The sequence below is a fragment of the Escherichia sp. MOD1-EC4550 genome (assembly GCF_963876935.1).
Lineage (GTDB): Bacteria > Pseudomonadota > Gammaproteobacteria > Enterobacterales > Enterobacteriaceae > Escherichia > Escherichia coli_F.
In genome coordinates this window covers 57672-115342 of the sequence record NZ_CAWNSE010000007.1, presented here as the reverse complement: position 1 = coordinate 115342, position 57671 = coordinate 57672, and the positions used below count along the sequence as shown (strand labels likewise).

Genomic DNA, 57671 nt, shown 5'->3' with positions numbered 1-57671 from the left:
CTATGCGATGAACTTCTCCGCTGATGCGTTTATGCGCCAGATCAGCCGTGCGCGTACGTTCGGTTTCATGCGTGATATCGAATATCTGCAGTCCCGTGGTTTGTGCCTGGGCGGCAGCTTCGATTGTGCCATCGTTGTTGACGATTATCGCGTACTGAACGAAGACGGCCTGCGTTTTGAAGACGAATTTGTGCGTCACAAAATGCTCGATGCGATCGGTGACTTGTTCATGTGTGGTCACAATATTATTGGTGCATTTACCGCTTATAAATCTGGTCATGCACTGAATAACAAACTGCTGCAGGCTGTCCTTGCAAAACAGGAAGCCTGGGAATATGTGACCTTCCAGGACGACGCAGAACTGCCGTTGGCCTTCAAAGCGCCTTCAGCCGTACTGGCATAACGACATTTATACTGTCGTATAAAATTCGACTGGCAAATCTGGCACTCTCTCCGGCCAGGTGAACCAGTCGTTTTTTTTTGAATTTTATAAGAACGATAAAAAACGGTGCGAACGCTGTTTTCTTAAGCACTTTTACGCACAACTTATCTTCATTCGTGCTGTGGACTTCAGGCTTTAATGATAAGATTTGTGCGCTAAATACGTTTGAATACGATCGGGATGGCAATAACGTGAGTGGAATACTGACGCGCTGGCGACAGTTTGGTAAACGCTACTTCTGGCCGCATCTCTTATTAGGGATGGTCGCGGCGAGTTTAGGTTTGCCTGCGCTCAGCAACGCCGCCGAACCAAACGCGCCCGCAAAAGCGACAACCCGCAACCACGAGCCTTCAGCCAAAGTTAACTTTGGTCAATTGGCCATGCTGGAAGCGAACACGCGCCGCCCGAATTCGAACTATTCCGTTGATTACTGGCATCAACATGCCATTCGCACGGTAATCCGTCATCTTTCCTTCGCAATGGCACCGCAAACGCTGCCCGTTGCTGAAGAATCTTTGCCTCTTCAGGCGCAACATCTTGCATTACTGGATACGCTCAGCGCGCTGTTGACCCAGGAAGGCACGCCGTCTGAAAAGGGTTATCGCATTGATTATGCGCATTTTACCCCGCAAGCAAAATTCAGCACGCCCGTCTGGATAAGCCAGGCGCAAGGCATCCGTGCTGGCCCTCAACGCCTCAGCTAACAACAATAAACCTTTACTTCATTTTATTGACTCCGCAACGCGGGGCGTTTGAGATTTTATTATGCTAATCAAATTATTAACTAAAGTTTTCGGTAGTCGTAACGATCGCACCCTGCGCCGGATGCGCAAAGTCGTCAACATCATCAATGCCATGGAACCGGAGATGGAAAAACTCTCCGACGAAGAACTGAAAGGGAAAACCGCAGAGTTTCGTGCACGTCTGGAAAAAGGCGAAGTGCTGGAAAATCTGATCCCAGAAGCTTTCGCTGTGGTGCGTGAGGCAAGTAAGCGCGTCTTTGGTATGCGTCACTTCGACGTTCAGTTACTCGGCGGTATGGTTCTTAACGAACGCTGCATCGCGGAAATGCGTACCGGTGAAGGTAAAACCCTGACCGCAACGCTGCCTGCTTACCTGAACGCATTAACCGGTAAGGGCGTACACGTTGTTACCGTCAACGACTACCTGGCGCAACGTGACGCCGAAAACAACCGTCCGCTGTTTGAATTCCTTGGCCTGACTGTCGGTATCAACCTGCCGGGCATGCCAGCACCGGCGAAGCGTGAAGCTTACGCAGCTGACATCACTTACGGTACGAACAACGAATACGGCTTTGACTACCTGCGCGATAACATGGCGTTCAGCCCTGAAGAACGTGTACAGCGTAAACTGCACTATGCGCTGGTGGACGAAGTGGACTCCATCCTCATCGATGAAGCGCGTACACCGCTGATCATTTCCGGCCCGGCAGAAGACAGCTCGGAAATGTATAAACGCGTGAATAAAATTATTCCGCACCTGATCCGTCAGGAAAAAGAAGACTCCGAAACCTTCCAGGGCGAAGGCCACTTCTCGGTGGATGAAAAATCTCGCCAGGTGAACTTGACTGAACGTGGTCTGGTGCTGATCGAAGAGCTGCTGGTGAAAGAAGGCATCATGGATGAAGGTGAGTCGCTGTACTCTCCGGCTAATATTATGCTGATGCACCACGTAACGGCGGCGCTGCGCGCTCATGCGCTGTTTACCCGAGACGTCGACTACATCGTTAAAGATGGTGAAGTTATCATCGTTGACGAACACACCGGTCGTACCATGCAGGGACGTCGTTGGTCCGATGGCCTGCATCAGGCAGTGGAAGCGAAAGAAGGTGTACAGATCCAGAACGAAAACCAGACGCTGGCGTCGATCACCTTCCAGAACTACTTCCGTCTGTATGAAAAACTGGCGGGGATGACCGGTACTGCTGATACCGAAGCTTTCGAATTCAGCTCCATCTATAAGCTGGATACCGTCGTTGTTCCGACCAACCGTCCAATGATTCGTAAAGATCTGCCGGACCTAGTCTACATGACTGAAGCGGAAAAAATTCAGGCGATCATTGAAGATATCAAAGAACGTACTGCGAAAGGCCAGCCGGTGCTGGTGGGTACTATCTCCATCGAAAAATCTGAGCTGGTGTCAAACGAACTGACCAAAGCCGGTATTAAGCACAACGTCCTGAACGCCAAATTCCACGCCAACGAAGCGGCGATTGTTGCTCAGGCAGGTTATCCGGCTGCGGTGACTATCGCGACCAACATGGCGGGTCGTGGTACAGATATTGTGCTCGGTGGTAGCTGGCAGGCAGAAGTTGCCGCGCTGGAAAATCCGACCGCAGAGCAAATTGAAAAAATCAAAGCCGACTGGCAGGTGCGTCACGATGCGGTACTGGCTGCAGGTGGTCTGCATATCATCGGTACAGAACGTCACGAATCTCGTCGTATCGATAACCAGCTACGTGGTCGTTCTGGGCGCCAGGGGGATGCCGGTTCTTCCCGTTTCTACCTGTCGATGGAAGATGCGCTGATGCGTATTTTTGCTTCTGACCGTGTTTCCGGCATGATGCGTAAACTGGGTATGAAACCAGGCGAAGCCATCGAGCACCCGTGGGTGACCAAAGCGATTGCCAACGCTCAGCGTAAAGTTGAAAGCCGTAACTTCGATATTCGTAAGCAACTGCTGGAATATGATGACGTGGCTAACGATCAGCGTCGCGCTATTTACTCCCAGCGTAATGAACTGCTGGATGTCAGCGATGTGAGCGATACCATCAACAGCATTCGTGAAGATGTGTTCAAAGCGACCATCGATGCCTACATTCCGCCGCAGTCGCTGGAAGAAATGTGGGATATTCCGGGGCTGCAGGAACGTCTGAAGAACGATTTCGACCTCGATTTGCCGATTGCCGAGTGGCTGGACAAAGAGCCAGAACTGCATGAAGAGACGCTGCGTGAGCGTATTCTGGCGCAGTCCATCGAAGTGTATCAGCGTAAAGAAGAAGTGGTTGGCGCTGAGATGATGCGTCACTTCGAGAAAGGCGTCATGCTGCAAACGCTTGACTCCCTGTGGAAAGAGCACCTGGCGGCGATGGATTATCTGCGTCAGGGTATCCACCTGCGTGGCTATGCACAGAAAGATCCGAAGCAGGAATACAAACGTGAATCGTTCTCCATGTTTGCAGCGATGCTGGAGTCGCTGAAATATGAAGTCATCAGCACGCTGAGCAAAGTCCAGGTACGTATGCCTGAAGAGGTTGAAGAGCTGGAACAACAGCGTCGTATGGAAGCCGAGCGTTTAGCGCAAATGCAGCAGCTTAGCCATCAGGATGATGACTCTGCAGCCGCAGCTGCACTGGCGGCACAAACCGGTGAACGCAAAGTTGGACGTAATGATCCTTGCCCGTGCGGTTCTGGTAAAAAATACAAGCAGTGCCACGGTCGCCTGCAATAAAGCTAACTCTTGAAACAAAAGGCGCAGGATTCTGCGCCTTTTTTATAGGTTTAAGACAATGAAAAAGCTGCAAATTGCGGTAGGTATTATTCGCAACGAGAACAATGAAATCTTTATAACCCGTCGCGCCGCAGATGCGCACATGGCGAATAAACTGGAGTTTCCTGGCGGTAAAATTGAAATGGGCGAAACGCCGGAACAGGCGGTGGTGCGTGAACTTCAGGAAGAAGTCGGGATTACCCCACAACATTATTCGCTATTTGAAAAACTGGAATATGAATTCCCGGACAGGCATATAACACTGTGGTTCTGGCTGGTCGAAAGCTGGGAAGGGGAGCCGTGGGGTAAAGAAGGGCAGCCCAGTGAGTGGATTTCACAGGCCAGCCTCAATGCAGATGATTTTCCGCCAGCCAATGAACCGGTAATTGCGAAGCTTAAGTGTCTGTAGATCGGTTAAGGCATCCAACATTTACACTGGATGCCCGATGCGACGCTGGCGCGTCTTATCAGGCCTACAATTTTTTAACACGTTGATATAAAAGATCTTGCAGGTCGGATAAGGCGTTCGCGCTGCATCCGACAACATCTGACCTTTTACACCCAATTACTTCTGCTCTTCGCTCCAGTCATCGCTTTCGGAAAGATCGCCACTGCTGGGGATTCGTTTTTCTTCAGCAGCCCATTCTCCTAGGTCGATCAGCTGACAACGTTTGGAACAAAATGGCCGAAACGGGCTGATTTCACCCCACACCACCGTTTTCCCGCAGGTTGGGCAATTCACCGTAATAGTTTCTGACATTTTTACTCCTTAGCAACAGGCCAGTTCGAAATCCAGACGTTCCGGTACCTGTCCGTTTTCACTGTCCAGCGGCATAAAACGAATGGCAAAACGGCTCTTATGACCGGAAATTTGCGGATAAAGCTGTGAATCGAGCGACAGATTCAGGCGCAGCAAGTCGGCATCGCCACCGTTATCCTGATAAAAACCATTCAGGCTGGTTTGTTTACGGAAGGGGGCCGACTGGCGAATTAAATCCAGCACCATGGTAAGTGCCTGGGTGAGCGGGTTCAGGCTGGCAATCCAGGTTTCTACCTGGCTGTCGCGCTGCGCCTGGGGTAGATGCAGCCAAATGTGCAATGTAGGTAAATCAAAGCTACAACAGCCGCCTGGGATGCTCAGTCGCTGACGCACCAGAGCAATCAAACGATCTTCACGCAGAAATTGCCCGATACGCGGCGCGGAAATTAATACGCTCCCCGCCGCTTTTAACTGCTGAATTAATGCTTCAATACGGCTCTGGTCCACGCCAGGCACGCCAATCCAGGTCTGGAGTTTACGTTGCTGCCGGTCAAGTTCTTTCAACAGCTCAGTGCGGACTTCGCCGCGCTCGAAAACATCCAGTAATTCACTGACATTGCGGAAGAAATGCAGAGCGCCAGCGTAGTCAACGACGGGTAGATTAACGGTGAGTTGCTGAATCAAAAACTCAATGCGCAGCCATGTACGCATTTTTTCATTTAGTGGATGTTCAAAAAGGACCTGGGTCTGCATTACGGTTTTTCCTGTGAGACAAACTGCGACGCAAGCTGCAAATAGTGTGCGTGCAGGCGGGCAACATCCGATGCGATAGCATCCGGTGCGCCGTTATTATCAATGACGTCATCTGCCACGGCAAGGCGAGCTTCGCGCGGTGCCTGAGCAGCAAGAATTTGTTCAACATGCTCGCGAGTGACATCATCGCGCTGCATGGTGCGTTTAAGTTGCGTTTCTGGGCTGACATCCACCACCAGCACTCGATTCGCTTTTTTATACAATGAGTTTTCTACCAGCAATGGCACAACCCAAAGTACATAGGGGGAAGATGCTTGCTGGATCTGGTGTTGCGTCTCTTGCTGAATCAGCGGATGCAGCAGGGCGTTAAGCCAGTTTTTCTCTTCCGGGTTGGCGAAAATCCGCTCGCGCAAGGCCCGGCGCTGCAATGTTCCATCAGCAGCAATCATGTTAGCGCCAAAGTGATCAGCAATGGCATGTAGCGCAGGTGCACCTGGTTCAACCACCTGACGCGCAATAATATCGGCATCAATGACGTTAATTCCGAGATCAGCAAACGCATTGGCAACGGTACTCTTGCCACTGCCAATGCCTCCCGTTAAGGCAACTATATACCTCATAATTTATATTCCCGGGAATTCATCATGATTATCAAAACGTTAAAAATGAGCGCACGAAAGCGAAATTGATGAAACGTTCGCTCACTATTTACCAGGTAAATTTATGGGATTGTAGCGTAAAAAAAGACAATTTCGCAGTCTTGCGCCGCATTGATTAGTGCGTATGATAGCGTCACTGGAGTTGCGCTCTTACCCTTATAGCCATTAACCCCAGGAATCCGCACATGCGTATTGAAGAAGATCTGAAGTTAGGTTTTAAAGACGTTCTCATCCGCCCTAAACGCTCCACTCTTAAAAGCCGTTCCGATGTTGAACTGGAACGTCAATTCACCTTCAAACATTCAGGTCAGAGCTGGTCCGGCGTGCCGATTATCGCCGCAAATATGGACACCGTAGGCACATTTTCTATGGCCTCTGCGCTGGCTTCTTTTGATATTCTGACTGCTGTGCATAAACACTATTCTGTCGAAGAGTGGCAAGCGTTTATCAACAATTCTTCCGCTGATGTGCTGAAACATGTGATGGTTTCTACCGGTACGTCTGATGCGGATTTCGAAAAAACTAAACAGATTCTCGACCTGAACCCGGCATTAAACTTCGTTTGTATTGATGTGGCGAATGGTTATTCTGAACACTTCGTGCAGTTCGTTGCGAAAGCGCGTGAAGCGTGGCCGACCAAAACCATTTGTGCTGGCAACGTAGTGACTGGTGAAATGTGTGAGGAGCTTATCCTCTCCGGTGCTGATATCGTTAAAGTTGGCATTGGCCCCGGTTCTGTTTGTACAACTCGCGTCAAAACAGGCGTCGGTTATCCGCAACTTTCTGCGGTGATCGAATGTGCCGATGCTGCGCATGGTCTGGGCGGAATGATCGTCAGCGACGGTGGCTGCACCACGCCGGGCGATGTCGCGAAAGCCTTTGGCGGCGGTGCCGATTTCGTCATGCTTGGCGGCATGCTGGCGGGCCACGAAGAGAGCGGTGGTCGCATCGTTGAGGAGAACGGCGAGAAATTTATGCTGTTCTACGGCATGAGCTCCGAGTCTGCGATGAAACGTCACGTTGGCGGCGTTGCGGAATATCGCGCAGCAGAAGGTAAAACCGTTAAGCTGCCGCTGCGAGGCCCGGTTGAACATACCGCGCGTGATATTTTGGGCGGCCTGCGTTCAGCTTGTACATACGTTGGGGCTTCACGTCTGAAAGAGCTGACCAAGCGCACCACGTTTATCCGTGTACAGGAACAAGAAAACCGCATCTTCAACAATCTGTAATCTCCCAATGCTGGCGTGGAGTAACACGCCAGCGTTATCCCATCCCACTCATCGCATCGCCTAAATGGAAAATTGGCAAATACATTGCCACCACTAGCGTACCGATAATTCCTCCCGTTATGACCAGCAACACCGGTTCGAGCAAGGCTGCAAGGTTATCCGCCAGCGCCATGGTGTTATCCCGATGATGACGGGCGAGGTTGTCTAACATGAGATCCAGCGAACCGGATGCCTCTCCTGTTCTCACTAATTGCAAACAGAGCGGGCTAAACTCACCGGCATTTTTTAGCGCCAGCCAGATGGGATGACCGTTACTGATATCGTGCTGGATTTGTGTCAGAAGTTGCTCCCAATACGGACAGCGCATTGTTGCTCTGACGCTCTCTACGCCCTGTAAAAAAGTAATGCCTGCACTTTGTGTCAGCGCCAGAATCGTAAAGATCTGCGTGAGTTTTTGTCCTCGCATCAGTGAACCCATAATTGGGATGCGTAACAGTGATTTTTGCCTCACGATGAGCCAGGTCGGGCGGCGCACCAGCAACTTATTGGCTATTGCCAGCAGTAAGCCGAACAACAGCAGCAGCCAGCCCCATTCGCCACTAAAGTCTGCCAGCGTCATGATCCCCTGCGTTAGCGCTGGTAATGGGGTGTTAAAGGTCTTGTAGATAGCAGCAAACTCCGGCAGTACAAAATGCAGCATTGCCACAACCACCATTATTGCCATCGCTAAAATGATGATGGGATAACGCAACGCTGATTTCACTTTATCGGCTAACTGACGCTGGGCTTTTTGCTGTCGAGCAAGTTCAAAGCAACATTCATCTAACTTACCGGTCAATTCCCCCGTGCGGATCATTGCCTGATAGAGCGGCGGAAATACCTCTGACCAGGGTAATAAGGCATTCGAAAAGGCAACGCCCTGTTCGAGATCGAGCGCCAGTGATTGCAGCAACGCTTGCCATTGCTTACTGGGATGCTGTTCCGCCAGCAGTGCCAGCCCTTCAGAAAGCGTTAACCCGGCTTTGAGTAGCGTCGCCAGTTGATGAATGACTTCCGCGCTTTTATCTCCTCGCCACTGCGCAGAATTGATGGCGATTCGCTTCAGGCTAAGTGGGGTAACCATCTGTTGCTGTAGTGCTATGAGCAGCAAAGCACGGCTCTCTGCCCATAGCATCCCATCTTGCGCATTGCCGTCGCCGGTTATGCCACGCCAGCGCCAGAGTTGCTTACTCGCCATACGGCATTCCCAATACGCGGATTAACTCTTCAAAGGTGGTTAAGCCTTGCTCCACGGCCAGGCAGCCGTTTTCAAAAAGCGTTCGCATACCCGCCTGTCGGGCGTGCGTTTCCAGCGATTCAACGTCGGTATTAGCGGAAATAAGCTGACGTATGACCGGTGTTATGGGCAGAACTTCAAATAAGGCCGTGCGACCATAAAAACCGTGGTAGCAATGTACACAACCGGGTGCTTGCCAGCGGGGCAGCGGCGACGGCCATACATTGTCTGGAATATGGATGGGCTCCCCTTGCTGCAGGCGACAATGTGGGCAAAGTTTACGTACCAGACGCTGGGCTATTACCAGCGTAAGCGCCGATGAGAGCATCCAGCGGGCGACTCCCATTTGCTGTAAACGTACCAGCGTTTCAGTGGTGGAATTGGTGTGTAGGGTAGACAACACCAGGTGACCGGTTTGCGCCGCTTTAATAGCGATCTCTGCTGTTTCGCCATCGCGGATCTCTCCGATCATGATGACGTCAGGGTCCTGGCGCAATAACGCACGCAAAACGCCCTGAAAGGTAAGACCGGCACGCGGATGGATTTGCGTCTGGTTTAGCCCTGCTATGGGGATCTCAATCGGATCTTCCACGCTGCAAATATTAATATCAGCGATATTTAGCGTTTGCAGGGCGCTATACAGCGTGACCGTTTTGCCGCTGCCAGTAGGGCCAGTTACCAGCACCAATCCCTGTGGTTGCTGCAAGGCGTAGGTAAAGTCAGTCAGTTGTGATGGTTGCATCCCCAGCGTGTTGATATCCAGCGCCTGGTCCACCTGCTGTAACAACCGTAATACCACCTTTTCACCGCCGCGACATGGCAAGGTAGCAATGCGAAATGAGACGGCGTTCCCGCCCAGTTCGACAGTGAATTGCCCGTCCTGTGGCAGGCGATGTTCCGCGATATCCAGGTTGCCCAGCACTTTTAATCTGGCGGTTAATGCGACTCCGGCATCCGGTAAAACATCCGGTAAAGGATGCAATACACCGTCGATACGCAAGCGGATGCGGTAGGCATTGTCCGCTGGTTCGATATGAATATCAGACGCGCGTTGTTCCAGCGCAGATTGTAACGTTCGAGTCAGTAACTCTGCTTTGGGCTGATGCTTCTCATGAATAGCTACGGGCAATGTCTGTTGGGTGCGACTGGCGTGACCTTCCATTTGTTGGCGCGTCCAGCAGGTGATCTCAATACGTTTGGTGGTAGCGAAATGCAATGCGTCCAGTAGCTCATGCGAAGGGGCATCGACCACCGCAACATGAACCACCTCTTTGCTGGCATCCAGCAAGACTCCCTGATAACGCAGACACAGGGCGGTGAGCTGTGGAATATTCATTGCCGCTCCTTAGTTGGCGTCATCAAAGCGAAAGACATCTTCGCAGGCTTGCTGCAATGCGCTGTCACTTTGAATATTGCAGTTGCGCGTCCAGCCGGTGACGCCGTTTGCGTTATCCCAACCCGGTGTCATGACGACGCTTAGCCCATTGAGACTTTCTTGCCCGGTCAGCGACACCACGCCCTTTGCCACACTCATGGCTGAAACATAGCGGGTGGTGGTAGGCGAGGGAATGCCATTGCTGCCACCGTCGCAGGTATCTAATCCACCATGTTCCAGCGCGCACAACTCTACGGCGGTACGGTAAGGCACAAAGGTTTGTAGCATGTCGGTGAGTGCGGCTTTGCGCAGGTAGTTTTGATAAGCGGGAATACCAATGGCGCTTAAAATGGCAATGATGCCAATAACCACCATCAGTTCGATAAGTGTAAAACCGCGTTGCTTGTCCATTTGTTTCGCTCCTTGATTTGGTTGGCGCTACTTTGGCAAACGCCATCAGCACAAGCGAGGGGCAAAAAACGAAACGGGAAAGCAGCTTCCGGAGTTTTTTATTACGTTGCAGCGAAAGACAAGAAATTTGCGAGGCGTTACGAAGAAAGTTGGGAAAGGGGAGATTATCCGCCCGCGATGGAGCGGATAAATCTGTCAGCAATCAGCGAAAACGCATTGAAAGGTCGAGTGCCTGTACGTGTTTAGTTAGCGCACCGACGGAGATAAAGTCCACGCCCGTTTCGGCAAATTCGCGCAGTGTTTTGTCAGTGACGTTGCCAGACACTTCCAGTAGCGCCTTGCCGTTGGTGCGTTTGACGGCTTCGCGCATCTGTTCTGTTTCGAAGTTATCCAGCATGATGATATCGGCACCTGCTTTCAGGGCTTCATCAAGTTCTTCCAGATTCTCTACTTCGACTTCTACTGGCGCATCTGGGTGCAGCCAGGACGCTTTTTCGACCGCCTGGCGCACTGAGCCGGAGGCAATAATATGGTTTTCTTTGATCAGGAAGGCATCAGAAAGCCCCAGGCGGTGATTCGCTCCGCCGCCGCAAAGTACCGCGTATTTCAGAGCTGAACGCAGGCCGGGTAAGGTTTTGCGCGTATCCAACAACTGCGTGTTGGTGCCCTCCAGTAATTCGACATAGTGGCGTACCTTACTGGCAACCCCTGAAAGGGTTTGCACAAAATTAAGTGCAGTGCGTTCGCCCGTTAACAGCACGCGGGATGGGCCTTCAAGTTCGAACAAGGGTTCATTGGCGTTGATGACATCGCCGTCATCCACATGCCAGATTATGGTGACATCGTCGCCTGCCAGTTGAATAAACACCTCTTCAACCCAGCGTTTGCCGCAAAATACGCCATTCTCGCGTGTGATCACTGTGGCATGAGAGCGAGAGTTTTCCGGTAAAAGTTTTGCCGTAATGTCATTGTTGGCATCGACTGTTCCGCCTAAATCTTCCCGCAGCGCCTGGGCCACCGCGCCGGGGATATCGAGATTAATGCGTTCCAGCAGCTCGTCACGTCGGGTGTCAGGGTTATAGCGGCGAGGCGGCATGTTAAAACTCCAGATAGCTAACGAATCATAAGGTAGAAACATGCTACTCTGAACCGGGTATTAGCACCACATATAAGGAGATCCTGCATGTTGTTAGAACAGGGGTGGCTGGTTGGCGCGCGCCGCGTTCCCTCACCACATTACGATTGCCGCCCGGATGATGAAACACCCACCCTGCTGGTGGTGCACAATATTAGCCTGCCGCCAGGCGAGTTTGGCGGTCCGTGGATCGACGCATTATTCACTGGAACTATTGATCCGCAGGCACATCCTTTCTTTGCTGAGATCGCCCATTTGCGCGTCTCCGCTCACTGTTTGATTCGCCGCGATGGTGAAATAGTCCAGTATGTTCCTTTTGATAAACGTGCCTGGCATGCCGGAGTCTCTCAGTATCAGGGGCGCGAACGCTGCAATGATTTTTCTATTGGGATTGAACTGGAAGGCACCGATACGCTGGCGTATACCGATGCGCAGTATCAACAGCTTGCGGCGGTTACGCGGGCACTGATTGATCGCTATCCAGATATCGCTAATAACATGACGGGCCATTGTGATATTGCGCCGGATCGGAAAACCGATCCCGGTCCTGCATTTGATTGGGCACGGTTTCGTGCACTGGTCAGCAAGGAGACAACATGACGCTATTTACAACCTTACTGGTGTTAATTTTCGAGCGCCTGTTTAAGTTGGGCGAGCACTGGCAGCTTGATCATCGTCTTGAAGCGTTCTTTCGGCGGGTGAAACATTTTTCTCTCGGGCGCACATTAGGCATGACCATTATTGCAATGGGCGTGACTTTTTTACTGTTACGCGCATTGCAGGGAGTATTGTTCAACGTTCCCACGCTGCTGGTGTGGCTGCTGATTGGTTTGCTGTGTATTGGCGCAGGTAAAGTTCGTCTTCATTATCATGCTTATCTGACAGCTGCTTCACGTAATGATAGCCATGCCCGTGCCACGATGGCTGGCGAACTCACCATGATTCACGGCGTCCCGGCAGGCTGCGATGAACGTGAGTATTTGCGTGAGCTGCAAAATGCATTGCTGTGGATTAACTTTCGTTTTTATCTTGCTCCGTTGTTCTGGCTGATTGTGGGGGGAACCTGGGGACCCGTTACGCTGATGGGGTATGCGTTTTTGCGTGCATGGCAATACTGGCTGGCGCGTTACCAGACGCCGCATCACCGTTTACAGTCCGGCATTGATGCCGTGCTTCATGTACTGGATTGGGTGCCGGTTCGTCTTGCGGGTGTGGTATATGCCTTGATCGGTCATGGGGAGAAAGCGTTACCGGCCTGGTTTGCTTCGCTGGGTGATTTCCATACTTCGCAATATCAGGTATTAACGCGTCTGGCACAGTTCTCTCTGGCGCGTGAACCGCATGTCGATAAGGTGGAGACGCCAAAGGCAGCGGTTTCCATGGCGAAGAAAACCTCGTTCGTGGTCGTGGTGGTAATTGCGCTACTGACGATTTACGGGGCGTTGGTGTAAAGATTATTGCCCTCACCCTGCACGGGTGAGGGCGTAGAGAGATTAATGCGCTTTTACGGCTTTGGCGGTTTTCTCTTTAAACAGATAGCCGATACCTAACACGATCAGCCATACCGGGATCAGGTATACCGAAATCGCCATTCCTGGGGTCATCAGCATAATCACCAGTACCGCCGCCATAAACAGCAGGCAGATCCAGTTACCCAGCGGATAAAGCAGAGCAGGGAAGCGAGTTACCACGCCTTGTTCCTGCTTGGCGCGACGGAATTTCATATGCGCCAGGCTAATCATCGCCCAGTTGATGACCAGTGCAGATACCACCAGCGCCATTAACAGTCCGAATGCGGATTCCGGTGCAAGGTAGTTAATCAGCACGCACAATGCCGTAACCAGCGCAGACACCAGAATAGTGTTAACCGGTACACCGCGTTTGTCGACAGACGCCAGCGCTTTTGGCGCGTTGCCCTGTTGTGCCAGACCAAACAGCATACGGCTGTTGCAATATACGCAGCTGTTGTACACGGAGAGCGCAGCAGTCAGTACTACGATGTTCAGCGCATTCGCCACAAAGGTATCGCCCAATTCGTGGAAGATCAGTACAAACGGACTGGTATCAGCAGTAACGCGGGTCCATGGCATCAGCGAGAGCAGAACGGCTAATGAACCAATATAGAAAATCAGGATGCGGTAGATAACCTGGTTAGTTGCTTTTGGAATGCTTTGCTCCGGGTTATCAGCTTCTGCGGCAGTAATCCCTACCAGTTCAAGTCCCCCAAACGAGAACATGATAATTGCCATCATCATCACCAGCCCGGTGAAGCCATGCGGCAGGAAACCACCTTGATCCCACAGGTTGCTGACGGTCGCCTGCGGGCCACCGTTGCCACTGAACAGTAGCCAGCCGCCGAAGATGATCATCGCTACCACCGCAATAACTTTGATAATGGCAAACCAGAACTCCATCTCACCAAACACTTTAACGTTAGTCAGGTTGATGGCGTTGATCACCACAAAGAATACGGCGGCAGAAACCCAGGTGGGGATTTCCGGATACCAGAACTGAATGTATTTACCCACGGCAGTCAGCTCTGCCATGGCAACTAAAACGTACAGTACCCAGTAGTTCCAGCCAGAAGCGAAACCGGCAAAACTGCCCCAGTATTTATAAGCAAAGTGGCTAAAGGAGCCTGCGACAGGTTCTTCGACCACCATTTCACCTAGCTGACGCATGATCAGAAAGGCGATAAAACCAGCAATGGCGTAACCCAGGATAATCCCTGGCCCTGCGGACTGTATTACGGAGGCGCTACCCAGAAATAGCCCGGTCCCTATCGCGCCACCCAGCGCGATAAGCTGAATATGGCGGTTTTTAAGGCCGCGCTTTAGCTGCTCGCCGTGCTGTTGACCTTCCATCATGAAACCTCGTACGGTGATTGTTTTTTTGATCTACGCAGTGATGCGTGTGTAAGTTTGCAATTCCGTTTTTTGTATTGATTTGTTTACATCAAAGACGTTTGAATTGTTACAAAAGGACTTCCGTCAGATAAAGAATAATGGTATGCGGCAGCGAATGCACCCGCTTTATGCATGGTTGAAGATGAGTTGCTTAAAAAGGAACCGTTTGTAAAGGTCAGCCTCAAATCCCCTCAACATACAGAATGAATATAAATTCATTATTTTTGAATTAAAAATCGATAAATTGGTAAGTGAATCGGTTCAATTCGGATTTTTATAGTTTAATAATCGTTAAAAAATCCCTTTCCTACGTAAAGTCTACATTTGTGCATAGTTACAACTTTGAAACGTTATATATGTCAACTTGTTAAAATGTGCACAGTTTCATGATTTCAATCAAAACCTGTATGGACATGAGGTGAATACTTTGTTACTTTAGCGTCACAGACATGAAATTGGTAAGACCAATTGACTTCGGCAAGTGGCTTAAGACAGGAACTCATGGCCTACAGCAAAATCCGCCAACCAAAACTCTCCGATGTGATTGAGCAGCAACTGGAGTTTTTGATCCTCGAAGGCACACTCCGCCCGGGCGAAAAACTCCCACCGGAACGCGAACTGGCGAAACAGTTCGACGTCTCCCGTCCCTCCTTGCGTGAGGCGATTCAACGTCTCGAAGCAAAGGGCTTGTTGCTTCGTCGCCAGGGTGGCGGCACTTTTGTTCAGAGCAGCCTCTGGCAAAGTTTCAGCGATCCGCTGGTGGAGCTGCTCTCCGACCATCCTGAATCACAGTATGACTTGCTCGAAACACGACACGCCCTGGAAGGTATCGCCGCCTATTACGCCGCGCTGCGTAGTACCGATGAAGACAAGGAACGCATCCGTGAACTCCACCACGCTATAGAGCTGGCGCAGCAGTCTGGCGATCTGGACGCGGAATCAAACGCCGTACTCCAGTATCAGATTGCCGTCACCGAAGCAGCCCACAATGTGGTTCTGCTTCATCTGCTAAGGTGTATGGAGCCGATGTTGGCTCAGAATGTCCGTCAGAACTTCGAATTGCTCTATTCGCGTCGCGAGATGCTGCCGCTGGTGAGTAGTCACCGCACTCGCATATTCGAAGCGATTATGGCCGGTAAGCCGGAAGAAGCACGCGAAGCATCGCATCGCCATCTGGCCTTTATCGAAGAAATTTTGCTCGACAGAAGCCGTGAAGAGAGCCGCCGTGAGCGTTCTCTGCGTCGTCTGGAACAACGAAAGAATTAGTGATTTTTCTGGTAAAAATTATCCAGAAGATGTTGTAAATCAAGCGCATATAAAAGCGCGGCAACTAAACGTAGAACCTGTCTTATTGAGCTTTCCGGCGAGAGTTCAATGGGACAGGTTCCAGAAAACTCAACGTTATTAGATAGATAAGGAATAACCCATGTCAGAACGTTTCCCAAATGACGTGGATCCGATCGAAACTCGCGACTGGCTCCAGGCGATCGAATCGGTCATCCGTGAAGAAGGTGTTGAGCGTGCTCAGTATCTGATCGACCAACTGCTTGCTGAAGCCCGCAAAGGCGGTGTCAACGTAGCCGCAGGCACCGGTATCAGCAACTACATCAACACCATCCCCGTTGAAGAACAACCGGAGTATCCGGGTAATCTGGAACTGGAACGCCGTATTCGTTCAGCTATCCGCTGGAACGCCATCATGACGGTTCTGCGTGCGTCGAAAAAAGACCTCGAACTGGGCGGCCACATGGCGTCCTTCCAGTCGTCCGCAACCATTTATGATGTGTGCTTTAACCACTTCTTCCGTGCACGCAACGAGCAGGATGGCGGCGACCTGGTTTACTTCCAGGGCCACATCTCCCCGGGCGTTTACGCACGTGCTTTCCTGGAAGGTCGTCTGACTCAAGAGCAGCTGGATAACTTCCGTCAGGAAGTTCACGGCAATGGCCTCTCTTCCTATCCGCACCCGAAACTGATGCCGGAATTCTGGCAGTTCCCGACCGTATCTATGGGTCTGGGTCCGATTGGTGCTATTTACCAGGCTAAATTCCTGAAATATCTGGAACACCGTGGCCTGAAAGATACTTCTAAACAGACCGTTTACGCCTTCCTCGGCGACGGCGAGATGGACGAACCAGAATCCAAAGGTGCGATCACCATCGCTACCCGTGAAAAACTGGATAACCTGGTCTTCGTTATCAACTGTAACCTGCAGCGTCTTGACGGCCCGGTCACCGGTAACGGCAAGATCATCAACGAACTGGAAGGCATCTTCGAAGGTGCTGGCTGGAACGTGATCAAAGTGATGTGGGGTAGCCGTTGGGATGAGCTGCTGCGTAAAGATACCAGCGGTAAACTGATCCAGCTGATGAACGAAACCGTTGACGGCGACTACCAGACCTTCAAATCGAAAGATGGTGCATACGTTCGTGAACACTTCTTCGGTAAATATCCGGAAACCGCAGCTCTGGTTGCAGACTGGACTGACGAGCAGATCTGGGCGCTGAACCGTGGCGGTCACGATCCGAAGAAAATCTACGCTGCATTCAAGAAAGCGCAGGAAACCAAAGGCAAAGCGACAGTAATCCTTGCTCATACCATTAAAGGTTACGGCATGGGCGACGCGGCTGAAGGTAAAAACATCGCGCACCAGGTTAAGAAAATGAACATGGACGGCGTGCGTCATATCCGCGACCGTTTCAATGTGCCGGTGTCTGATGCTGATATCGAAAAACTGCCGTACATCACCTTCCCGGAAGGTTCTGAAGAGCATACCTATCTGCACGCTCAGCGTCAGAAATTGCACGGTTATCTGCCAAGCCGCCAGCCGAACTTCACCGAGAAGCTGGAGCTGCCGAGCCTGCAAGACTTCGGCGCGCTGCTGGAAGAGCAGAGCAAAGAGATCTCTACCACTATCGCTTTCGTTCGTGCCCTGAACGTGATGCTGAAGAACAAGTCGATCAAAGATCGTCTGGTGCCGATCATCGCCGACGAAGCGCGTACTTTCGGTATGGAAGGTCTGTTCCGTCAGATTGGTATTTACAGCCCGAACGGTCAGCAGTACACCCCGCAGGACCGCGAGCAGGTTGCTTACTATAAAGAAGACGAGAAAGGTCAGATTCTGCAAGAAGGGATCAACGAGCTGGGCGCAGGTTGTTCCTGGCTGGCAGCGGCGACTTCTTACAGCACCAACAATCTGCCGATGATTCCGTTCTACATCTATTACTCGATGTTCGGCTTCCAGCGTATCGGCGATTTGTGCTGGGCTGCTGGCGACCAGCAGGCACGTGGCTTCCTGATCGGTGGTACTTCCGGTCGTACCACCCTGAACGGCGAAGGTCTGCAGCACGAAGATGGTCACAGCCACATTCAGTCGCTGACTATCCCGAACTGTATTTCTTACGACCCGGCTTACGCTTACGAAGTTGCTGTCATCATGCATGATGGTCTGGAGCGTATGTACGGTGAGAAACAAGAGAACGTTTACTACTACATCACTACGCTGAACGAAAACTACCACATGCCGGCAATGCCGGAAGGTGCTGAGGAAGGTATCCGTAAAGGTATCTACAAACTCGAAACCATTGAAGGTAGCAAAGGTAAAGTTCAGCTGCTGGGCTCCGGTTCTATCCTGCGTCACGTCCGTGAAGCGGCAGAGATCCTGGCGAAAGATTACGGCGTAGGTTCTGACGTATATAGCGTGACCTCCTTCACCGAACTGGCGCGTGATGGTCAGGATTGTGAACGCTGGAACATGCTGCACCCGCTGGAAACTCCACGCGTTCCGTATATCGCTCAGGTGATGAACGACGCTCCGGCAGTGGCATCTACCGACTATATGAAACTGTTCGCTGAGCAGGTCCGTACTTACGTACCGGCTGACGACTACCGCGTACTGGGTACTGATGGCTTCGGTCGTTCCGACAGCCGTGAGAACCTGCGTCACCACTTCGAAGTTGATGCTTCCTACGTGGTTGTAGCGGCGCTGGGCGAACTGGCTAAACGTGGCGAAATCGATAAGAAAGTGGTTGCTGACGCAATCGCCAAATTCAACATCGATGCAGAAAAAGTTAACCCGCGTCTGGCGTAAGAGGTAAAAGAATAATGGCTATCGAAATCAAAGTACCGGACATCGGGGCTGATGAAGTTGAAATCACCGAGATCCTGGTCAAAGTGGGCGACAAAGTTGAAGCCGAACAGTCGCTGATCACCGTAGAAGGCGACAAAGCCTCTATGGAAGTACCGTCTCCGCAAGCGGGTATCGTTAAAGAGATCAAAGTCTCTGTGGGCGATAAAACCCAGACTGGCGCACTGATTATGATTTTCGATTCCGCCGACGGTGCAGCTGACGCTGCACCTGCTCAGGCAGAAGAGAAGAAAGAAGCAGCTCCGGCAGCAGCACCCGCGGCTGCGGCGGCAAAAGACGTAAATGTTCCGGATATCGGCAGCGATGAAGTCGAAGTGACCGAAATCCTGGTGAAAGTGGGCGACAAAGTTGAAGCTGAACAGTCGCTGATCACCGTAGAAGGCGATAAAGCTTCTATGGAAGTTCCGGCTCCGTTTGCTGGCACCGTGAAAGAGATCAAAGTGAACGTGGGTGACAAAGTGTCTACCGGCTCGCTGATTATGGTCTTCGAAGTCGCGGGTGAAGCAGGCGCGGCAGCTCCGGCGGCTAAACAGGAAGCGGCTCCGGCAGCGGCCCCTGCACCCGCGGCTGGCGTGAAAGAGGTTAACGTTCCGGATATCGGCGGTGACGAAGTTGAAGTGACCGAAGTGATGGTGAAAGTGGGCGACAAAGTTGCCGCTGAACAGTCACTGATCACCGTAGAAGGCGATAAAGCGTCTATGGAAGTTCCGGCTCCGTTTGCAGGCGTCGTGAAGGAACTGAAAGTCAACGTTGGCGATAAAGTGAAAACTGGCTCGCTGATTATGATCTTCGAAGTTGAAGGCGCAGCGCCTGCGGCAGCTCCTGCGAAACAGGAAGCGGCAGCGCCGGCTCCGGCAGCAAAAGCTGAAGCTCCGGCAGCAGCACCGGCTGTAAAAGCAGAAGGCAAATCTGAATTTGCTGAAAACGACGCTTACGTTCACGCGACTCCGCTGATCCGCCGTCTGGCACGCGAATTTGGCGTTAACCTGGCGAAAGTGAAGGGCACTGGCCGTAAAGGTCGTATCCTGCGCGAAGACGTTCAGGCTTACGTGAAAGAAGCGATCAAACGTGCAGAAGCGGCTCCGGCGGCAACTGGCGGCGGTATCCCTGGCATGCTGCCGTGGCCGAAGGTGGACTTCAGCAAGTTTGGTGAAATCGAAGAAGTGGAACTGGGCCGCATCCAGAAAATCTCTGGTGCGAACCTGAGCCGTAACTGGGTGATGATCCCGCATGTTACTCACTTCGACAAAACCGATATCACTGAGCTGGAAGCGTTCCGTAAACAGCAGAACGAAGAAGCAGCGAAACGTAAGCTGGATGTGAAGATAACCCCAGTTGTCTTCATCATGAAAGCCGTTGCTGCGGCACTTGAGCAGATGCCTCGCTTCAACAGTTCTCTGTCGGAAGACGGTCAGCGTCTGACCCTGAAGAAATACATCAACATCGGTGTGGCGGTGGATACCCCGAACGGTCTGGTTGTTCCGGTATTCAAAGACGTCAACAAGAAAGGCATCATCGAGCTGTCTCGCGAGCTGATGACTATTTCTAAGAAAGCGCGTGACGGTAAGCTGACTGCGGGCGAAATGCAGGGCGGTTGCTTCACCATCTCCAGCATCGGCGGCCTGGGTACTACCCACTTCGCGCCGATTGTGAACGCGCCGGAAGTGGCTATCCTCGGCGTTTCCAAGTCCGCGATGGAGCCGGTGTGGAATGGTAAAGAGTTCGTGCCGCGTCTGATGCTGCCGATTTCTCTCTCCTTCGACCACCGCGTGATCGACGGTGCTGATGGTGCCCGTTTCATTACCATCATTAACAACACGCTGTCTGACATTCGCCGTCTGGTGATGTAAGTAAAAGAGCCGGCCCAACGGCCGGCTTTTTTCTGGTAATCTCATGAATGTATTGAGGTTATTAGCGAATAGACAAATCGGTTGCCGTTTGTTGTTTAAAAATTGTTAACAATTTTGTAAAATACCGACGGATAGAACGACCCGGTGGATGATGGGCGTCATAAAAAAAACGTCAGACCCGCCGGAGATAAATATATAGAGGTCATGATGAGTACTGAAATCAAAACTCAGGTCGTGGTACTTGGGGCAGGCCCCGCAGGTTACTCCGCTGCCTTCCGTTGCGCTGATTTAGGTCTGGAAACCGTAATCGTAGAACGCTACAACACCCTCGGCGGTGTTTGCCTGAACGTCGGCTGTATCCCTTCTAAAGCACTGCTGCACGTAGCAAAAGTTATCGAAGAAGCCAAAGCGCTGGCTGAACACGGTATCGTCTTCGGCGAACCGAAAACCGATATCGACAAGATTCGTACCTGGAAAGAGAAAGTGATCAATCAGCTGACCGGTGGTCTGGCTGGTATGGCGAAAGGCCGCAAAGTCAAAGTGGTCAACGGTCTGGGTAAATTCACCGGGGCTAACACCCTGGAAGTGGAAGGTGAGAACGGCAAAACCGTGATCAACTTCGACAACGCGATCATTGCAGCGGGTTCTCGCCCGATCCAACTACCGTTTATTCCGCATGAAGATCCGCGTATTTGGGACTCCACAGATGCGCTGGAACTGAAAGAAGTACCAGAACGCCTGCTGGTAATGGGTGGTGGTATCATCGGTCTGGAAATGGGTACCGTATACCACGCGCTGGGTTCACAGATCGACGTGGTTGAAATGTTCGACCAGGTTATCCCGGCAGCTGACAAAGACATCGTTAAAGTCTTCACCAAGCGTATCAGCAAGAAATTCAACCTGATGCTGGAAACCAAAGTTACCGCCGTTGAAGCGAAAGAAGACGGCATTTATGTGACGATGGAAGGCAAAAAAGCACCAGCTGAACCGCAGCGTTACGACGCCGTGCTGGTAGCGATTGGTCGTGTGCCGAACGGTAAAAACCTCGACGCAGGCAAAGCTGGCGTGGAAGTTGACGACCGTGGTTTCATCCGCGTTGACAAACAGCTGCGTACCAACGTACCGCACATCTTTGCTATCGGCGATATCGTCGGTCAGCCGATGCTGGCACACAAAGGTGTTCACGAAGGTCACGTTGCCGCTGAAGTTATCGCCGGTAAAAAACATTACTTCGATCCGAAAGTTATCCCGTCTATCGCCTATACCGAACCAGAAGTTGCATGGGTGGGGCTGACCGAGAAAGAAGCGAAAGAGAAAGGCATCAGCTATGAAACCGCCACCTTCCCGTGGGCTGCTTCTGGTCGTGCTATCGCTTCCGACTGCGCAGACGGTATGACCAAGCTGATTTTCGACAAAGAATCTCACCGTGTGATCGGTGGTGCGATTGTCGGTACTAACGGCGGCGAGCTGCTGGGTGAAATCGGTCTGGCAATCGAAATGGGTTGTGATGCCGAAGACATCGCACTGACCATCCACGCGCACCCGACTCTGCACGAGTCTGTGGGCCTGGCGGCAGAAGTGTTCGAAGGTAGCATCACCGACCTGCCGAACCCGAAAGCGAAGAAGAAGTAATTTTTCGTTTGCCGGGACATCCGGTAATTAAAAAAGCGGCTAACCACGCCGCTTTTTTACGTCTGTAATTTACCTTTCCAGTCGCCTTGCTCCGTGCTCAGAGAGACGTTCGCGTACTGCTGATCGTTGCTCGTTATTCAATCGGGCAGTACGGTTACTGTCGTTTAGACGTTGTGGGCGACTCTCCTGAACTTTCTCCCGAAAAACCTGACGTTGTTCAGGTGATGCCGATTGTATACGCTGGCGGGCGTTATCACGTTGCTGTTGGTTCTGTGGGCGCTGCTGTACTTTTTCCTTAAACACCTGGCGCTGCTCAGGCGAGGCAGACTGAATACGCTCACGTGCTGCCTCTCTTCGCTGCTGGTTCTGTGGGTTAGTCTGCATTTTCTCGCGAACCGCCTGGCGCTGCTCAGGCGAGGCTGACTGAATACGCTCACGTGCCGCTTCTTTTCTCTGCTGGTTCTGCGGGTTAGTCTGCATTCTCTCGCGGACTGCCTGGCGCTGTTCAGGAGAGGCCGACTGATAACGCTGATGAGCGGCGTCCTTTTGTTGCTGGGTCAGTGGTTGGCGACGGCTGAAGTCGCGGAAGTCGTCATAGCTCCCATAGTGTTCAGCTTCATTAAACCGCTGTGCCGCTGCCTGACGTTGGGTATCTCGCGTAATGACGGGTGTGGCGTGTGTTCGTTGCTGAAACTGACTTGCTGCCGCCTGACGCTGGCTGTCGCGTGTTGGAGCAGGTAACTGCGTGGCGCTCATGCCGCCGTTGACATCGGTTTGGTGAAACCGCTTTGCCATATCCTGATCATGATAGGGCACACCATTACGGTAGTTTGGATTGTGCCGCCATGCCATGTTCTTATCAGTAAGATGCTCACCGGTGATACGGTTGAAATTGTTGACGTCGATATTGATGTTGTCGCCGTTGTGTTGCCAGCCATTACCGTCACGATGACCGCCATCGTGGTGGTGATAATCATCATCGTCATGATGATGGTCATGATCGTCGTCATCCCAGTCGATGCTGCTGAATAGTGCGTATGTAGTAGCAACGCCCATGCTATAGCCGAATCCGCGCACAAAGCTGTCAACAAACGGTTCTCCGGCTGGTGGTGGCAGATAAACCGGCGGATACGCAGTATTGGCCCAGTTCCCGTAAACCACGGTTGGGTTGTAGTTGGGAATATAGACCACATCAGGATTGGCGGGCTCAATGGAAATGACGGTTGTTGCAGGCTCTGTAATGACAGGGTTGGCAGTTGTAACGGTATTGGATGGTATAACGGGAGCCGTGACTGTCTGTTTTACCGGTATAGCTTTCTTCGTTGTGGTAATAACTTTCTGTTCGGTTGATGACTTCAGCGAGCCGGTTTGTTGCGCCAGTTGCCGCAACCGCTGTACCGAGTCCATCACGTCCTGCGGCTGCGCCAGAAAAGCATCGCCCAGGTTTTGCACCCATTGCGGGTTTTCGCCCATCAACGCCATCAACTGTGGAAAGGCTACCAGTGATTTGACGCTGGCGTCCCACGGCTGGTCAGATACCGCCTGAATAGCAGCATCGCCTTGTTTAAGTGGATTATCGTGCGACCATTGCACTGCTTGCGCAACGTTTGCCGGATAGGTTGATGCCATTAACACTTGTGAAAGCAAAGAGTCGGGGTACAGCGCGACAGGTGCAACCCATTGATCTATTTGCGCAGTGCTGAATGCGGTTTTAACGACGGCGGGCGTTACGGGCGGTGCGGAAACCGTTGCAGGAAGCGTAACTGCGGTGATGTCAGGCGCAGCCAGTTGTGTCGATTGCGCTTCCACAGGCGCTTCCACTGTGCGGCTTTTTATATATAGCCCGGCAGAGGCGGCACAAAGCCCGGCACTGCAAATTAGCGCCAGCACATGGGGTTTAAACGGCAAAGTCATTTTCATAATTCGGATCTCAAGGAAATCGCAATGGTCGGCGAACTGCCACCCGCAGGTGCTGTGAATCCGAGTATAAAGAGGCGGTAGTTTAAATTTTGACTAATCTTGGGTTTTGTTGAGAAAGGTGATTATCACCATGCGAATTAACGAGGTTTTTACGGAGGGAAACAATCTCTAGACTATCCTTAACGATTCAGCCACTTTTTTATGTTGCTTTTTTGTAAACAGATTAACACATCGTCAAAATCCTGCTATTCTGCCCGTTGCGGTACTGGGCATTTACCCTACAAACTGCTGTCTCACAGGAGCGTGAAGAGAATCGCCTGCCGCACTATGACAATGAGAGCGAGGAGAACCGTCGTGCTAGAAGAATACCGTAAGCACGTAGCTGAGCGTGCCGCTGAGGGGATTGCGCCCAAACCCCTGGATGCAAACCAAATGGCCGCACTTGTAGAGCTGCTGAAAAACCCGCCCGCGGGCGAAGAAGAATTCCTGTTAGATCTGTTAACCAACCGTGTTCCCCCTGGCGTCGATGAAGCCGCCTATGTCAAAGCAGGCTTCCTGGCTGCTGTCGCCAAAGGCGAAGCTAAATCCCCACTGCTGACTCCGGAAAAAGCCATCGAACTGCTGGGCACTATGCAGGGTGGTTACAACATTCATCCGCTGATCGACGCGCTGGACGATGCCAAACTGGCACCGATTGCTGCCAAAGCACTGTCCCACACGCTGTTGATGTTCGATAACTTCTATGACGTAGAAGAGAAAGCGAAAGCAGGCAACGAATATGCGAAGCAGGTAATGCAGTCCTGGGCAGATGCCGAATGGTTCCTGAATCGCCCGGCGCTGGCTGAAAAACTGACCGTTACCGTCTTCAAAGTAACTGGCGAAACCAACACCGATGACCTTTCTCCGGCACCGGATGCGTGGTCACGCCCGGATATCCCACTGCACGCGTTGGCGATGCTGAAAAACGCGCGTGAAGGCATCGAGCCAGACCAGCCGGGTGTTGTTGGTCCGATCAAGCAAATCGAAGCTCTGCAACAGAAAGGTTTCCCGCTGGCGTACGTCGGTGACGTTGTGGGTACGGGTTCATCGCGTAAATCCGCCACGAACTCCGTGCTGTGGTTTATGGGTGAAGATATTCCTCATGTACCGAACAAACGCGGCGGTGGTTTGTGTCTCGGCGGTAAAATTGCACCAATCTTCTTTAACACGATGGAAGACGCGGGTGCACTGCCAATCGAAGTCGACGTCTCTAACCTGAACATGGGCGACGTGATTGACGTTTACCCGTACAAAGGTGAAGTGCGTAACCACGAAACCGGCGAACTGCTGGCAACCTTCGAACTGAAAACCGACGTGCTGATTGATGAAGTGCGTGCTGGCGGTCGTATTCCGCTGATTATCGGGCGTGGCCTGACCACCAAAGCGCGTGAAGCACTCGGCCTGCCGCAGAGCGATGTGTTCCGTCAGGCGAAAGATGTCGCTGAGAGCGATCGCGGCTTCTCGCTGGCGCAGAAAATGGTCGGTCGTGCCTGCGGCGTGAAAGGCATTCGTCCGGGTGCGTACTGCGAACCGAAAATGACCTCTGTCGGTTCTCAGGACACCACCGGCCCAATGACCCGTGATGAACTGAAAGACCTGGCGTGCCTGGGCTTCTCGGCTGACCTGGTGATGCAGTCTTTCTGCCACACCGCGGCGTATCCGAAACCAGTTGACGTGAATACGCACCACACGCTGCCGGACTTCATTATGAACCGTGGCGGTGTGTCGCTGCGTCCGGGTGATGGCGTAATCCACTCCTGGCTGAACCGTATGCTGCTGCCGGATACCGTCGGTACTGGCGGTGACTCCCATACCCGTTTCCCGATCGGTATCTCTTTCCCGGCGGGCTCTGGTCTGGTGGCATTTGCAGCTGCAACAGGCGTAATGCCGCTGGATATGCCGGAATCCGTTCTGGTTCGCTTCAAAGGCAAAATGCAGCCGGGCATCACCCTGCGCGATCTGGTACACGCCATTCCGCTGTATGCGATCAAACAAGGTCTGCTGACCGTTGAGAAGAAAGGCAAGAAAAACATCTTCTCTGGTCGCATTCTGGAAATCGAAGGTCTGCCGGATCTGAAAGTTGAGCAGGCCTTTGAGCTGACCGATGCGTCCGCCGAGCGTTCTGCTGCCGGTTGTACCATCAAGCTGAACAAAGAGCCGATCATTGAATACCTGAACTCTAACATCGTCCTGCTGAAGTGGATGATCGCGGAAGGTTATGGCGATCGTCGTACCCTGGAACGCCGTATTCAGGGTATGGAAAAATGGTTGGCGAATCCTGAGCTGCTGGAAGCCGATGCTGATGCAGAATACGCAGCAGTAATCGATATCGATCTGGCTGATATCAAAGAGCCAATCCTCTGTGCACCGAACGACCCGGACGACGCACGTCCGCTGTCTGCGGTACAGGGCGAGAAGATCGACGAAGTGTTTATCGGTTCTTGCATGACCAACATCGGTCACTTCCGTGCCGCCGGTAAACTGCTGGATGCGCATAAAGGTCAGCTGCCGACCCGTCTGTGGGTGGCACCGCCAACGCGTATGGACGCCGCGCAGTTGACCGAAGAAGGCTACTACAGCGTCTTCGGTAAGAGTGGTGCACGTATCGAGATCCCTGGCTGTTCCCTGTGTATGGGTAACCAGGCGCGTGTAGCAGACGGTGCGACGGTGGTTTCCACCTCTACCCGTAACTTCCCGAACCGTCTGGGGACTGGCGCGAACGTCTTCCTGGCTTCTGCGGAACTGGCTGCTGTTGCGGCGCTGATTGGCAAACTGCCGACGCCGGAAGAGTACCAGACCTACGTGGCGCAGGTAGATAAAACAGCCGTTGATACTTACCGTTATCTGAACTTCAACCAGCTTTCTCAGTACACCGAAAAAGCAGATGGGGTGATTTTCCAGACTGCGGTTTAATAAGTAAGCGCACCCGCTGCGCATAAACGAGACAATGCCCGGTGAATGAGATTCCCGGGCATTTTTTATTTCTAAACCATCGCCGTTCCGCTGTTTTTCTCCGATAAGGCTGCGATAATTAAATCAATGGCGCAATGCGATTTCGGCGCATTGCCGGGAGCAGAGGAACACACTATGGATTACGAATTTCTGCGTGATGTAACCGGAGTGGTAAAGGTGCGCATGTCCATGGGGCATGAAGTCATCGGGCACTGGTTTAATGAAGAAGTGAAAGAAAACCTGGCCTTGCTTGACGAAGTGGAAGACGCAGCGCGCACGCTCAAAGGCAGCGAACGTTCCTGGCAGCGGGCAGGGCATGAATACACCCTGTGGATGGACGGTGAAGAGGTGATGGTTCGCGCCAATCAACTGGAATTCGCTGGCGATGAAATGGAAGAGGGGATGAACTACTACGACGAGGAAAGCCTGTCGCTGTGCGGCGTTGAGGACTTCTTGCAGGTAGTGGCGGCTTATCGCGATTTTGTGCAGCAGAAGTAGATAAATCTGGCGGAGCCTGCGAGCTCCGCCAGAGCCGTTAAACAGCTGGCATATTGCGCCCGTAATAAATCTCGCGCATTTCTTTCCACAGCGCAGCGGTAATTTCCTGGCGCTCGCTGTCGGTTAAATCTTCCGGTTTAGTGTGGAACATGTAGTGCTTAAGATCGAACTCTTTAAGCAACATTTTTGTATGGAAGATATTTTCCTGATAGACGTTCACATCCACCATGTCATACAGCGCCTTCATATCCTCGGACATAAAGTTCTGAATCGAATTAATCTCATGGTCGATAAAGTGCTTCATACCGTTAATGTCGCGGGTAAAACCGCGCACGCGATAATCAATGGTCACGATATCGGATTCAAGCTGGTGGATCAGGTAATTCAGTGCCTTCAACGGAGAAATCACGCCGCAGGTCGAGACTTCAATATCAGCGCGGAAGGTACATAAACCGCCTTCAGGATGGCTTTCCGGATAGGTATGTACGCAAATATGACTTTTATCGAGATGGGCAACGACCGTTTCTGGCAGTGGTCCAGGGTGTTCTGTTTTGTCGATAAGTTTCGGGTCGACCGGTTCTTCACTCACCAGAATAGTGACGCTGGCACCCTGTGGTTCGTAATCCTGGCGGGCGATGTTAAGAATATTGGCTCCGATAATGGAACAGGTTTCTGACAGAATTTCGGTCAGGCGGTTGGCATTATAGAGTTCATCGATATAAGCGATATAACCGTCGCGCTCTTCGGCAGTTTTGGCATAGCAGATATCGTAAATACAAAAACTCAGACTTTTGGTCAGATTATTAAAGCCATGCAGTTTCAGTTTTTTCAATTTCTTATCTTCTCCTTAGGACGGCTGTGAGGCCAGTGCGTCTTGCAGATACTGAGGTAAGGCAAAAGCTGCCGTATGGACTGCCGGATTGTAATAACGGCATTTCAGGCCAGAGGCGAGAAAACGCGCCTGAATAATTTCGCTTGAGAGATGGCGTAAGGCGTCGTTATCTGTCGCCCATGCAAAGGTCATGATGCCGCCGTAATAGGTCGGGATTGCCGCCTGATAAAAGCCAACATCGCTGAAGTAATGGCTGAGTTTACGATAGCTGTCAATGGCCTCTTCCTGCTGTAAAAAGCAGACGCCGTTCTGTGCGACAAAAATACCGCCAGGATTCAGGCAACGTTTGCAGCCTTCATAAAATGCTGAGGTGAAGAGACTTTCGCCGGGACCGATAGGATCGGTGCAGTCGGAGATAATGACATCAAAGGTCTGGCTGGTTTGATTAACGAAATTGACGCCATCGTCGATCACCAGTTTAAAGCGCGGATCGTCGTAGCTACCGGCGTTATGGTTGGGCAGATACTGACGGCAGAACGACACGACACCCGCATCGATTTCCACCATCGTGATTGACTCAACGTTTTTATGTCGGGTCACTTCACGCAGCATGGCACCGTCGCCGCCGCCGATAATCAGCACATGTTTCGCGTGACCGTGGGCTAATAGCGGAACGTGGGTCATCATCTCATGATAGATAAACTCGTCGCGCTCGGTGGTTTGTACTACGCCATCCAGCGCCATTACGCGGCCAAATGCAGCGTTCTCAAAAATGATCAGATCCTGGTGATCGGTCTTTTCATGATACAGAACGTTATCTACCGCAAAGTACTGCCCAAACTGGTCGTGTAGCGTTTCATGCCACTGTTTTTTTTCGGCCATGGGTTGATACCTCCTTTGTTAACACCCGTAAAAAAAGGGCGCAACATAATAGCTAACATTGACCGCGGATGCACGGTCAATATTTCTACAAAAAGGTATCAGGGATTATTTGACGTAGGCAAGCAGGCTTAAGGAATCGCGAGCCAGGGCTTTGCATTTTTTAGCAACGGGAATGCCGATGCCGCTGAGATCGCGGTAGCTGTCTTCACCGAGGGCTTTCATGTCGAAGGTATCGTAGTTGCTGAGATCCCACTGGTTTTGCTGGGCGAAAAAGACCAGTGCGCGACGAATCTGCCCGTTTGGTAAGTTCTGGTAACCACAATCGTTCTTCAGAAAGACAAAAACTGCCGTTAAATCGGCCATATCTTCGGCTTCAGACTCGCTGAGCGCGTAACTGTTTGCGCAGACGGCCATCAAGCTGCCGAATAACACTGTTCTGAAAAACGTCTTCATTGCTTCTACCAGGGGCTTAAAGAAGATAAACGTTAGCACACTGCGAGCGAGGCGACGACCATTATTGTCGATTAAATTGTGTCTGCGGCTTGACCTTCCCGTAAGGGGAAGGACTATGCTCAACGTTTGATTTTGTTTCGCCTGCTTAAGAATAAGGAAATAACTATGCAACGTCGTGATTTCTTGAAATATTCCGTCGCGCTGGGTGTGGCTTCAGCCTTGCCGCTGTGGAGCCGCGCAGTATTTGCGGTGGAGCGTCCAACGTTACCGATCCCTGATTTGCTCACAACTGATGCCCGCAATCGTATTCAGTTAACTGTTGGCACAGGCCAGTCCACCTTTGCCGGAAAAACGGCAACTACCTGGGGCTATAACGGCAATCTGCTGGGGCCGGCGGTGAAATTACAGCGCGGCAAAGCGGTAACGGTTGATATCTATAACCAACTGACGGAAGAAACGACGTTGCACTGGCACGGGCTGGAAGTACCGGGTGAGGTCGACGGCGGCCCGCAGGGAATTATTCCGCCAGGTGGCAAGCGTACGGTGACGTTGAACGTTGATCAACCTGCCGCTACCTGCTGGTTCCATCCGCATCAACATGGCAAAACCGGGCGACAGGTGGCGATGGGGCTGGCGGGGCTGGTAGTGATTGAAGATGACGAGATTCTAAAATTAATGCTGCCAAAACAGTGGGGTATCGATGATGTCCCGGTGATCGTGCAGGATAAAAAATTTAACGCTGACGGGCAGATTGATTATCAACTGGATGTGATGACCGCTGCCGTGGGTTGGTTTGGCGATACGCTGCTGACCAATGGTGCTATCTACCCGCAACACGCCGCCCCGCGCGGCTGGCTGCGCCTGCGTTTGCTCAATGGCTGTAACGCCCGCTCGCTCAATTTCGCTACCAGTGACAATCGCCCGCTGTATGTGATTGCCAGCGACGGTGGTCTGCTACCTGAACCAGTGAAGGTGAGCGAGCTGCCGGTGCTGATGGGCGAGCGTTTCGAAGTGCTGGTGGAGGTTAACGACAACAAACCCTTTGATCTGGTGACGCTACCGGTCAGCCAGATGGGAATGGCAATTGCACCGTTTGACAAGCCGCATCCGGTAATGCGGATCCAGCCGATTTCCATTAGTGCTTCAGGTGCCTTACCTGACGCGTTAAGTAGCCTGCCAGCATTACCTTCGCTGGAAGGGCTGACGGTACGTAAGCTGCAACTCTCTATGGACCCGATGCTCGATATGATGGGTATGCAGATGCTGATGGAGAAATATGGCGATCAGGCGATGGCCGGGATGGACCACAGCCAGATGATGGGCCATATGGGGCACGGCAATATGAATCATATGAACCACGGCGGGAAGTTCGATTTCCACCATGCCAATAAAATCAACGGTCAGGCGTTTGATATGAATAAGCCGATGTTTGCGGCGGCGAAAGGGCAGTACGAGCGTTGGGTTATCTCTGGCGTGGGCGACATGATGCTGCATCCGTTCCATATCCACGGTACGCAGTTCCGTATCTTGTCAGAAAATGGCAAACCGCCAGCGACGCATCGCGCAGGCTGGAAAGATACTGTTAAGGTAGAAGGTAATGTCAGCGAAGTACTGGTGAAGTTTAATCACGACGCACCGAAAGAACATGCATATATGGCGCACTGCCATCTGCTGGAGCATGAAGATACGGGGATGATGTTAGGGTTTACGGTATAAAAAGACCGTATTCGGAAATATGCCCGGATCTCTCCGGGCATTATTCTGCTGACAAACGCAAAACTGCCTGATGCGCTACGCTTATCAGGCCTACGTGAACTCTGCAATTTATTGAATTTGCGAGTTTTAGTAGGCCGGATAAGGCGTTTTCGCCGCATCCGGCATGAACAAAGCGCACTTTGTCAGCAATATGAGTCAATCTTAATTCACATCATCCGGCAACGCATAAGCCACAATATAGTCGCCCATCTTCGTACCAAATGAACCGTGACCGCCTGCGGAGATCACCACATACTGCTTACCATTCACTTCATAGGTCATCGGTGTTGCCTGACCACCCGCCGGTAAACGGCCCTGCCACAGTTTTTCACCGTTGCTCATGTTATAAGCGCGCAGGTAGTTATCTGCCGTAGCGGCGATAAATAGCACGTTACCCGCCGTGGAGATTGGCCCGCCCAGCATCGGCATACCCATATTGAACGGCACCGGAACGGGCATCGGGAACGGCATGCTGTCCTGCGGCGTACCAATGCGTTTCTTCCACACTACTTCGTTGGTTTTCAGATCCAAGGCCGAGATATAGCCCCATGCTGGCTGTTTACACGGCAGACCAAACGGTGAAAGGAACGGGTTGAGCGTAACGCCATACGGTACGCCGTACTGTGGCTGAATGCCGGATTCCGTACCCGTGCCTTTGGCATCTTTTGGCTGTTCCATCGGGTTGCCTGGACCGCGAGGGATCAGTTTCGAAACGAACGGCAGCGCCATTGGGTTGGCAATTGCCACTTCACGATTCGGATCAACGGAAATCCCGCCCCATTCGAACATCCCCAGGTTACCCGGGAAGACCAGCGTACCCTGTTCAGATGGCGGGGTGAAAATACCTTCATAACGCATCTGGTGGAACATTACGCGGCACACCAGTTGGTCAAACATGGTGGCGCCCCACATATCCGCACCGCTTAAATCTTTCGTCGGACGGAAGCTCAGTTCAGAAAACGGTTGAGTAGGGGTAACGTAATCACCTTTCGCTGCGCCTTGCGGCACCGGTTTTTCCGGGGCCGGAACCACCAGTTCACCATTGCGGCGATCAAGCACAAAAATGTTGCCGGTTTTCGCTGGAGCGTAAATGACCGGCACTTTCTGACCATTAACGGTGATGTCCGCCAGCGTCGGCTGTGCCGGAAGATCCATATCCCACAGGTCGTGGTGAACGGTCTGATAGCTCCACGCCAGTTTCCCGGTAGTGGCATTCAGCGCCAGAATTGAGCTGGCATAACGTTCCTGTTCTGGGGTGCGGTTACCGCCCCAGATATCTGGCGTGGTAACGCCCATCGGCAGATACACCAGATCCAGCTTCGCGTCATAGGCCGCAGGTGCCCACGAGTTTGGCGAGTTAAAGGTAAAGGTGTGTTCGTCAGACGGGATCGCGTTCGGATCTTTCGCGCCTGGATCAAAGGCCCACAACAGCTCCCCGGTAATGACATCAAAACCACGGATCACGCCAGACGTTTCGCGGGTTGAGAAGTTGTCGGTGACTGAACCGGCCATCACGATGGTTTTATCGGTGATAATCGGCGGCGAAGTCGGTTCATACAGACCCGGTTTGGTGTCCGGCATATTGCTTTGCAGATTGAGCACGCCTTTATTGGCGAAGGTTTCGCACAGCTTGCCGTTTTCAGCGTTAATCGCAATCAGTCGACCATCATTGACCGGAAGAATGATACGACGCGGGCAATCCGCCATCACTTCCGGCGAAGCAGTTTCTGCTTTGGCTTCATGATAAGAGACACCACGGCAGGTTACATGCTGGAAAGACTCGTTGGTTTTCAGCTCAGGATCGTAATGCCATTTCTCTTTGCCGCTGGCGGCATCGAGCGCAAACAAACGCTGGTGAGCGGTACACAGGTAAAGCGTGTCGCCTACTTTAATCGGTGTCACTTCATTGGTGATTTCGCCCGGATCGTTCGGCTGTTTCACATCGCCTGTACGGAACACCCAGGCTTCTTTCAGCTTGTGGACGTTATCAGCGTTAATTTGTTTCAGTGGTGAAAAGCGTTGACCTTCCTGATTGCGACCATAGGCAGGCCAGTCTTGATCGGCAACGGGGGAGATAGCTTCGGCAGGTGTAGCATCAGCGCTTAAGGTGCCGTTGATTTCCTGTGGATCGTTAAATCCGGCCCAGGTGAGGATACCACCGCTAATCAACAGCGCGACCACCAACGCGGCAACTGCGCCGCTGGCAGGAATGACCAGGCGACGCCAGACAAACGGCAGGATCAGCCAGATACCAAAGAAGACCAGAATGTCGCTACGCGGCGTCAGCGCCCAGAAATCGAAACCCACTTCCCAGACGCCCCAAATCATGGTGCCAAGCAGCAATGCCGCGTAAAGCCAAAGTGCGGCGCGTTTGCTGCGCCACAGCATCCAGGCGACGCCGAGCATCACAAGGCCAGCGATAGGGTAGTACCAGGAGCCGCCGATCGCGACCAACCAGCCTCCGCCAATGAGAAGATACAGCCCGCAAAGCGCTGCAAATAGGGCTGTTAGCGTGACGAGTAATCGTCGCGAGCCGGTATTGTTAATTGCCATAAAGAGACACCATTTCAATTCATTAATATTTTAGTAGCAATTAATTATAGGTTTTAACATGTGTGATCGTCATCACAATTCGAGCTTTATTAACAGATTCCGCCAATGAATAGTTTTACTGGTATACTGCGTGTCTTGCGCTTTGTTGCGGTGCCAAAACCTGCCCGTGCGAAGTGATTTGTTTTTAAATCATATGGTTAGAGATATGAAACATACTGTAGAAGTAATGATCCCCGAAGCGGAGATTAAAGCGCGTATCGCCGAACTGGGTCGTCAGATTACTGAGCGTTACAAAGACAGCGGCAGCGATATGGTGCTGGTAGGCCTGCTGCGTGGCTCATTTATGTTTATGGCGGACCTGTGCCGTGAAGTTCAGGTATCTCATGAAGTCGATTTTATGACCGCCTCCAGCTACGGTAGCGGCATGTCCACCACCCGCGATGTGAAAATCCTCAAAGATCTGGATGAAGATATCCGTGGTAAGGACGTGCTGATTGTTGAAGATATCATCGACTCGGGTAATACACTGTCGAAAGTGCGTGAAATCTTAAGCCTGCGCGAACCGAAGTCGCTGGCGATTTGTACGCTGCTGGATAAACCGTCCCGTCGTGAAGTGAATGTCCCGGTAGAATTTATCGGTTTCTCGATCCCGGATGAGTTTGTGGTGGGCTACGGCATTGATTACGCTCAGCGTTACCGCCATCTGCCGTACATCGGCAAAGTAGTGCTGCTGGACGAGTAAGTGCGGATGTGCCGGATGTGTTGCATCCGGCATGGTGTTTTTATTTGTGGTTGGCGTGTTTCAGCTTGAGATTGGAAATCCCGTGACGGTAACGTTGTTCAAGGGTTTCGCGGTTGGTGGCGGTAACATCCAGATCACGCAGCAAACCGTCGTGAATGCCGTAGGCCCAGCCGTGAATGGTGACTTTCTGCCCGCGTTTCCACGCTGATTGCATAATGGTGGAGTGGCCCAGGTTATATACCTGCTCCATGACGTTCAGTTCGCACAAGGTATCCAGACGGCGCTCTTGCGGCATTTCGCCAAGCAATGAGCTATGTTTGAACCAGATATCGCGAATGTGTAGCAGCCAGTTGTTGATAAGCCCCAGTTCCGGGTTTTCAACTGCGGCCTGTACGCCGCCGCAACCGTAGTGGCCACAGATAATAATGTGTTCAACTTCGAGAACATCCACTGCATACTGAACCACGGAAAGGCAGTTCAGGTCGGTGTGAATGACCAGGTTAGCAACATTACGGTGAACAAAGAGTTCGCCCGGCTCAAGACCGGTTAAACGTTCTGCAGGAACGCGACTGTCGGAACATCCAATCCATAGAAAGCGCGGTTTTTGCGCTTGCGCCAGTTTCTCAAAAAACCCGGGATCCTCTTCCACCAGCATTTTTGACCATAGTGCATTGTTGCTGATGAGTGTATCTATGTCTTTCATGGAGGTTAACGACCTGTAACCAAATAATTACGTTTGGCTAATATAGGGCAACTCCGGGACGATTTAAACCACAGATAAAGTGTAAGAACGTAAGGTAAGTAAAAATTTATGACCATTGCACTGGAACTTCAACAGCTTAAAAAAACCTATCCAGGCGGCGTTCAGGCGCTTCGTGGAATCGATTTGCAGGTCGAAGCGGGTGATTTTTATGCGCTTCTAGGGCCGAACGGGGCCGGGAAATCAACCACTATCGGTATTATCAGCTCTCTGGTAAATAAAACCTCCGGGCGGGTCAGCGTATTTGGTTACGATCTCGAGAAGGATGTCGTGAACGCTAAACGTCAGTTGGGACTGGTGCCGCAGGAATTTAACTTCAACCCGTTTGAAACCGTGCAACAAATTGTGGTGAACCAGGCGGGGTACTACGGTGTAGAGCGCAAAGAAGCGTACATCCGCAGCGAAAAGTATCTTAAACAGCTCGATTTATGGGGAAAGCGTAACGAACGTGCGCGTATGTTATCGGGCGGGATGAAGCGCCGTTTAATGATTGCTCGTGCGTTAATGCATGAACCTAAACTGCTGATTCTTGACGAACCGACCGCAGGCGTGGATATCGAACTTCGCCGCTCAATGTGGGGATTTTTGAAGGATTTAAACGACAAAGGCACCACCATCATTCTTACCACGCACTACCTGGAAGAAGCAGAAATGCTGTGCCGCAATATCGGCATTATTCAACACGGTGAGCTGGTGGAAAATACCTCGATGAAGGCGCTGCTGGCGAAGCTGAAATCGGAAACTTTTATTCTCGATCTCGCGCCGAAAAGCCCATTACCGAAGCTCGATGGCTATCAGTATCGACTGGTCGATACCGCTACGCTGGAAGTTGAAGTGCTGCGTGAGCAGGGGATTAACAGCGTGTTCACGCAGTTAAGTGAGCAGGGTATTCAGGTATTAAGTATGCGTAACAAAGCTAACCGTCTGGAAGAGCTGTTTGTTTCACTGGTTAATGAAAAACAAGGAGATCGCGCATGATGCATCTTTACTGGGTGGCACTAAAAAGCATCTGGGCGAAAGAGATCCATCGCTTTATGCGTATCTGGGTGCAGACGCTGGTGCCACCGGTCATCACCATGACTCTTTATTTTATTATCTTCGGTAACCTGATTGGTTCGCGCATCGGCGATATGCATGGCTTCAGCTATATGCAGTTCATCGTGCCGGGGCTGATCATGATGTCGGTAATCACCAATGCCTACGCCAACGTCGCTTCATCATTTTTTGGTGCCAAGTTTCAGCGTAATATTGAAGAGCTGCTGGTTGCACCCGTACCGACTCACGTGATTATTGCCGGATATGTTGGCGGTGGCGTGGCGCGCGGACTGTTTGTTGGCATTCTGGTGACGGCAATTTCACTGTTTTTTGTGCCTTTTCAGGTACATTCGTGGGTATTTGTCGCTTTAACGCTGGTGCTCACGGCGGTGTTATTCTCCCTTGCTGGATTGTTGAACGGCGTGTTTGCCAAAACGTTCGATGACATCAGCCTGGTGCCAACCTTTGTGTTAACGCCACTCACGTATTTGGGCGGGGTCTTTTACTCCCTGACTTTGCTGCCGCCGTTCTGGCAGGGACTGTCGCACCTGAACCCGATCGTTTATATGATCAGTGGTTTCCGCTACGGCTTCCTCGGTATCAATGATGTGCCGCTGGTCACTACATTTGGCGTACTGGTGGTCTTTATTGTGGCGTTTTATTTGATTTGCTGGTCGCTGATCCAACGTGGGCGTGGTCTGCGTAGCTAAGGCTATTTCCTCTCCTCTGGATTCGGGGGAGAGGAGTTTTGACGACTATCACCCTTTATCAACCATGGTCAGGGTAGACTGATTTTCGGCTAAGGAGGAAGGCGATGCTAGGTTGGGTTATTACCTGTCACGATGATCGGGCGCAAGAGATACTGGATGCGCTGGAGAAAAAACACGGGGCGCTTCTTCAGTGCCGGGCCGTGAATTTCTGGCGCGGATTAAGTTCTAATATGCTCAGCCGTATGATGTGCGATGCTCTGCATGAAGCAGACTCTGGCGATGGGGTGATCTTTTTAACTGATATTGCCGGAGCGCCGCCTTACCGCGTGGCTTCGCTATTAAGCCACAAACACTCCCGCTGTGAAGTGATTTCTGGGGTAACATTACCGTTAGTTGAACAGATGCTGGCCTACCGTGAAACATTATCCAGCGCTGAGTTTCGCGAGCGAATTGTCGAACTGGGTACGCCGGAGGTCAGTAGTCTTTGGCACCAACAACAAAAAAATCCGCCTTTCGTCCTCAAACATAATTTGTATGAGTATTAACCCGCGATCCTGATGACGCTTTTGCTACAATAAAAGCGTTGTTTCATCCCTGGTTATTTTTTCATGTATAAACAAGCTGTTATTCTCCTGCTGATGCTGTTTACCACAAGCGTCAGTGCCGCATTGCCTGCCCGTTATATGCAAACCATCGAAAATGCCGCGGTCTGGGCGCAAATTGGCGACAAAATGGTGACGGTAGGGAATATTCGGGCCGGACAAATCATTGCCGTGGAGCCGACTGCCGCAAGTTATTACGCATTTAATTTTGGTTTTGGCAAAGGGTTTATCGATAAAGGTCATCTCGAGCCGGTTCAGGGGCGACAAAAGGTTGAAGACGGTTTGGGTGACCTCAACAAGCCGCTGAGTAATCAGAACTTAATAACCTGGAAAGATACGCCGGTTTATAACGCGCCGAGTGTGGGCAGTGCGCCATTTGGGGTACTGGCGGACAATTTGCGTTATCCGATTTTGCATAAACTGAAAGACAGGTTAAACCAAATCTGGTATCAGATCCGTATTGGCGATCGACTGGCCTATATCAGCGCGCTGGATGCCCAACCCGACAATGGCCTGCCGGTGCTAACCTATCATCATATTCTGCGCGACGAAGAAAACACCCGTTTTCGCCATACTTCGACGACCACCTCGGTACGTGCCTTCAATAACCAGATGGCCTGGCTGCGCGACAGGGGGTACGCGACACTGAGCATGACACAGTTGGAAGGTTACGTGCAGAATAAAATTAATCTCCCGGCACGTGCCGTGGTGATTACCTTTGATGATGGTCTCAAGTCGGTTAGCCGCTATGCGTATCCTGTGTTGAAACACTATGGTATGAAGGCGACGGCATTTATTGTTACCTCGCGCATCAAACGTCACCCGCAGAAATGGGATCCAAAATCGCTGCAATTTATGAGCATTTCTGAGCTTAACGAAATTCGTGATGTATTTGATTTCCAGTCACATACTCATTTTTTGCATCGGGTAGATGGCTATCGCCGCCCCATATTACTGAGCCGTAGTGAGCACAATATTCTGTTTGATTTTGCGCGATCGCGTCGGGCGCTGGCGCAGTTTAATCCACATGTCTTGTATCTTTCTTATCCGTTTGGCGGTTTTAATGACAAAGCGGTGAAGGCGGCACGTGAAGCCGGATTTCATCTGGCAGTGACCACCATGAAAGGCAAAGTTAAACCTGGGGATAATCCGTTATTGTTAAAACGACTTTATATCTTGAGAACGGATTCGCTGGAGACGATGTCGCGGCTGGTGAGTAACCAGCCGCAGGGGTGATTATCAGGCCACCTGAACTGGAATCGCTTTCGCGGTACGTTTCATTTCGTTGTCGCCTTCAAAGTAGGCAACGTTGGGCCGCCAGGTGCGAGCTTCTTCATCCGGCATGGTGACGAAGCTGGCGATGATGACAATATCGCCGACGCTGGCGCAGTGGGCTGCCGCACCGTTAACAGAAATAATTCTCGAACCGCGTTCTGCTGCGATGGCATAGGTGGAGAAACGCTTGCCGTTGGTGACATTCCAGATATCAATGGCTTCGTTTTCGAGAATACCGGCTGCGTCAAGAAAATCCTGGTCAATGGCGCAAGAACCTTCATAGTGCAGGTCCGCATGAGTCACTTTCACGCGGTGGAGTTTGCCCTGCAGCATCGTGCGAATCATAACTTCTACCTTTCTACCCTGTCGTTAACGAAGCAGGCGGTGCCTGCTTTGAGGAAATTCTCACGCAGTATTGCCCGATTTTTGTTTAGTGTCTACTCATCTGACGGCATTTGCATCAGCAGTTTGCGTACCGTGCCGAAGCGAGCCATGTAACACCTGTAACCAATTGAAATTTCTCTGAACGCTGCTCGGTAAACACTAAAGAGGCGGCTGACGACGGCGCGCCTTGACTGGATACTGCCTTCACGCAAGACAACACGGAAGGCAGGGAAGATGGATGCACCGAGTACCACACCGCATGATGCGGTGTTTAAACAATTTTTAATGCACGCGGAAACGGCTCGCGACTTTCTGGATATCCATTTGCCAGCGGAGCTACGCGAACTGTGTGACCTCGACACGCTGCATCTTGAGTCGGGGAGTTTTATTGAAGAAAGCCTGAAAGGGCACAGCACTGACGTGCTCTATTCCGTGCAAATGCAGGGTAATACGGGCTATCTACATGTTGTAATTGAACACCAAAGCAAGCCGGACAAAAAAATGGCCTTTCGCATGATGCGTTATTCTATTGCTGCCATGCACCGGCATCTGGAGGCAGATCACGATAAGCTGCCGCTGGTGGTGCCGATTTTGTTTTATCAGGGCGAGGCCACGCCTTATCCACTCTCAATGTGCTGGTTTGATATGTTTTACTCGCCGGAGCTGGCGCGACGCGTCTATAACAGTCCTTTCCCGCTGGTGGATATCACTATCACACCGGATGACGAAATCATGCAACATCGGCGGATTGCGATTCTCGAACTGCTGCAAAAACATATTCGCCAGCGCGACTTAATGTTATTGCTGGAGCAACTGGTCACGCTGATTGACGAAGGGTACACTAGCGGAAGTCAGTTAGTTGCCATGCAAAACTATATGCTGCAACGCGGTCATACTGAACAAGCGGATTTGTTTTATGGTGTGGTGAGAGACAGGGAAACGGGAGGGGAGTCTATGATGACGTTGGCGCAGTGGTTTGAAGAGAAGGGAATTGAGAAGGGAATTGAGAAGGGAATTGAGAAGGGGATTGAGAAGGGGATTCAGCTGGGAAGACAGGAGGAAAGGCAAGAATTCGCCCTGCGTCTTCTGAGTAAAGGAATGTCTCGGGAAGACGTTGCAGAGATGGCAAATTTACCTCTTGCTGAGATTGATAAGCTAATTAACTAAGTTGTCTGCGGTATGAATAACCGCTTACAGACGTCATCGTCATGACGTGGGGCAAATTAATAATTGGCGCCATCAGCCGTAGCGCCAGTTATACTCGTCATACTTCAAGTTGCATGTGCTGCGTCTGCGTTCGCTCACCCCAGTCACTTACTTATGTAAGCTCCTGGGGATTCACTCGCTTGCCGCCTTCCTGCAACTTGAATTATTTAGAGTATAAGTATTACGCCAGTTCGACCATTTTGTTGTCGATCAGGCGAGCATCGCCAAGCCAGGCGGCTACCAGAATCACAGCTCGTTTGCTGTTTTCAGCGATTTCCAGCAAGGTGTCGGCATCGCGAATCTGAATATCATCGGAACGGAAACCTTTTTCATTCAGTTCTTGCCCGGCAATAGCAATAATTTCATCGAGATCCCGTTCGCCAGCCTGCAATTTGTCGGCAATTGAACTTAAGACCTTGTACAGACCCGGCGCAATTTTACGTTGTTCCGCCGTCAGATAGCCGTTACGGGAACTGAGCGCCAGACCGTCTTTAGCGCGCATAATCGGCACTCCGACAATCTCAATATCAAAGCCCATGTCGGCAACCATTTTGCGGATCAGCGCCAGTTGCTGAAAATCCTTTTCACCGAAGCAGGCGATGTCCGGCTGGACCAGGTTGAACAGTTTGCTGACGATGGTCGATACGCCGCGAAAATGTCCTGGACGGCTGGCACCTTCCAGCATGGTGGAAAGGCCTGGAACATCGACATAGGTGTGGGTTTCTGTACCGTTCGGATAGATCTCTTTTACCGAGGGAGCGAAAACCAGATCCACTTTACGTTTGTTTAGCTTCTCGCAGTCTTCCTGCAAGGTGCGTGGGTAGCGAGCCAGATCTTCCGGGCGGTCAAACTGCATTGGGTTAACGAAAATACTGACGACGACCACATCGGCGCGGGCTTTGGCTTCGTCGACCAGCTTCATATGACCATCGTGCAGGTTACCCATAGTAGGCACCAGCGCCACGCGTTTGCCTTCCATTCGCAGGCGGCGAATTTGCTGACGCAGCAACGGCAGGGTTTCGATAATTAACACAACGTGACTCCTTAATGGAAACTGTGTTCTTCGCCCGGATAAACCCCGGACTCCACTTCAGCTATATACTGACGCACTGCTGCGCGGATGTCGCCCGTTTCAGCAAGGAAATTTTTTGCAAATTTAGGGATATGGCCGCCGGTAATACCGAACGCGTCGTGCATCACGAGGATTTGCCCGTCGGTGACGTTGCCCGCGCCAATACCGATTACCGGAATCGCCAGCGCTTCAGTAATGCGTTTCGCCAGTTCAACCGGCACGCATTCCAGCACCAGCAACTGTGCACCAGCGGCTTCTAAGGCTAACGCATCGCTGAGCAGTTGATCGCCCGCTTCATCGCCACGCCCTTGTACTTTGTAGCCGCCAAAAATATTCACTGACTGTGGGGTTAAACCTAAATGACCACACACCGGAACTGCACGTTCAGTCAGCATTCGTACCGTCTCAACCAACCATGCGCCGCCTTCAATTTTGACCATATTGGCTCCGGCACGCATTACTGTGGCGGCATTTTCAAAGGCCTGTTCCGGGGTGGAATACGCCATAAACGGCAGGTCAGCCAGCAGCAGGCAATTCGGTGCGCCACGACGTACGGCAGCAGTGTGGTAGGCGATATCTTGAACGGTTACCGGGAGTGTGGAGTCGTGCCCCTGAACAGTCATGCCCAGCGAATCGCCAACCAACATCACGTTAAGTCCTTCTTCAGCAAACAATTTGGCGAAGCTGTAGTCGTAAGCGGTAATAGTGGCGAAGCGTTTTTTTTCTTGTTTGTATTTGTTCAGCAAGGAGATGGTGGTCGGTTTCATCATAACCCCTGTTAGTCATAAGTGTTATCTATAGGATTGGCGCATTGTAGGGGATGTCAGTGATGAGTGTTAGCCCTTTATGGTCAAAACCGGCAGGGGGGCCTGCCGGTAGCGGGGCTCATGGGTAGGTGATAGAGAAAACGGCGGTCGCTTTGAAATCCCCGCCTCTGATTTGTTGATTGTTGTCTTGTTTGAGGGTGGCAACAAAATTTAGCGTTTGATTTGCTGCGGTTCCCGATGTGCCTGAACCAATAATGCCATTCGACGTGTCAGTCGTATCGACATAGGCTTTATAAACGGAGTTGGTATCGTTAGGGTGAAGAACAACCTCGGCATAATGTGAGTTCGATTTTCCTTTAATCTCCACGCCTACGCCGTTGGCGGCATTGGCCTCGGCGGTTAACGAATTACCCAATAACGCAGCCGACATTGCAGGGGCGCCGGTAGTCATTTTGACCTCGATATTGGTGACCCGGTAACAGTTCTTTAGTGCTATACCAAAAGGGATGCCGTCAACGCCATCAATGATGTCTTTGGGGTTATATTCACCGAGGCTGACGGTATCTCCCTTAACTGTATTCCCCGAAACGACCGCTGAGGTACAGGTTGGCGAGCTAAGCGTCACGTTCCCCATATTGAACGTCTGATAAATATAGTGCGAGGTCAATGCACCACCAGGCGCTGCATTTGTCACTGAATAGTGATATCCCTTGTTGCTCAGTAAAGCGATGCTACCTGTCGTATTGGGATTGAAGGTGCCATCATTATAAAACTCAATATCAATTTTACTGACCAGACCGCCTACGGCTGTGTAATTCCCCAGATCGGCGACGCATACGGAATGCTCGGGCGTTAATGTCAATGTTTGTTGGGGGGTATCACCGATATAGATATCGCTGCTGGAGGTTGTTTTGAATGAGCTTACATTGTACATGTGCATCCTGAAGTAGAGACCCTGCACATTGGTTTTAAAGAGCTTGTGGCCATCTGCACTCACCAGAGCATCAACGAAATGGCTCTCCAGGGTTAATGGTGTTCCCATTCCGCCAGCGCCACAGTAAATCAGGCTATTTCCTGATGAGTTTGTATCCACCCAACCCAGCTGGAGCCTGATGTTGCTACTTTGTAGCCCCGCTGAGGTTGGGATCACTATCTGATTTGCCCCGGTACTGAACGTTGCCGTTGCGCTGCCATCCCCCTGTGGACCGGAATTATTTTCCGTCGAACCTGAATAGGTTTTGTTGCCGACGATTATTGTGTTGGCAGAGTGCAGGCAGCCTGAATAGAAGGATAAAAGAACCAGCAGTGTTAGACACCACCGCTTAAACCGGGAAAAATGTTGCGTGTTCATCTCTTCATCCTTGAGAGTGATATAGATTATTCATAATAGACCCCAACAAATACGCTCGCTTTTACCACGCCGCTGGTTACCGCTTGTGTAGGGTCAATTTTTTGCATCCGAGCGTAAAAGTGGTATGTCGCGTTAGCGATCGTTTCGGGCGTCACGGGGTAAATACTTTGCGGTTGACCACGCGTGTCGAGCACATTGAAAATATGCTGTGCGTCCTCGGTCGATAAAATAACCACGCCGACATTTTTTGCACCGTTGACCTGCTGGTTGGCGAATACCTGGAGGTTGGTTGGCGCAAGGGTGCCTGCCAGAGGCGTAAAGCTGACGGTCAGGTGGGCGGGATTTTTTCCCGCCACCTGCGCGCAGTCGCTGACGGTAATATAAAAGGGGTGCCCGCCAGAATAGACGCGATCGACAGAGGTATTATTATTCAGATAGCTATAATCCACTGTGCCTAAATCAATATTTCCATTATTGTCGAGCGTGACCCGGCAACTGGTGCTGATGATATTGGCAGTCATATTAATATTGGTGCTGGCTGCAATGGCGTTGTATGAAAACCAAAATGCAATCATGTAGATAAATGTTTTCATCATCATCTACTCATAGGTTACAGAAAAGATAGCATTGGTGGAGAATTGACCTGCACGGACATCCGCGATGGTATTATCCGATGCGACAACAATTCGGGCACTGAGCGGCCAGTGGACAATATTCGAGCCTGTTGCCGTGGCTAAATCGACAATACTGGTCGGTTTGGTTTTACAATTAAGCTGAATGCTGCCCTGACCTTCTGGCTGGTTGGTCGTCCACACTTCAACTGCAACACCGGTTGCCGCATCATCGTCCGCTGTCGTCAGTGCATTACGGTATCCGCCACCGGTACTGGAAGCGCCATCGCAGCCCGTCTGTGCAGAAAGCACAACTTTTGCCTGATCCTTTGCTAACCCTTCGCAGTGTGAAAACACCAGGCTGAAGTTCTGGTATTTCGATTTAGCGGAAAGCTCGTTGAGATAGACATCGCCAATAGCGATGGTGGTGGCTTGCTGATCCTCCGCATCGCGTAATTCCGCCGTGCAGGTACTGGCAGTGACCTTAGCACGTACCGTAACGTCCATAGAGCTACTGGCGGCGTGGCCGATGGCGATATATCCAAAGCACAGTAGCAAGACAAAGGTTATATTGTGAAAATTCATAAACAAACCTGCTATTGGTAGGTAAAGACGAAAGTCACTTTGGCCTGGAATTGGCCTGTGGTGATCGTATTCCCGGTGGTGGTCTGACGAAGCATGGCTGTGAGATCTAATCCATTACTTATTTCATCATTCGTCCAGGTAACTCGCTGGCTACCGTTGAGTTTAAAGCGGAGATTTTCATCAGCGTTCATACGTTTAATACCAAGACCAACATAGTTGGTATGTCCGGAAACAGTCTGGTCATTACCGATTAACGAATCTGTATAGCTGCTGACTGCGCCATTGAGGGTCATCGACAGGCCGGAAATATAGTTATTACAATTGCTGGCAAGGATTTTAAAATTAGCCTCCGACAGTGACGATTTATTCACAATGTCTGAAACACCCATATCAGGCAGATCCAGATAATAGTTATTTGTTGCGGTATCACCGCTGATATTAGCCCCATTCAATGCGTTGAGCGTCATGGCACAGGTCGTCTCTTTGATGGTCGCGGTAAAGTTCACCGAAAGATCGGTTGCCAGTGCGGGGCGCAGACAAAGCGACGTCAGCAGCAGCAGGGGCGGTAGTAAAAAAGCTCTCATTTCCTCTCCTGGAACATTATTGCTGGGTGCATGGCACGCCGTTGAGTACGATGGTTTTACCGGTCATGGTGGGTGATGACGGTATCTGATAATGAATACGGCACTGCTGGCGACTATTTTTCTCATACCAGGTGACCGTCAGTTCTCCGCTGTCGGCAATGCCGCGTACAAATGCCTGACTGCCCTGACCGACGGTCCCGATAGAGGTCCCTTTTTCGTCGGTAATATCGGAAGCAAACGGCACGGGCTGATTGTTGCTACGCAGTAAATTGAGAATGGCGGAGCGCCCGGTATCGGTGTCAAAGTGGCTGAAAATGACGGAACCCTGGCGCGGAATGGCGACGCTACTGGTGTTTTTGAGCTCCACGTCGTTATCCAGATCGTTAACATCGAGCGCGACGGTATTTTCCCGGTACGGTGACAGTGAACTGGTCACGCCGTAGCCAAAACGGTCGATGGTGCTGTTACCAAAGTTAATGCGCGCGCCTTTTGCACCCGGGGCGTTGATCAGCGCCAACGTGTCAGAGTCGGTAAAACTGTCGTTACTGAAGGTCAGACCGTGGCGGTGGAGTACAAAACCGCCATCGGTGCTGAGCCCATACTGACGTGAGCGATCGCTGCTGGTGGAGGCTGAGCCTGAAAATGTTCCCCACGGCGACTCATAGCTGGTATAACCGCTGATACTTTTCAGGCTGTCGCTGTTTTTCTGCACGTTATAGGCGGTATTCACGCTGTAACTCCAGCGATTATCCTGGCTGTAGCCCGAGGCATTGGCGTTAAATTGTGAGCTCCCTTTCATGTCACTGTTAACGCTGGTATTCAGGGTTTTGAACCCGCCCTGATGGCTATCGCGGCCCAGCAGTTTATCAAGCGGAATGGTCACGCTCAGATAAACCGAGTCATCCTTCTTATTGTCTTCGTCGTATGTGCGTTGCAGGCTGACGCTGTAGCTCGCCCAGTTAAAGGCATTGCTGTAGCCAAAGGCAAAACTGCTCTGTGATTCGTTGGTTACCCAGTAATCTGTCCATGTGCCATTCACATAGAAAGATCCATAGTCACGTTCATCACTTTTTAACGTTTGGTTAATGCTAACGCTGAACTGATTTTTCATGCGCGCATAACTGACAATCCCCGAATAGCCTTCTTCATCAGGATGGTTGGCAGAATTAATCAGCGTTAACGCGTCGTTCAACCCCAGATAGTTTTCAGTGGAGTAGCGATAGGCGGCAATGTTGAGTGAGGTTTCGGTCGGCGCGAAATATTTGTTCCATGAAACACGGTAACTCTGTCCACTATAGATTTTATCGTCAGGAATTTCGGCATGAGACTGAGTAACATCGAAGGAGAAAGCGCCCAGCGATGTATTCACTCCCAACCCTAATAAACCAGCCCAGTAGCCGTTATCGGTCATTTGCAGGCCGGTGTAGCCGGTGAAGGTGTTACTCAACCCGTAATAGTAGGTTCCTTGCAGCAGATTCGGTTTATCCCGGAGTTCCTCTTTATTGACCTCACCGGCGCTGATATCCCATTTGCCCACGCCGGGACGCATCATCTGGATCACCGATGAATAAGCCTGACTAAACGTACGTTTTGAACCGTCCGATTCGGTGATGGTTACCTCGAGATCGGCGCCGAACCCTGCCGGCGTGAGATCGTCAATCGCGAATGGACCAGGCGGCACGGTCGTTTCATAAATTTTATAACCGTTTTGGGTGATCGTGACTTTCGCGTTAGAGTTTGCCACGCCACGGATAACAGGCGCATACGACGCCAGCGTAGGGGGCAACATGCGGCTTTCGCTATAGAGTCGCAGCCCGCGAATAGGCACCGAGTCGAAGGTTTCTCCTGTGGTATTGGTTTCACCCATTACCAGCTGAGAGCGGAGCGCGGCGATATCGTGTTGCAGATATTTATCCTGAAATTCAAAACTGCCGCCGTCTTCTTTGTCCCACGAATAGTTACCATGTGAGCGAAAATGCCATCCCCATAAATTGATACCGCCCATCAGTCCGGCGTAGCTGGTTTCTGTGGTTTGATTGGGGGATTCACTGCGCCAGCCGTTAAGGGTGTAAGAGAGCATTGCGGCATTGATGCCTTCATCCCACAGCGACGGATCGACATAGTTGGCATAGGTTCTCTGCAGCCAGATTTGCGGCATGCTGATATCAAGCCGCTGATCGTTGCTATTGTAAGCGACGCTCGATTGCGGAATAGCAACCTCTACGTTCAGGCAATCCTGCGCAGCATTTTCGCGTTTTTGCAAAATTGCGTTATCCGCTAACTTTTCTGGCTGGCGAATATGCAGTTGTAATAATGTGTTGGTGGAGATACAGGGCTGAGCAGCGTGTTCAGGGTCTAATTCAATAAACTCGATTTTCAGATTGGCGCTGGCCTGGTTATTAATAAACACGCTGACGTCATAGCGCCCCGGCAATGTTGCGTTACCTTTGCTGTAACGATTGACATCAATATCTCTGGCACCTGCGCCCATCAGGAACGTGTTATCAAACTCAACGGTCTCGTTTGCCCCCCACACATTTTGTGTGCAGGGCAGCAGGCTACACGCAATCAGGCAAGCGAGCGGCGATCGTTGAATTCTTTTGCCATCGTGGGGGATCTTCATTGTACGATCTCAGCCGATCTCGTCTGTGGGCATCAAAGTTTGACTTTGCCGTCAATGCCACCGCCAAAATCATTAATGGCTGAGTACTCAACTGTTGCGCCAGACACAGAACGGGGAGCGCCTTTTACCACCATTTCCGCACTGCTTTTGGGCTCGACCATACTGCTTTCCACGGTATATTTATTACCGCCTGAGGCAAGGGTAATACTGCTGAATGAGACGTGATAAGGCGTTGGGTTTGTTGCCTGCAGCACCACTTTTCCGGCTGAAGACTGGAGACGCCAGGTTAACTGTTTTGGTGCATCAGCCGGGTTACCCGCCAGGCCGGTTGGGCGATAGAACAGCTTGATACGGGTACGGAAAGCCAATTGCAGAATGTTTTTTCCCTTGGCATCGGCATCGTTCATCTTGGGGGGAACTTCCAGCGCGTTGAACCAATAAACGCTTTCGCGATCGGCTGGAAGGGTCTGGCTGGCGTTCCAGGCAATTTTAACCGTTTGGCCTTTTTTACCATCAACGCGGGAAACCGGCGGCGTCACGGTAAAAGGCACTTTCAGTGTGCTGGGGTCGGCATTTTCGCTGCCGGTATCAATCCAGGTCTGAACTAATAGTGGGCGGGCACCTTTGTTTTCCATGCGCAATGTGACGTCTTTCTGGTCGGCATTATAAATAATGCGCGTACCGGAAAGCACAATATCTGCTTGCGCGGTGAGGCTGAAAACGGCTGTCGATGCGACGAAAGCAGTGGAAACAATAAACTGACACATCCTGGTCATAACACTATCCTTATTGAGTGACCCAACAGCCCGTGGGCTGTCGGGTGATGCAGATATTTACTGGTAAGTCACTGTATAAGCGGCGTTGGTTTTGACATAACCTGCCGTTGCGTTAACTGTTGCTGCCTGTTTTACATATGACGCTTTAAAGTTGTAAACCGCTTTGCCGTTGGTAAACAGCAGGTTTTTAACATCAGTGCTGTCGTTAACTCTCATCTGTTCGTAGGTAGTGGCATCGGTAAGGTAGTGAATGGCAATCGCGACCCCGGTAGCCGCCTGGCTAATGGAGAGATCGTTGTTCAGAGTGCCCTGACTGTTGCTGAAGAACACGGAACCCATGCTCAGATTGGCAGAGGCGCCCTGTGGATCGTCCGAGCAATCGATCGTAATAGAGAAGGCTTCCGGTTTTGCGCCAGGGCTGGCAAGTTGGACAACACCGGCCTGATTAACTTCAGTGGTTGTGGCGGTTTGCAGGGTAATCTGACCGTCCTGGGCGCCACCGTTGACGTGCAAGACGCAAGTGTTGTCACTCACCAAACCCGCGAAATCTAATTGACCGCCATCCAGCGCGAAAGCAGAAGTGGTGAACATCACTAATGCCGCAGCAATAGCACTTTTTTTTAACATGGGAATATCCTTATAAAAATTAATGGGGGTGATTTTTCTCACCAATACTTATTATAAATGTCACGCTCTTTAAAGAAAAATATCTTCGATGAATGGATTTTTATGATTTATTATAATTATGCATTTTATGAATGTATTTGGTGAGGTTGGGCAGGTTTAAATAATATGATAATACGCTGTAGAAATTAATAATTACGCGTTAAGGACTGGTCGTTGTATGCACTTGTTGCCCCCGTCCCAGCCTGACAGAATCCAGTTAAGCGCTATCCAGTGCTAATACCGGGAGTGAGGCATAGTACCCAGAATAAATTGGTTCATTATCATTAAAAACCTCTTATAAAGAGAAAAGATAATATAGGTCATGAAAATATATTTGCCGTAATTATATGTTTAATGCTGTTTTTTTGTGATTTTTATGATGGGGGAGAGAGAATTAATTCATTGAAACTATAAAATAATATTATACAACATTGCATTACCCAATACGCTTTTCCAGAAATGTGGTTTACCAGTGCTGTGGGCAGGGAGGGAAAGTAGTGAGTCTTGCTTGCAGCGTTTCACCATCAGGAAACACCAGTTCCGGCGCGATCTCAAACAGCGGCCACAACATAAATCCACGATTCTTCATATCATAGTGCGGAACGGTCAGGCGCTCAGTGTTTATGACCTGATTACCAAACAACATGATATCAAGATCGAGCGTGCGCGGTCCCCAGCGTTCAGCTTTGCGGACGCGACCTTGCTGCAACTCAATACGCTGTGTGTGGTTGAGGAGTTCTTCAGCTGTAAGAGAGGTTTCCAGCGCCACGGCTGCGTTTAAGTAATCGGGTTGATCTTGCGGCCCCAGTGGTGGGGTGCGGTAAAACGAAGAAACGGCAAGAATGCGGCTTTCAGGAATGTCATCTATTGCCTTCAGGGCAGCATTGACCTGCTCCAGCGGAGAGGCCAGATTGCTGCCGATAGCAATATACGCCACTGTCATGCGGTGCCCTCACGGCGCGGCGCACGTCTGCGCGGGCGACGAGTACGACGACGCGGTGACGGTTCTTCATCCAGTTCGTTAAGCATCCCTTTTTGGTCTGGCGGCGCGGAAACCTGGAACTCACCCCACCATTTCGCCAGACGTTGTAGCTCGGCGTTGCGTTCTACTTCTGCACGCAGTGCCAGCAGGTCATAAGCGGCACGGAACTTCGGATGTTCGAGTAATTTCCATGCGCGTTTACCCTGACGGCGGGACATGCGCAACTGTAACTGCCAGATATCACGGGTTAAAGTGGTAAGCCGTTTCGGGATCGCCAGTGAACGGCAGGCTTCGTCTAACACATCGTTCATTGCCAGCGCGAAAGCGTCGTGATAAGTCAGGCCGCTCTCTTGGGCAATTTTCTGTGCTGTTTCCAGCAGGGGATACCAGAACATGGCGGCAAACAGGAACGCCGGGTTGACGCGCATATCGTTATGAATACGCGTGTCAGTATTCTTCAGCACCTGCTCAATGATCCGCTCCATTGGACTGTCACCATTTTCCGTAAAGTAGCGGGTAATGGTCGGGAACAGCGGCTGGAACAGATGATATTCACACAGCAGCTTATAGGTTTCGTAACCGTAGCCCGCTTGTAGCAGTTTAAGCGATTCTTCAAACAGGCGTGCCGGAGGAATATCGTTTAGCAGGGTTGCCAGGCGTGGGATAGGTTCTGCGGTTTCAGGGCTGATGCGCATGCCCAATTTGGCGGCAAAACGAACCGCGCGCAGCATACGTACCGGATCTTCACGGTAGCGCGTTTCCGGGTTACCAATCAGACGGATAACGCCGTCCTTCAGATCCTTCATGCCGCCAACGTAATCACGGACGGTAAAATCCGCCACGCTGTAATACAGGCTGTTGATAGTGAAATCGCGGCGCTGGGCGTCTTCTTCGATGGAGCCGAAAATGTTGTCGCGCAGCAACATGCCGTTTTGCCCGCGTTGGGAGGTCGTGCGGTCGCTGACGTTACCTTCGTGATGTCCACGGAAGGTCGCAACTTCGATAATCTCCGGGCCAAACATCACATGAGCCAGACGGAAACGGCGACCCACCAGGCGGCAGTTACGGAACAGTTTGCGCACCTGCTCAGGCGTGGCGTTAGTGGTTACGTCAAAATCTTTCGGCTTTTTGCCAAGTAACAGGTCGCGCACGCCGCCGCCAACCAGCCAGGCTTCGTATCCCGCTTTATTGAGCCTGTACATTACCTTCAGGGCATTTTCACTGATATCTTTGCGGGAAATAGCATGCTGCTCACGCGGGATCACCGTCACCTGTGGACGGGCGACTGCCTGTTCAGCCTCGCTTTCCTCGCGGCTTAGCACCTTGCGGCAAAAATTAGCGACTCGGGTAAAAATAGTACACCTCGGTAGTGTCAAACATCATTCAGGACAAAAAAATAGCGGCTAATCATAGCTCAGCATGACGCATTTGAGAATGTTGAATTTACAATTGCCGACTCAGGCACTGCGGTGAGCCGCCAGTTTTTGACGGCTGACTGGAGAATTTGCGCGACGCTGAAATCCTGCCAGTGTGTTTCTGCCTGCTGGCCCAGAAATTGAAGTGCCGCGATTAACACCGGCCGAGGATCGCCTTTTGGCAACGCAGGCGCATGATTCTGCTTGGAAAGTTTAGCGCCTTGTGGATTAAGTGCCAGTGGCAAATGAATGTAATCTGGCACCTGCCAGCCAAAAAGCTGGTACAGCGAGATTTGGCGCACCGTGGGTTCGATCAAATCCGCGCCACGAACAATTTCTGTCACGCCCTGGTAGTGATCGTCAACGACCACCGCCAGGTTATAGGCAAATAGACCATCACGACGATGAATAATAAAATCTTCCCGCGCCAGTTTTTGGTCGGCATGAATAATGCCGCGCAGCTGGTCAGTAAACTGGGTGACCGGATGCTGCTGGCGAATACGTACAGCAGCGTTTTCTGGCCCATGATGCAACTCCCGGCAATGACCGTCGTAAATACCGCCAATGCTTTGAATACGTGCGCGCGTGCAGGTGCAGTAATAACTTAACCCTTGCTCATGTAACCATGCGAGTGCTTCGCGATAGGCGTTGTGACGTTGCGATTGCCAGAGAACATCGCCGTCCCAGTGTAAACCGTAATGTTCCAGCTGGCGCAGGATGGTCTCTGCGGCACCGGGAACTTCACGAGGCGGATCGATATCTTCAATGCGAACAAGCCAGCGACCTTGCCGGGCGCGAGCCTGTAGAAAGCTTCCAAGCGCGGCAATCAGAGAGCCAAAATGAAGCTCGCCGGAAGGAGAGGGGGCAAAGCGGCCAATATAGTGTGTGTCTGTCATCTCGTTGAACAAAAAATAAGGCGGGAGCATTTCCCGCCTGTGGTAAACGTGATGGAACGGCTGTAATTAGCCAGCCATTTGTTTTTCGCGAATTTCAGCCAGCGTTTTGCAGTCGATGCACAGATCGGCTGTCGGGCGCGCTTCCAGACGACGAATACCAATTTCAACACCGCAGGACTCGCAGTAGCCGAAATCTTCGTCTTCCACTTTTTTCAGCGTCTTCTCGATCTTTTTGATCAGCTTACGCTCGCGATCGCGGTTACGCAGTTCGAGGCTGAACTCTTCTTCCTGGGCTGCACGGTCTACCGGATCCGGGAAGTTGGCTGCTTCATCCTGCATATGTGTAACGGTGCGATCGACTTCATCCCTGAGTTGATTACGCCATGCTTCCAGAATACGACGGAAGTGCGCCAGCTGGGCTTCGTTCATATACTCTTCGCCCGGCTTCTCCTGATATGGCTCCACCCCAGCGATGGCGAGAATACTCAGGGACGATGTTTTACGGTTTTGCCCTTCTTGCATGTTGCTTCTCCTTAACACGCACTATCGATCCCCATGTTCGGGGGAAAAATGAGGCCGCTATAAATAGCAGAAGCTTTTCCGGATAGCAATTATCTAAACGTAACACTTGACAACTGTGTGAGGAAAAGCGTATTTGCGCACGCGACCAGAATGTAAATTAACCAGTTACTTACTCTACTACAATGTAACCGGCAGTGATTTTTTAAGAGCCATGCCTTCAGCAGAAAGTTCTGCTTTGTAAGCCAGAATTTCTACCCCCCTCTGTTGAGCTTCTGACAATAGTTGCGCGTATTTCTCATCGATGTGGCGCGCGGGTGAAAACCGTGTAATGGCTGAATGCAGCACGGCGAAAAAGATAACCGCACGCTGGCCTTCAGCCGCTACGCTCATCAACTCCCGAAGGTGTTTCTGACCTCGTTCAGTGACCGCATCGGGAAAATATCCCTGTTCGTTCTCCGCTAACGTAACCGATTTCACTTCAATATAGCAGTCTGGACGCGAATCCGCCTGCAACATGAAGTCAATACGGCTGCGTTCGGTGCCGTATTTTACTTCGCTTTTCAGAGAGCTATATCCTGACAGTTCTGAAATGGATTCATTAAGGATAGCCTCTTTCGTCAACCTGTTAGCCCAAAGTGTATTGACGCAAATAAATGCGCCGCTTTGGCTTTGGGTTAACTCCCAGGTGTGTGGGTATTTCCGTTTTGTGTTGTCTGAAGTTGAATACCAGACGGTATCGCCAGGCGTTGCACATCCGGTCATCGCACCCGTATTCGGGCAGTGTAGCGTTAATTCGCAACCATCGGGTGTGATCACATCGGCTAAAAAGCGTTTGTAACGTTGAATTAGCGTCGCGCGCTGTAGAGGGGGAGAAAATTCCATTGCGACAATCCTTGTTATTGCGTTAGCGCCCAGCGTTTTAGCGGCGTGTAGCGTGTGCGCCCACGGGCAAACGAGGAGGCGTAAAGGGTGAACTCCGTCACCGTATACGACCAGTTAAAGCCTGGCGGCGGGATTGTCACCGCCTCGCTGGCGTCGCGCAATAAGGTGATATGTGGATGAAACGGTCGATTGCTTTGAAAACAACCGCTGCGTGCAGCTTGTGAACGGAGCATATTCGCCAACTGGATTAAGCCGCGTGGCGGCTGACGCATCCCTAACCATACCACACGCGAACGCAGCCACTGACCGGCGTCATCAAGCGTGAGTGTGAAACCGGGCTGACGAATCCGTCCGGCTAAAAGAGAAAGCGCCTTCTCTTTCTCTGCGCTGACTTCGCCTAAAAATGCCAGTGTCAGATGTAAATTATCGGCGGCGACCGGACGTCCCGCGTCTGGTGGGAACTGTGCGGCGCGCCAGTGGATAATCTGTTCGCGGATTTCTGCAGGTAAGTCGATAGCAAAGAACAGCCGTTGCGGTTCAGACATGTGAGGTACTCGGTTATGCATTACCGCGATGCTACAATGTGGCGCGAAGAATGTTAACCCTCTGGAGCGTTTTGTGTCGTCGTTGCCCGTTGCCGTCGTCTTACCTGAGTTACTTGCTGCCCTCGATGGTGCACCGCAGGTGTTATTAAGTGCGCCGACCGGGGCCGGGAAATCAACCTGGCTGCCGCTGCAACTGCTGGCGCATCCCGGCATTAACGGAAAAATTATCCTGCTGGAGCCGCGTCGCCTGGCGGCGCGTAACGTTGCGCAACGACTGGCGGAACTGCTTAACGAAAAAACAGGTGATACGGTAGGCTACCGGATGCGCGCGCAAAACTGTGTCGGGCCAAATACTCGCCTGGAAGTAGTTACCGAAGGCGTGTTGACGCGCATGATCCAGCGTGACCCTGAACTGAGCGGCGTTGGATTGGTGATCCTCGATGAGTTTCATGAGCGCAGCTTGCAGGCGGATCTGGCGTTGGCGCTGTTACTCGATGTGCAACAGGGGCTGCGTGATGACCTTAAACTACTGATTATGTCGGCTACGCTGGACAATGACCGCTTGCAGCAGATGCTGCCAGAAGCGCCCGTCGTCATCTCAGAAGGGCGCTCGTTTCCGGTTGAACGCCGATATTTACCGCTGCCCGCTCATCAGCGTTTTGATGAAGCCGTGGCGGTTGCCACCGCCGAATTGCTGCATCAGGAAAGCGGCTCATTACTGTTATTTTTACCGGGTGTCGGAGAAATTCAGCGCGTTCAGGAACAACTGGCTTCGCGCATCGGTAGTGATGTGTTGCTCTGCCCGCTGTATGGCGCGTTGACGCTGAACGATCAGCGAAAAGCGATCCTTCCGGCACCACAAGGGATGCGCAAAGTGGTGCTGGCGACCAATATTGCTGAAACCAGTTTAACCATCGAAGGTATTCGTCTGGTGGTGGATTGTGCTCAGGAACGTGTGGCGCGCTTTGATCCGCGCACGGGGCTAACGCGGCTGATTACCCAACGCATTAGCCAGGCATCAATGACGCAACGCGCCGGGCGTGCCGGACGTCTGGAGCCGGGGATCTGTTTACATTTAATCGCCAAAGAACAAGCAGAACGCGCCTCCGCGCAAAGTGAACCAGAAATATTACAAAGCGATCTCTCCGGTTTGCTGATGGAATTACTGCAATGGGGATGCAGCGATCCGACGCAGATGAGCTGGCTGGATCAACCGCCAGCCGTGAATTTACAGGCCGCGAAACGCCTGTTACGGATGCTGGGGGCGATGGACGGTGAACGGCTAAGCACGAAAGGGCAGAAAATGGCGACGCTGGGTAACGATCCGCGTTTAGCGGCAATGCTGGTGAGCGCAAAGAGCGACGACGAAGCTGCTACCGCTGCAAAAATTGCCGCCATTCTCGAAGAGCCGCCACGGATGGGCAATTGTGACCTGGGCGTGGCGTTTTCGCGCAATCAACCTGCCTGGCAGCAACGTAGCCAGCAACTGTTAAAGCGCTTAAACGTACGCGGCGGTGAGGCAGACAGTTCGCTTATCGCACCGTTACTTGCCGGAGCGTTTGCCGATCGCATCGCTCGCCGCCGTGGGCAAGAGGGGCGCTATCAACTGGCAAACGGCATGGGGGCAATGCTCGATGCCGATGATGCGCTCAGCCGCCACGAATGGTTGATCGCACCGTTATTATTGCAGGGTAGCGCCTCGCCGGATGCGCGGATTTTACTGGCGCTACCGGTCGATATCGATGAATTAGTACAACGCTGTCCGCAGCTGGTGCAGCAATCGGACACCGTGGAGTGGGATGATGCGCAAGGTACGCTGAAAGCGTGGCGTCGGCTGCAAATCGGCCAACTGACGGTAAAAGTGCAGCCGCTGGCGAAGCCTTCAGAAGACGAGCTGCATCAGGCGATGCTTAACGGCATTCGTGAAAAAGGCTTAAGCGTGCTTAACTGGACGCCGGAAGCGGAACAGCTACGCTTGCGTTTGTTATGCGCCGCCAGGTGGTTGCCAGAATATGACTGGCCAGCGGTTGATGATGAAAGTTTGTTGGCGACGCTGGAAACGTGGCTACTGCCGCATATGACAGGCGTACATTCGCTACGCGGCCTGAAATCACTCGATATTTTTCAGGCGCTACGCGGATTACTTGATTGGGGAATGCAGCAACGTCTGGATAGTGAATTGCCTGCGCATTACACTGTGCCGACGGGAAGCCGGATCGCCATTCGTTATCATGAAGATAACCCGCCCGCGCTGGCGGTGAGAATGCAGGAGATGTTTGGCGAGGCCACCAATCCGACGATCGCCCAGGGGCGCGTGCCGCTGGTGCTGGAGTTGCTTTCCCCTGCCCAAAGGCCGCTGCAAATCACACGAGATTTGGGGGCCTTCTGGAAAGGAGCGTATCGCGAGGTGCAAAAAGAGATGAAAGGGCGTTATCCCAAACACGTCTGGCCGGATGATCCGGCAAATACCGCACCGACGCGACGGACGAAAAAGTATTCATGAAGACTAAAGTAAATTTGAGAGATATCTTCTTCTGTCTTGTTACAGAAGAACAGAAAATCGGGCTTTTGCGCCTGAATATTGCGGAGAAAAAGCATGGCCGGGAATGACCGCGAGCCAATTGGACGCAAAGGGAAACCGACGCGTCCGGTCAAACAAAAGGTAAGCCGTCGTCGTTACGAAGATGACGATGATTACGACGATTATGATG

53 protein-coding genes (2 of these 53 cut by a window edge) are annotated in these 57671 nt (G+C 51.6%); 23 read left to right on the top strand and 30 right to left on the bottom strand.

Going from position 1 to position 57671, the window contains the following annotated elements; genetic code table 11:
- The 4 genes from lpxC to mutT form a co-directional block, all read left to right on the top strand.
- A protein-coding gene (gene lpxC, locus AACU19_RS04135; protein ID WP_000595482.1) for a UDP-3-O-acyl-N-acetylglucosamine deacetylase crosses the window boundary here: on the top strand, positions 1 to 403 show its 3' end. 515 nt of this gene lie to the left of the window's left edge; 403 of the gene's 918 nt are visible here — the last part of the coding sequence; its start codon lies beyond the left edge, outside the window; the stop codon is at positions 401 to 403.
- A 230-nt stretch (positions 404 to 633) separates the two neighbouring features.
- Positions 634 to 1146, top strand: coding sequence for a secA translation cis-regulator SecM (gene secM, locus AACU19_RS04130; RefSeq protein ID WP_039021823.1), 513 nt, complete (start codon positions 634 to 636; stop codon positions 1144 to 1146).
- Between the two features lie 61 nt (positions 1147 to 1207).
- Complete coding sequence (secA, locus tag AACU19_RS04125) at positions 1208 to 3913, top strand: preprotein translocase subunit SecA (RefSeq protein WP_000905777.1); 2706 nt, start codon at positions 1208 to 1210, stop codon at positions 3911 to 3913.
- Between the two features lie 58 nt (positions 3914 to 3971).
- Complete coding sequence (gene mutT / locus AACU19_RS04120; protein WP_088541443.1) at positions 3972 to 4361, top strand: 8-oxo-dGTP diphosphatase MutT; 390 nt, start codon at positions 3972 to 3974, stop codon at positions 4359 to 4361.
- 156 nt (positions 4362 to 4517) lie between these two features.
- Here the strand turns inward: mutT and yacG are convergent, their stop codons facing one another.
- The 3 genes from yacG to coaE are packed head-to-tail and all read right to left on the bottom strand — an operon-like array spanning position 4518 to position 6085.
- On the bottom strand, positions 4518 to 4712 hold the full coding sequence (gene yacG, locus AACU19_RS04115; protein ID WP_000005043.1) for a DNA gyrase inhibitor YacG: 195 nt from the start codon (positions 4710 to 4712) through the stop codon (positions 4518 to 4520).
- A gap of 9 nt (positions 4713 to 4721) precedes the next feature.
- Positions 4722 to 5465, bottom strand: coding sequence for a cell division protein ZapD (zapD, locus tag AACU19_RS04110; RefSeq protein WP_001194743.1), 744 nt, complete (start codon positions 5463 to 5465; stop codon positions 4722 to 4724).
- Entirely contained in the window at positions 5465 to 6085 is a 621-nt protein-coding gene (gene coaE / locus AACU19_RS04105; protein ID WP_105278713.1) for a dephospho-CoA kinase, read from the bottom strand. Before coaE ends, zapD begins: the two co-directional genes overlap by 1 nt.
- 24 nt (positions 6086 to 6109) lie before the next feature.
- On the opposite strand from coaE, the gene AACU19_RS04100 reads away from it, so the two are divergent.
- A complete protein-coding gene (locus tag AACU19_RS04100) occupies positions 6110 to 6154 on the top strand; it encodes a protein YacM (protein WP_120795372.1) in 45 nt (14 codons plus the stop codon).
- A 155-nt stretch (positions 6155 to 6309) separates the two neighbouring features.
- On the top strand, positions 6310 to 7353 hold the full coding sequence (gene guaC / locus AACU19_RS04095) for a GMP reductase (RefSeq protein ID WP_039021824.1): 1044 nt from the start codon (positions 6310 to 6312) through the stop codon (positions 7351 to 7353).
- A 34-nt stretch (positions 7354 to 7387) separates the two neighbouring features.
- Here the strand turns inward: guaC and hofC are convergent, their stop codons facing one another.
- From hofC to nadC, 4 genes are all read right to left on the bottom strand, one after another.
- Positions 7388 to 8590: a protein transport protein HofC gene (gene hofC, locus AACU19_RS04090; protein ID WP_088541442.1), complete on the bottom strand. Its 1203-nt coding sequence runs from the start codon at positions 8588 to 8590 to the stop codon at positions 7388 to 7390.
- Positions 8580 to 9965 carry a type II secretion system protein GspE gene (gene gspE, locus AACU19_RS04085; protein ID WP_105278712.1) on the bottom strand — a complete coding sequence of 462 codons (1386 nt, stop codon included), beginning with the start codon at positions 9963 to 9965 and terminating at the stop codon, positions 8580 to 8582. The genes hofC and gspE overlap by 11 nt, the downstream gene beginning before the upstream one ends.
- A gap of 9 nt (positions 9966 to 9974) precedes the next feature.
- Positions 9975 to 10415, bottom strand: coding sequence for a prepilin peptidase-dependent pilin (gene ppdD / locus AACU19_RS04080; protein WP_000360904.1), 441 nt, complete (start codon positions 10413 to 10415; stop codon positions 9975 to 9977).
- A gap of 202 nt (positions 10416 to 10617) precedes the next feature.
- Positions 10618 to 11511 (bottom strand): carboxylating nicotinate-nucleotide diphosphorylase, encoded by an 894-nt coding sequence (gene nadC / locus AACU19_RS04075; RefSeq protein WP_001135153.1) that lies wholly within the window; start codon positions 11509 to 11511, stop codon positions 10618 to 10620.
- 87 nt (positions 11512 to 11598) lie between these two features.
- Here nadC and ampD point away from each other — a divergent pair, with 87 nt between their 5' ends.
- Positions 11599 to 12150 carry a 1,6-anhydro-N-acetylmuramyl-L-alanine amidase AmpD gene (gene ampD / locus AACU19_RS04070; RefSeq protein WP_000923726.1) on the top strand — a complete coding sequence of 184 codons (552 nt, stop codon included), beginning with the start codon at positions 11599 to 11601 and terminating at the stop codon, positions 12148 to 12150.
- Positions 12147 to 13001, top strand: a complete 855-nt coding sequence (ampE, locus tag AACU19_RS04065; RefSeq protein WP_000172005.1) for a beta-lactamase regulator AmpE — start codon at positions 12147 to 12149, stop codon at positions 12999 to 13001. The genes ampD and ampE overlap by 4 nt, the downstream gene beginning before the upstream one ends.
- Positions 13002 to 13043: 42 nt before the next feature.
- Here ampE and aroP read toward each other — a convergent pair whose 3' ends face one another.
- Positions 13044 to 14417 carry an aromatic amino acid transporter AroP gene (gene aroP, locus AACU19_RS04060; RefSeq protein WP_000969915.1) on the bottom strand — a complete coding sequence of 458 codons (1374 nt, stop codon included), beginning with the start codon at positions 14415 to 14417 and terminating at the stop codon, positions 13044 to 13046.
- 540 nt (positions 14418 to 14957) lie between these two features.
- On the opposite strand from aroP, the gene pdhR reads away from it, so the two are divergent.
- The 4 genes from pdhR to lpdA all read left to right on the top strand — a co-directional run bounded on the left by pdhR (position 14958) and on the right by lpdA (position 22085).
- Positions 14958 to 15722 (top strand): pyruvate dehydrogenase complex transcriptional repressor PdhR, encoded by a 765-nt coding sequence (pdhR, locus tag AACU19_RS04055; RefSeq protein ID WP_000331776.1) that lies wholly within the window; start codon positions 14958 to 14960, stop codon positions 15720 to 15722.
- Between the two features lie 160 nt (positions 15723 to 15882).
- Positions 15883 to 18546 carry a pyruvate dehydrogenase (acetyl-transferring), homodimeric type gene (gene aceE / locus AACU19_RS04050; RefSeq protein ID WP_000003821.1) on the top strand — a complete coding sequence of 888 codons (2664 nt, stop codon included), beginning with the start codon at positions 15883 to 15885 and terminating at the stop codon, positions 18544 to 18546.
- Between the two features lie 14 nt (positions 18547 to 18560).
- Entirely contained in the window at positions 18561 to 20453 is a 1893-nt protein-coding gene (gene aceF, locus AACU19_RS04045) for a pyruvate dehydrogenase complex dihydrolipoyllysine-residue acetyltransferase (protein ID WP_105278711.1), read from the top strand.
- Positions 20454 to 20660: 207 nt separating this feature from the next.
- Positions 20661 to 22085, top strand: coding sequence for a dihydrolipoyl dehydrogenase (gene lpdA / locus AACU19_RS04040; protein ID WP_000102485.1), 1425 nt, complete (start codon positions 20661 to 20663; stop codon positions 22083 to 22085).
- Between the two features lie 69 nt (positions 22086 to 22154).
- Here lpdA and AACU19_RS04035 read toward each other — a convergent pair whose 3' ends face one another.
- A complete protein-coding gene (locus tag AACU19_RS04035) occupies positions 22155 to 24005 on the bottom strand; it encodes a DUF3300 domain-containing protein (RefSeq protein WP_105278710.1) in 1851 nt (616 codons plus the stop codon).
- Between the two features lie 354 nt (positions 24006 to 24359).
- Here AACU19_RS04035 and acnB point away from each other — a divergent pair, with 354 nt between their 5' ends.
- Both acnB and yacL read left to right on the top strand, forming a co-directional pair.
- Positions 24360 to 26957, top strand: coding sequence for a bifunctional aconitate hydratase 2/2-methylisocitrate dehydratase (acnB, locus tag AACU19_RS04030; RefSeq protein ID WP_012599867.1), 2598 nt, complete (start codon positions 24360 to 24362; stop codon positions 26955 to 26957).
- 174 nt (positions 26958 to 27131) lie between these two features.
- Entirely contained in the window at positions 27132 to 27494 is a 363-nt protein-coding gene (gene yacL, locus AACU19_RS04025) for a protein YacL (protein WP_000384317.1), read from the top strand.
- A 37-nt stretch (positions 27495 to 27531) separates the two neighbouring features.
- On the opposite strand, the gene speD is transcribed toward yacL, so the two are convergent.
- From speD to AACU19_RS04010, 3 genes are all read right to left on the bottom strand, one after another.
- Entirely contained in the window at positions 27532 to 28326 is a 795-nt protein-coding gene (speD, locus tag AACU19_RS04020; protein ID WP_000734290.1) for an adenosylmethionine decarboxylase, read from the bottom strand.
- Positions 28327 to 28341: 15 nt separating this feature from the next.
- The gene (gene speE / locus AACU19_RS04015) at positions 28342 to 29208 is read right to left on the bottom strand and encodes a polyamine aminopropyltransferase (protein ID WP_000818419.1); all 867 of its coding nucleotides are present in this window, start codon (positions 29206 to 29208) and stop codon (positions 28342 to 28344) included.
- A 105-nt stretch (positions 29209 to 29313) separates the two neighbouring features.
- The gene (locus AACU19_RS04010; protein ID WP_001295568.1) at positions 29314 to 29661 is read right to left on the bottom strand and encodes a YacC family pilotin-like protein; all 348 of its coding nucleotides are present in this window, start codon (positions 29659 to 29661) and stop codon (positions 29314 to 29316) included.
- A 165-nt stretch (positions 29662 to 29826) separates the two neighbouring features.
- Here AACU19_RS04010 and cueO point away from each other — a divergent pair, with 165 nt between their 5' ends.
- Positions 29827 to 31377: a multicopper oxidase CueO gene (gene cueO / locus AACU19_RS04005; RefSeq protein ID WP_105278709.1), complete on the top strand. Its 1551-nt coding sequence runs from the start codon at positions 29827 to 29829 to the stop codon at positions 31375 to 31377.
- 201 nt (positions 31378 to 31578) lie between these two features.
- On the opposite strand, the gene gcd is transcribed toward cueO, so the two are convergent.
- Entirely contained in the window at positions 31579 to 33969 is a 2391-nt protein-coding gene (gene gcd, locus AACU19_RS04000; protein WP_105278708.1) for a quinoprotein glucose dehydrogenase, read from the bottom strand.
- 205 nt (positions 33970 to 34174) lie between these two features.
- On the opposite strand from gcd, the gene hpt reads away from it, so the two are divergent.
- Positions 34175 to 34711: a hypoxanthine phosphoribosyltransferase gene (hpt, locus tag AACU19_RS03995; protein ID WP_000683336.1), complete on the top strand. Its 537-nt coding sequence runs from the start codon at positions 34175 to 34177 to the stop codon at positions 34709 to 34711.
- Positions 34712 to 34751: 40 nt separating this feature from the next.
- Here the strand turns inward: hpt and can are convergent, their stop codons facing one another.
- Positions 34752 to 35414, bottom strand: a complete 663-nt coding sequence (gene can / locus AACU19_RS03990; RefSeq protein ID WP_000651599.1) for a carbonate dehydratase — start codon at positions 35412 to 35414, stop codon at positions 34752 to 34754.
- 108 nt (positions 35415 to 35522) lie between these two features.
- Here can and AACU19_RS03985 point away from each other — a divergent pair, with 108 nt between their 5' ends.
- From AACU19_RS03985 to AACU19_RS03970, 4 genes are all read left to right on the top strand, one after another.
- Complete coding sequence (locus AACU19_RS03985; protein ID WP_000150637.1) at positions 35523 to 36449, top strand: ABC transporter ATP-binding protein; 927 nt, start codon at positions 35523 to 35525, stop codon at positions 36447 to 36449.
- Complete coding sequence (locus AACU19_RS03980) at positions 36446 to 37216, top strand: ABC transporter permease (RefSeq protein ID WP_000972203.1); 771 nt, start codon at positions 36446 to 36448, stop codon at positions 37214 to 37216. The genes AACU19_RS03985 and AACU19_RS03980 overlap by 4 nt, the downstream gene beginning before the upstream one ends.
- Before the next feature lie 104 nt (positions 37217 to 37320).
- Positions 37321 to 37761 carry a PTS sugar transporter subunit IIA gene (locus AACU19_RS03975; protein WP_105278707.1) on the top strand — a complete coding sequence of 147 codons (441 nt, stop codon included), beginning with the start codon at positions 37321 to 37323 and terminating at the stop codon, positions 37759 to 37761.
- 63 nt (positions 37762 to 37824) lie between these two features.
- On the top strand, positions 37825 to 39054 hold the full coding sequence (locus AACU19_RS03970; RefSeq protein ID WP_105278706.1) for a polysaccharide deacetylase family protein: 1230 nt from the start codon (positions 37825 to 37827) through the stop codon (positions 39052 to 39054).
- A gap of 3 nt (positions 39055 to 39057) precedes the next feature.
- Here the strand turns inward: AACU19_RS03970 and panD are convergent, their stop codons facing one another.
- A complete protein-coding gene (gene panD / locus AACU19_RS03965) occupies positions 39058 to 39438 on the bottom strand; it encodes an aspartate 1-decarboxylase (protein ID WP_000621515.1) in 381 nt (126 codons plus the stop codon).
- A 273-nt stretch (positions 39439 to 39711) separates the two neighbouring features.
- On the opposite strand from panD, the gene AACU19_RS03960 reads away from it, so the two are divergent.
- Positions 39712 to 40644, top strand: coding sequence for an Rpn family recombination-promoting nuclease/putative transposase (locus tag AACU19_RS03960; protein WP_105278705.1), 933 nt, complete (start codon positions 39712 to 39714; stop codon positions 40642 to 40644).
- Positions 40645 to 40864: 220 nt separating this feature from the next.
- Here AACU19_RS03960 and panC read toward each other — a convergent pair whose 3' ends face one another.
- From panC to thpR, 15 genes are all read right to left on the bottom strand, one after another.
- The gene (panC, locus tag AACU19_RS03955) at positions 40865 to 41716 is read right to left on the bottom strand and encodes a pantoate--beta-alanine ligase (RefSeq protein ID WP_032302397.1); all 852 of its coding nucleotides are present in this window, start codon (positions 41714 to 41716) and stop codon (positions 40865 to 40867) included.
- An 11-nt stretch (positions 41717 to 41727) separates the two neighbouring features.
- The gene (gene panB, locus AACU19_RS03950; RefSeq protein ID WP_032302399.1) at positions 41728 to 42522 is read right to left on the bottom strand and encodes a 3-methyl-2-oxobutanoate hydroxymethyltransferase; all 795 of its coding nucleotides are present in this window, start codon (positions 42520 to 42522) and stop codon (positions 41728 to 41730) included.
- 118 nt (positions 42523 to 42640) lie between these two features.
- Positions 42641 to 43873: a fimbrial protein gene (locus AACU19_RS03945; protein WP_105278704.1), complete on the bottom strand. Its 1233-nt coding sequence runs from the start codon at positions 43871 to 43873 to the stop codon at positions 42641 to 42643.
- Between the two features lie 26 nt (positions 43874 to 43899).
- Positions 43900 to 44472, bottom strand: coding sequence for a fimbrial-like protein (locus AACU19_RS03940; protein ID WP_105278703.1), 573 nt, complete (start codon positions 44470 to 44472; stop codon positions 43900 to 43902).
- Positions 44473 to 45069, bottom strand: coding sequence for a fimbrial protein (locus AACU19_RS03935; RefSeq protein WP_105278702.1), 597 nt, complete (start codon positions 45067 to 45069; stop codon positions 44473 to 44475). It lies immediately after the preceding gene.
- Between the two features lie 11 nt (positions 45070 to 45080).
- Positions 45081 to 45653: a fimbrial protein gene (locus AACU19_RS03930; RefSeq protein ID WP_105272028.1), complete on the bottom strand. Its 573-nt coding sequence runs from the start codon at positions 45651 to 45653 to the stop codon at positions 45081 to 45083.
- Positions 45654 to 45669: 16 nt separating this feature from the next.
- The gene (locus AACU19_RS03925) at positions 45670 to 48276 is read right to left on the bottom strand and encodes an outer membrane usher protein (protein ID WP_105278701.1); all 2607 of its coding nucleotides are present in this window, start codon (positions 48274 to 48276) and stop codon (positions 45670 to 45672) included.
- Between the two features lie 32 nt (positions 48277 to 48308).
- Positions 48309 to 49043, bottom strand: a complete 735-nt coding sequence (locus AACU19_RS03920) for a fimbrial chaperone (protein ID WP_105278740.1) — start codon at positions 49041 to 49043, stop codon at positions 48309 to 48311.
- Positions 49044 to 49109: 66 nt separating this feature from the next.
- On the bottom strand, positions 49110 to 49679 hold the full coding sequence (locus AACU19_RS03915) for a fimbrial protein (protein ID WP_032302405.1): 570 nt from the start codon (positions 49677 to 49679) through the stop codon (positions 49110 to 49112).
- 505 nt (positions 49680 to 50184) lie between these two features.
- The gene (gene folK, locus AACU19_RS03910; RefSeq protein WP_032302406.1) at positions 50185 to 50661 is read right to left on the bottom strand and encodes a 2-amino-4-hydroxy-6-hydroxymethyldihydropteridine diphosphokinase; all 477 of its coding nucleotides are present in this window, start codon (positions 50659 to 50661) and stop codon (positions 50185 to 50187) included.
- Complete coding sequence (pcnB, locus tag AACU19_RS03905; RefSeq protein WP_203369798.1) at positions 50658 to 52055, bottom strand: polynucleotide adenylyltransferase PcnB; 1398 nt, start codon at positions 52053 to 52055, stop codon at positions 50658 to 50660. Before pcnB ends, folK begins: the two co-directional genes overlap by 4 nt.
- 59 nt (positions 52056 to 52114) lie before the next feature.
- Entirely contained in the window at positions 52115 to 53011 is an 897-nt protein-coding gene (gene gluQRS, locus AACU19_RS03900; protein ID WP_170881815.1) for a tRNA glutamyl-Q(34) synthetase GluQRS, read from the bottom strand.
- 66 nt (positions 53012 to 53077) lie between these two features.
- The gene (dksA, locus tag AACU19_RS03895) at positions 53078 to 53533 is read right to left on the bottom strand and encodes an RNA polymerase-binding protein DksA (protein WP_001155227.1); all 456 of its coding nucleotides are present in this window, start codon (positions 53531 to 53533) and stop codon (positions 53078 to 53080) included.
- 177 nt (positions 53534 to 53710) lie between these two features.
- On the bottom strand, positions 53711 to 54415 hold the full coding sequence (gene sfsA / locus AACU19_RS03890; protein WP_105278700.1) for a DNA/RNA nuclease SfsA: 705 nt from the start codon (positions 54413 to 54415) through the stop codon (positions 53711 to 53713).
- A gap of 14 nt (positions 54416 to 54429) precedes the next feature.
- Positions 54430 to 54960, bottom strand: coding sequence for an RNA 2',3'-cyclic phosphodiesterase (thpR, locus tag AACU19_RS03885; protein ID WP_001294670.1), 531 nt, complete (start codon positions 54958 to 54960; stop codon positions 54430 to 54432).
- A gap of 73 nt (positions 54961 to 55033) precedes the next feature.
- On the opposite strand from thpR, the gene hrpB reads away from it, so the two are divergent.
- Positions 55034 to 57463 carry an ATP-dependent helicase HrpB gene (gene hrpB, locus AACU19_RS03880; RefSeq protein ID WP_105278699.1) on the top strand — a complete coding sequence of 810 codons (2430 nt, stop codon included), beginning with the start codon at positions 55034 to 55036 and terminating at the stop codon, positions 57461 to 57463.
- A 93-nt stretch (positions 57464 to 57556) separates the two neighbouring features.
- On the top strand, positions 57557 to 57671 hold the 5' portion of the coding sequence (gene mrcB, locus AACU19_RS03875; RefSeq protein WP_105278698.1) for a bifunctional glycosyl transferase/transpeptidase. Its footprint extends 2420 nt past the window's final position; the window shows 115 of its 2535 coding nt (coding positions 1-115); its start codon is at positions 57557 to 57559; its stop codon lies off the right edge, out of view.

Excerpts from the sequence above, each read along its gene's own strand:
- panB (WP_032302399.1), bottom strand. The coding sequence starts at position 42,522 with ATGAAACCGACCACCATCTCCTTGCTGAACAAATACAAACAAGAAAAA.
- guaC (WP_039021824.1), top strand. The coding sequence starts at position 6,310 with ATGCGTATTGAAGAAGATCTGAAGTTAGGTTTTAAAGACGTTCTCATC.
- folK (WP_032302406.1), bottom strand. The coding sequence starts at position 50,661 with ATGACAGTGGCGTATATTGCTATCGGCAGCAATCTGGCCTCTCCGCTG.
- gluQRS (WP_170881815.1), bottom strand. The coding sequence starts at position 53,011 with ATGACAGACACACACTATATTGGCCGCTTTGCCCCCTCTCCTTCCGGC.
- can (WP_000651599.1), bottom strand. The coding sequence starts at position 35,414 with ATGAAAGACATAGATACACTCATCAGCAACAATGCACTATGGTCAAAA.
- AACU19_RS03985 (WP_000150637.1), top strand. The coding sequence starts at position 35,523 with ATGACCATTGCACTGGAACTTCAACAGCTTAAAAAAACCTATCCAGGC.
- AACU19_RS03960 (WP_105278705.1), top strand. The coding sequence starts at position 39,712 with ATGGATGCACCGAGTACCACACCGCATGATGCGGTGTTTAAACAATTT.
- zapD (WP_001194743.1), bottom strand. The coding sequence starts at position 5,465 with ATGCAGACCCAGGTCCTTTTTGAACATCCACTAAATGAAAAAATGCGT.
- cueO (WP_105278709.1), top strand. The coding sequence starts at position 29,827 with ATGCAACGTCGTGATTTCTTGAAATATTCCGTCGCGCTGGGTGTGGCT.
- speE (WP_000818419.1), bottom strand. The coding sequence starts at position 29,208 with ATGGCCGAAAAAAAACAGTGGCATGAAACGCTACACGACCAGTTTGGG.
- hpt (WP_000683336.1), top strand. The coding sequence starts at position 34,175 with ATGAAACATACTGTAGAAGTAATGATCCCCGAAGCGGAGATTAAAGCG.
- aceE (WP_000003821.1), top strand. The coding sequence starts at position 15,883 with ATGTCAGAACGTTTCCCAAATGACGTGGATCCGATCGAAACTCGCGAC.
- mutT (WP_088541443.1), top strand. The coding sequence starts at position 3,972 with ATGAAAAAGCTGCAAATTGCGGTAGGTATTATTCGCAACGAGAACAAT.
- AACU19_RS04035 (WP_105278710.1), bottom strand. The coding sequence starts at position 24,005 with ATGAAAATGACTTTGCCGTTTAAACCCCATGTGCTGGCGCTAATTTGC.
- dksA (WP_001155227.1), bottom strand. The coding sequence starts at position 53,533 with ATGCAAGAAGGGCAAAACCGTAAAACATCGTCCCTGAGTATTCTCGCC.
- panD (WP_000621515.1), bottom strand. The coding sequence starts at position 39,438 with ATGATTCGCACGATGCTGCAGGGCAAACTCCACCGCGTGAAAGTGACT.
- yacG (WP_000005043.1), bottom strand. The coding sequence starts at position 4,712 with ATGTCAGAAACTATTACGGTGAATTGCCCAACCTGCGGGAAAACGGTG.
- ppdD (WP_000360904.1), bottom strand. The coding sequence starts at position 10,415 with ATGGACAAGCAACGCGGTTTTACACTTATCGAACTGATGGTGGTTATT.
- ampE (WP_000172005.1), top strand. The coding sequence starts at position 12,147 with ATGACGCTATTTACAACCTTACTGGTGTTAATTTTCGAGCGCCTGTTT.
- secA (WP_000905777.1), top strand. The coding sequence starts at position 1,208 with ATGCTAATCAAATTATTAACTAAAGTTTTCGGTAGTCGTAACGATCGC.
- sfsA (WP_105278700.1), bottom strand. The coding sequence starts at position 54,415 with ATGGAATTTTCTCCCCCTCTACAGCGCGCGACGCTAATTCAACGTTAC.
- AACU19_RS03980 (WP_000972203.1), top strand. The coding sequence starts at position 36,446 with ATGATGCATCTTTACTGGGTGGCACTAAAAAGCATCTGGGCGAAAGAG.
- hofC (WP_088541442.1), bottom strand. The coding sequence starts at position 8,590 with ATGGCGAGTAAGCAACTCTGGCGCTGGCGTGGCATAACCGGCGACGGC.
- AACU19_RS03915 (WP_032302405.1), bottom strand. The coding sequence starts at position 49,679 with ATGTTAAAAAAAAGTGCTATTGCTGCGGCATTAGTGATGTTCACCACT.
- gcd (WP_105278708.1), bottom strand. The coding sequence starts at position 33,969 with ATGGCAATTAACAATACCGGCTCGCGACGATTACTCGTCACGCTAACA.
- AACU19_RS03970 (WP_105278706.1), top strand. The coding sequence starts at position 37,825 with ATGTATAAACAAGCTGTTATTCTCCTGCTGATGCTGTTTACCACAAGC.
- AACU19_RS03920 (WP_105278740.1), bottom strand. The coding sequence starts at position 49,043 with ATGTGTCAGTTTATTGTTTCCACTGCTTTCGTCGCATCGACAGCCGTT.
- AACU19_RS04010 (WP_001295568.1), bottom strand. The coding sequence starts at position 29,661 with ATGAAGACGTTTTTCAGAACAGTGTTATTCGGCAGCTTGATGGCCGTC.
- thpR (WP_001294670.1), bottom strand. The coding sequence starts at position 54,960 with ATGTCTGAACCGCAACGGCTGTTCTTTGCTATCGACTTACCTGCAGAA.
- lpdA (WP_000102485.1), top strand. The coding sequence starts at position 20,661 with ATGAGTACTGAAATCAAAACTCAGGTCGTGGTACTTGGGGCAGGCCCC.
- coaE (WP_105278713.1), bottom strand. The coding sequence starts at position 6,085 with ATGAGGTATATAGTTGCCTTAACGGGAGGCATTGGCAGTGGCAAGAGT.
- pdhR (WP_000331776.1), top strand. The coding sequence starts at position 14,958 with ATGGCCTACAGCAAAATCCGCCAACCAAAACTCTCCGATGTGATTGAG.
- AACU19_RS03925 (WP_105278701.1), bottom strand. The coding sequence starts at position 48,276 with ATGAAGATCCCCCACGATGGCAAAAGAATTCAACGATCGCCGCTCGCT.
- ampD (WP_000923726.1), top strand. The coding sequence starts at position 11,599 with ATGTTGTTAGAACAGGGGTGGCTGGTTGGCGCGCGCCGCGTTCCCTCA.
- aceF (WP_105278711.1), top strand. The coding sequence starts at position 18,561 with ATGGCTATCGAAATCAAAGTACCGGACATCGGGGCTGATGAAGTTGAA.
- AACU19_RS03945 (WP_105278704.1), bottom strand. The coding sequence starts at position 43,873 with ATGAACACGCAACATTTTTCCCGGTTTAAGCGGTGGTGTCTAACACTG.
- aroP (WP_000969915.1), bottom strand. The coding sequence starts at position 14,417 with ATGATGGAAGGTCAACAGCACGGCGAGCAGCTAAAGCGCGGCCTTAAA.
- nadC (WP_001135153.1), bottom strand. The coding sequence starts at position 11,511 with ATGCCGCCTCGCCGCTATAACCCTGACACCCGACGTGACGAGCTGCTG.
- AACU19_RS03935 (WP_105278702.1), bottom strand. The coding sequence starts at position 45,069 with ATGAATTTTCACAATATAACCTTTGTCTTGCTACTGTGCTTTGGATAT.
- AACU19_RS03940 (WP_105278703.1), bottom strand. The coding sequence starts at position 44,472 with ATGATGATGAAAACATTTATCTACATGATTGCATTTTGGTTTTCATAC.
- AACU19_RS03930 (WP_105272028.1), bottom strand. The coding sequence starts at position 45,653 with ATGAGAGCTTTTTTACTACCGCCCCTGCTGCTGCTGACGTCGCTTTGT.
- AACU19_RS03975 (WP_105278707.1), top strand. The coding sequence starts at position 37,321 with ATGCTAGGTTGGGTTATTACCTGTCACGATGATCGGGCGCAAGAGATA.
- gspE (WP_105278712.1), bottom strand. The coding sequence starts at position 9,965 with ATGAATATTCCACAGCTCACCGCCCTGTGTCTGCGTTATCAGGGAGTC.
- yacL (WP_000384317.1), top strand. The coding sequence starts at position 27,132 with ATGGATTACGAATTTCTGCGTGATGTAACCGGAGTGGTAAAGGTGCGC.